The following is a 57,671-nucleotide window of genomic DNA, read 5'->3' as shown; positions in this document are numbered from 1 at the left end:
GCGGCCGCCTTTGACGCCTGACCAACGCCGTCATCAAACAGGGTAACCTTTACTTTCTCACTACCTGGTAATTTACTCAAATAATAAGCCGCAGTGGCACCAACGATCCCGCCACCAATAATGGCAATTCTCTTTTGCATGCAACTTGACCTCCTAATCAAGACAGTATTAACTAGCTTTCATTTTAGCATAACTCGCTGGCGATAACGCTTAGTTAATCTGGGGATTGCGTCATTTTTAGACCTATCCACCCGAACCGGCATCGGCGAGCTGACTGGTAAGCAAATTAGGCAACTCGGTGCTCCGGTCGGCTTGCACGGTGTTCTTAGCTAACTGAAAGACTTGACTGTCGTAAATGCTTGTCAATACTGGAACGAGGCAGGTGTTTCATCTTTCAACCTTTTTACTTTTAATAATGAACAAGACTTAAACACACTATTGGAGGCACATTCATGCTTACATTTTTCCATATTTTCTACGGCTCAGCACTAGTTCTCTTAGTCGTGGCCTTCGTGTATCTTGGCGTGACCTACCGTATTTCAAGAGGCAAGTTCATGTCTGTTCAGGACCAGGCCCAGCACGTCATTCGCATTGACCAATTCCATCAGACGCATCCGGCTGCCATGCGGCTCCATGACCGCGTGCAACGCTGGCAACTCATTTCGCTGATTGCCACCGCGGCGGCCCTGGCACTGCCATTCATCTGGATTATCTTTTTCCCAAATTTTGGCAGTCCCACTGGTATGCTCAGCCTCGTTGGCGTCCTAGCCCTTGCGTTAACTATCGCTGAATGGTACAGCCTCACCAGCATGCACCGTTTGCGACAGATCTACCGGCAACACCAGCTGATAATCAAGCTGCTGCCCCACCTACACTTGCTCTCTTTAATCTACAAGTGGACTGTCATCATTATCACGTATGAGGCCCTGGGACTGGCGACCTGCTACGCGCTGTTTTACTTCTAGACGGCCTCCCCAGGGTCCGGAACATCACTCAAAAAAATGGCGTTTACCACGACCGCGACTGGCCCTTCACTAGGACCGCGCATCAGGTAAACGTCATTTTTAATTTTCACAATCTACTTAAACACACGGAAACGGTCGCTATCCGCCATGTAGTCCTTATCATCGGCCGGTGCCTCGATGGACCCAAAGTCCATTTCAGCCCGCAGACGCCAGCTTGCCGGAACATCAAACGCTTCACGAACGGCGTCATCGATCAGCGGGTTGTAGTGTTGGAGGTTCGCACCCAGGCCATTTTCGGCCAGGGACGTCCAGACGGCGTACTGGGCATTTCCTTGGGATTGTTCGGACCAGTCTTGGAAGTTGTCCGCATACAGTGGGAAGTTTTCTTCGAACGCCTTAACCGTCTTGGTTTCGGTGAAGTACAGGATGGTCCCATAGGCCGCTTTAAAGCCGTTGACCTTAGCCTGGGTCTTGGCAAAAGCGGCATCGTCCTTGACCACCTTGCGCAGGGAATCCACCACGATATCCCATAATTTTTCGTGAGAATCACCGAATAAGATAATGGCACGGGTCGTCTGGTTGTTAAATGAAGAGGGCCCCTGCTTGATGTTGGTCTCGATCAGATCGACCAGTTCGTCTTGGGATAAATTGACGTTCCGCCCCAGTGCATAGATGCTCCGACGCTTTTTAGCTAAATCAATAAATTTGGTTTCCATAGGTTAAAGTTCCTCATTTCGTTAGGGTTATCGTTGACAGAATTAGATATTCATAAATGATGATTACCAGTTTACCACTTACTTTTAGGAAGTAAAGTGATTACTCCGTGACTTGATAAGCTTTTTCAAAGGTCGTCGTCATCCAATCCAGCCAGTACCGGGGGTTCAGCGGCTCTCCAGTGACCTGTTTAATCAGGGTCTGAGGCGTCAGGCTCGCCCCCAACCAGTGAATGTGTGACCGCCGCCACTGCGTTATCGGTGCGTAGTCTCCACTGGCCAGCAGGTCCGTCACGGGGAGTTCCTGGCTCATGGCATGGTAGAACTGTGCCGCGTAAAGCTGCCCCAGCAGATACGTCGGGAAGTAACCCAGATCGCCACCCGCCCAGTGAATATCTTGCAGAATCCCCTCGGTATCGTTAGCCGGTGTAATCCCCAGATATTCCTGATACTTCTGCCGCCACAAGGCTGGTAATTCCGCCACCGTGGTCTCACCGTTGAAGAGCGCCTTTTCCAACTCATAACGCACCACAATATGTAAGGGGTACGTCAGCGGATCGGCTTCCGTCCGGATCAGTGTCGGTTTAGTTGCCATGAACCCCCGATAAAAGGTTGGCTCGTCAATATCGGTAAAAAGACGCCCGGTTGCCGCCTGGAAACGACCGTATTCGCCCTGCCAAAACGCGGCATTCCGCCCAATAAAGATTTCATTAAAGAGCGACTGGGATTCATGCATCCCCATCGACGGCGCATCGGCTAACGGCGTGTAATCGTAAGTGGGATTAATATTTTGCAGATACAAGCCGTGCCCCGCTTCGTGAATACCGCCCAGTAACGACATTTGAAAGTCATGAATCCCGTAGCGATTGGTAATGCGTGCATCCCCACGATCTAAGGCAACGGTAAATGGGTGCGTACTCCGTGACAGGTTTCCCTTCTTAAAGTCATAGCCCAATCGGGTCACCGTGTCCCGAACGACTTGTTCCTGAACATCTTCGGGAACCGCACGACTCATGAAGTCCGTGCGCGGCTGTGTTCCCCGCGTCGCCAGGGTGTGGCGGATCTGGTGAATACCGGCCTTTAAGGTCGCCATGATAGGATCCAGCTGGGCCACCGTCATTCCCGGCTCAAATTGATCCAGTAGGACGTCATAGTCCGTGGCCTGGCCGCGTTTCCAGTACGGAATAAATTGTTTCTTAAAAGCGACAATCTTTTCCAAATAAGGCTGCAGCAGGCTAAAATCTTGGGCGACACGCGCCTGTTCCCACACCTGCTGGGCATCGGAGATCACCTGTTGGTAGGCCGCATAGTCGGCCGCCGGAATATCATGGTTTAAATCAAAATCCTTTTTAACCAGTCGGAGAACCTGAGTGCCCTTTTCATCGAGTGCCTCTGGATGTGCCGTAAAGTAGTCGATGAAGGTCTTCATTTCCGAGCCCGTTCGTAAAGCTAGCTCTTGGCCACTGACGTATCCCGACAGTTCGCCACGGAAGCTAGCCCCGTCCTGCGGCAAATTTGTGTGAGAATCCCAGTCGATCAGTGCGAGATTCATCCCCAATAAGCTAATCTGTTTGACCAATGCCAAAAAATCGTGTTCCGTAGGTGCCATAGAAAACGCCTCCAATATCAATGATTGGCTTAAGTCTAGCATGCTGGCTTGCAAAAAGCCCGGAAACTTTCTCATTAATTTATCATTAATTCATCACATCATGATCGTTAGGTAAAACTTTTAGCTAAATGTTTTACTCAGTTTTTTTACTTTACTAAAAGTTTTCATTAAGTTTTCATTTAACAGGCCGCCCTATCCTAGCCACTGCTTGTATCACTATTTTTCTAAGAGTTTTAGCAATTGCTCCGTTACCCATTCGCCGTCAACGGTTGCATCACGCGTGCGTAGTAAGACGCCCAGTAAGAACGTCCATATGGCAAGGGTCGTCTGCTCTACCGAAACATCCAGCTGCTGCTGCGCGGTTAGCAGGGTCACAATCGTCTTTAGGCTCTGTGGCACAGGCAACGGTTCCCGCAAAGCAAAGGCCACTGCCCGGGGATGAGCCGCCGCATAGTCCAATAGATTAGTCACGAGTCGTTGCAGCATGGCCTGAGCGTCGGCGGAATCCAAGACCCCCTCATGCAGTGCTGCCGTGATCTCCGTGGTAATGTCCGTCCGTAGTTGTGCCAATAGTGTCGCCTTATCCGGATAGTGTCGATAAACGGCGGCCGGGGTCACGGCCAAGAAGCGCGCGATTTGGCGCAGAGAGAGCTGATCTACCCCCTGCGCTTCCAGTTCTTGACGTGCCTGTTGAGCGATGGTTGCCGCTAAATTTTGCCGATGGTACGGTTGTTTTGTCATGACAGGTATTCCTCCTTAAAAGCCAATGTTGTCAACGTTCACTCCCGATGTTATCACTGTTCACATTGAATGTAAACAGTGATAACATTGCTTGAATTCTAGCCAATCCTTACAGAAGCTTTACACGCATGCCGGCCTAAAAGATTTATAATGGATAATAAAACCTTATTTAGAAAAGAGTGCCGTCTATGTCACGAACCATCTCTACCCGTCGTTTTACCTTTCAAGTCATCGGTTTCTGGGTGATCTGGTTAATTGTCCAGCTCGCCTTGAATTCGCCCATCGAACACCATCTTACGGGCTGGCCAGAAGAGTTAGCCCTCGATGCCACCAAGCTCATTGTCTGGGTAGGTGCCGCTGTTTGGCTGTTGCACCGTGCGCATCCCGAAGAACTAGCCATTAGTTCACGCGAACAGTGGCGGCCCAATTGGCGGTTCACTGCCGGCTACGTGATCTGGGGCGCCATCGTCGTTTACCTTTTGGTCGAGTTTTGGATCGTCCATCATGGCTTGCGTCTCAGTCCGACCTTTATTCCGCAATACTGGGGTCGCTACTTCCTGGTGGTGGGTGTCGCCGAGGAATTCCTCTTTCGGGGCTACTTCCTTAACGTCTTACTGAAGAAATTCAGCCTCACACAGGCCAATATCATTCAGGCCTTAGCCTTCGCTAGCCTACACATCCCCCGCTATCTCACGACGGTTCCCGCAATGAGTCCGATGGCTTGGATCGGTAACCTCATCACCGTCACCGCACTGGGGGCCCTGTTCGGTTGGCTGTACGCCAAAAGCCGTTCCCTATGGCCAGGCATCATTGTCCACATGACCTGGGATATTCTGGTCACCTTATTCGCTTAACCGCTCAATAAAAAAACCGTGCCGTCAGCAATGACGACACGGTTTTTATTAACGGGTGATGAAACGCCTCAGGTAGCCCAGGAGAATTCCCAGAAATACCAGTGGCAGCAAGAAACTCAGTAACGGTTTTAGTAAATAAGTGGTGGTCACCAGCGTCGTTCCAATGTCCAGTACCAAAACAACACCGCTAACAGCTAACAGAATCCGCCACCATTTACGGGTGATCTTCGCTTCGTACGTCAGACCATAGACCAGTAACGTTAACGCCGTCGTCAGGAGCAAGGCGCGTTGAAACCAAGCAGCTGTCACGACGACTGTTAAGAATAAGGCCAGTACACTGAGACCCATGAAAACATAGCCATACCAGCGTTGGCTTTCTTTGATTGTCTTCACGATTATCGCTTCCTTTTCAAGCCTACCTTCAGTGTAGCGACTCCCGCCTCTTTTTTCAAATGGTTGACGTAGATTGACTGGGGTCAACCTGTAACGGACCATTCCACGCATCGCTGGTCACAGCGGGCGTTTCTCCTCGAAAGACCTTAAGCAACGTTAGCAGACTCTCCGCACTATTTTCGGTGGTTAATGCCATCGGCTCAAGCCAATAGATGGGGCCCTCATCACTGGCCTTAATCTTGCCCGTGAATTGGTCACCCCGATAGAGCAGGCCCAGTTTTCGTTGTTGCCGATCCGCCGAGAACCACTCACAAGTGCCACAAAAGTCGACAGTCGCCAACGTGAGTCCCGTCTCTTCAAAGACTTCACGCATCGCCGCCGCAGCACAGCTCTCGCCAACTTCAACGTGGCCTCCCGGAAAGCTATGGCCTGCCTTCCAAGGCACATTTACTTTATCTTCGACTAATACTTTACCCGTTGTGGGGTCCGTGACCATGATCATGGTCACCAGTTCTACCGGTTGTGTTCTCGTCATACCCGTTTCCTCCAGTTTAAAATGCCCGTAATTACTGCGGTAAAGCCAAACGACCAGCCCCAGGTCAGCAGATAACAGCTCATTATCCCGATGACCGGATGGCCCCGCGTCAGTGCTGCACCCCCTAGTCGCCAGATGACCTGAAGCCAAAACACATTAGCTAAATAGGAAGGATAAGCGTATCCCGCCAATCGATGAATCACCGGCAACCAGCGCGACGACCGCGTCTGTTGCCGGCCGGCCAAGGCCAGAATCAAACCAATCACGGCGAGAACGTACAGCACGGTTGCTGGTAAATAGTAGCTGGTGTGTGCCAAACTAATGGGCCAGGGCCACGCCAATAATGCGCGATTTTGCCCAACTAGTGCTAGTCCACCTAGGATCAGGACTAGCGGCCACCAGCGACGTAATTGTCGTTGCACCCCTGACCAACCAGACCAGGCCAGGATGCCTAAGATCGCATATAGGAAAAATCCCAGAAACACCCGATCCCATAAATACCAGCGATTAAAGTGGGCCGTGGGATACACGGCCAAATCATACCACCCCAGCCAGATGAGATAGCCCAATACCGCGATACCCAGTAGCCACCAAGCCGCGTGACGCAGGCACAGCCACCGTCGGATTCCCCAAAACAGGGGCATCACTAAGATCATCTGCAGCATCATCGTGTTGTACCACAAATGTGGCGCTGCGTTGCCATTGACGAACTGCCAGCTAAAGCTTAGCCAGTCATGATAGCGCTGATGTTGCTGCAAGCCTGGAAAAATAATCAGGTAGGCCAGCGTCCAACAAACGGTTGGGCAAAACAGGGCTGACCATTGCCGTTTCAGATAGTGCCCATAGTCAGGCTGGTGATCCGCCGTGGTTCGCATCGTGGTCAACAGGATGCCGCAAATAAAGGCCGGTGCCGTAAATTTCACCGATAAGTAGACCCACGCCAGGCCCTGCTGAAGTGGCGCCACCTTGGGCAAATTCCAGGCCAAGCCCAGCACGGATTGAAGCATCACCGCCGTGCAGGCAAATATTTTAAGATAGTCGCCGCCATCCGCGACACGATTCAATTCTTCTGCTTTCACACCCTCATCGCCTTTACATGCTCCATTTTAGCAAGAGCGAACCGGTGATGTAAAGGCACGAAAAAAGAGGCTCACCGGCCTCTTTTCTTCTGCTTGATTAAGCTTCGCGTTCGCGATTTTTAAATTTTACGACCAAATCGTCAATGCCATAGCAGATAGCGCCTAAACCGGCAAAAACTACCGGGAAGACGATCCACATTGGTGACTTCATTAAGACCAACACCAGGCTCAAAAAGCCTACTGCCAGGACAACTAAGACTGTTAAGGCAATTGCGTCTTTTGTCATGTTATTCTCCCCCAAACTAAATTAAATTCCGTGGCCCCTAACCACAATTCATAGTTTAGCAGGTCTTTACGCAAACGACAACGACTTTGTTCAAGCTTAATAAAGTCACTAACTTTTAAAATTTCAAGGCACACCATCATCAATGTGGGTCGGTTAATTCCCCGATCATCACCGACTATTCGTATGTGGTAAGGGATGTTCCAGGTGTTGTAGCTGACCACGAAATTCACTCTCATACCGCTCCTGATCCGGTTGAAAATCCGCCAGCCGTTCACTCAGGCCAACCGCATAGTCCGCTTGTTCGCCGTGTTCACCTTGATCCAGTCCCAACTCTTCCTCGCCGGCGGTAACCCGCATGGGCATGAATCGCCGAAGAACCACTACCAGTACACAACCCACAGCCGCAACAAATGCGATCGTAAAGGCCGTAGCCAAGATTTGAACGGCCAGTAGATGCCAGCCGCCACCGTAGGCCAAGCCATTTTCGGCAATCGTCGGGTTCACGGCCTTGGTGGCAAAGACGCCGGTTAAGATGCTCCCGACAATCCCACTCACCCCGTGGCAGCCAAAGGCATCTAGCGCGTCATCCACGCCTAAACGCGGCTTCAGTAAGCGAATGAAAGCGTAGCTGGTAACCGTTGCGATCAAGCCAATGGCCACCGAGCCCATGATCGTCACATAACCGGCGGCCGGGGTAATCGCCACCAAGCCGCACAGCGTCCCGGTGCAAACCCCAACCAGGGTCGGCTTCCCGGTGGTCCAAATATCTAATGCCATCCAGGTAACCATTGCCATTGCCGTCGCCACCGTACTCGTAATCGCGGCTTGAAGGGCCACACCGTTAACCGCCAAGGCGCTCCCGGCGTTGAACCCATACCAGCCAATCCAGAGAATTGCCGTCCCCAGCAACACCCACGGTAAATTATAGTGAGGATTATCGCGATTCCCAGACAGCCGTGGTCCCAGCCAGGCCGACAAGACAAGTGCTGTAACCCCCGCATTGATGTGCACGACGGTACCACCCGCAAAGTCCAGCACACCCAGCTTTGCCAACCACCCCAGTGGACTCCATACCAGGTGAACCATGGGGTAATAGATGAAGATCGACCAAGCAATCAGAAATGCCAGTAGAAACTTAAAGCGAATCCGCCCTACCACTGCGCCCACGAACAGCGCCGGGGTAATGATGGCAAACATCATTTGAAACAGGGAGTAAGCGCCAACGGGAATCCGGCTGGCCGTTAAGCTCGCCAGATTGACCCCGGCCATAAAGACGTGATGCAGGTTACCCACGACGCCCGCAATATTTCCGGAAAACGCCAAGCTGTAGCCCAAGAAAATCCACAGTAGGATTGCAACCCCCGTCATGATAAAAACCGACAACATGGTATTGACCACATTCTTCTCGGAAACCAATCCTCCGTAGAAAAAGGCCAAGCCCGGTGTCATGAATAAGACCAGAATACTGGCAATTAAAACAAATGCGGTGTTAGCAAGATTCATCTGCGACGCCCTCTTTATCTCTTAATGTCACAAATTCTAACATCTAAAATGGTATACGTCTACCTCACGAGTTGTTTCACCTGGTTGTTTGCCGTTTCGACTTACTAACGCCCGTTTTATTAGGCTTTGGTCTAAAGTGGCCCCCACTAAGCCCGTTGAACGTGTTATGTTTTCTAACATATTTTTTAAAATAAAAAGAATTCTGCGCTTTCTGGCATTTCTGTGTATCAAAAAAGCACCTCTCTTAGGAGATGCTTTTAAAATCTAAATTCAGTCATCAATACGTTTTGGCAAAACACCAATTATCGCCACCCAGAAGACAACTTAAAATGTCGCCCAACAATTAATGCTTTTTGATTCGTTCTTTTTCCGAATTATATCCGCGAATAAATTCACTGATCTCAGAAGCCTTGTCATCAAATAACTGATTCAACACAGTAATTGCCAACTCCGGATATGTCGCAAATTTCCCATCTTTTTTATAATCGCTTTGGGCTTTTTGGACACCCATTTCAAAATCGGTCAGATTAGATTGTTGCTTATTTTCGTTTTCCCAAGAGGTATAGGCTGCTTTGGCATCATCATAGTTTCCCGCTTCGTAATTTCTCTTCACGTAATTATGAATATCTTTCAACATACTCATAGTACTCGCCCACTTTCTAAGCTTCCAAACACATCTGGCGCGCCTATATTAGTTTCTCCCAACTAATTTGTCAAACCAATTGCAGTGGCTTTTCAATCACTGTGGTCAACCTGGGTTTATTCCCTATCGAGATATCACGATAATCAAGAAACCAGCCAGCAAGTAGAAAGCGTATTTTAAAATAGATGACCCTTAGCTAGTTGCAATTCCAAGCGACCGTTTAACTCAAAAAAAGGCCCTTCACACCATTACCGTGCAAAAGGGTCTATCTTAGTTCACTTAAATTAATGCCGCCAACTCTTGACCGCACGGGGAATCATTTTCCGAATGCCACCCCGAGGATCCTTAACGTCCCCCTGGTAGCGCGGAATCAGATGGATATGCGCATGCATCACCGTCTGTCCGGCCGCGGGATTCACGTTGATCCCAATATTGTAGCCGGCCGGATGATAGCGTTCATCCAGTAACGCTTTGCCCATTAGCAGCAACGCATCCAATGCCTGCTTGGTCTCCGCCGGCACATCAAAGTACGTCACGTAATGCTGTTTGGGCACAATCAACAGGTGGCCTTGACGCACGGGATGAATATCCCAGAACGCCTTGGCCAATTTGTTTTCGAGAACAATGTCCGATTTTTGACAAAAAATACAATCCGGATCGATCACGTTAACCTACCCCTTATGTTGCCGTGGCTGACGTTGGGCCCAGAACTGGAAGTAGTCCGTCCGCAGCGCCCCGTTATAGAGTTTCCGCGTCTTCGTGGCCTTTTGCCCGTAGAAGTGTTCGAACTCAAGATCGGCCGTTAAAATGTACTTTGACCAATCCGTATAGGGCTTGAAGACCTGACCCATTTGTTTGTAAAGTTCCCGGACACTCGCCTGGTCACTCAACCGTTCCCCATAAGGTGGGTTGGCCACAATGACCCCGTGCTTAAGATCCGTTTGGAAGTCCTGAACGGCTAACTGACGGAACGTAATGTCTTGCGACAAGCCGGCTTCTTCGGCGTTCTTCTTGGAAATTGCCACCATCTTCTCGTCGATATCGCTCCCAAAGATCTGTAGCGGGGTATCGTAATCAGCTTTGGCATCCGCTTCATCCCGAACCTTATCGCTCAACTCTTGGGGAACCCATTCCCAGCTTTCACAGGTGAAGTCCCGGTTAAAACCAGGGGCCAGGTTCCGGCCAATCAAAGCCGCTTCAATCGGAATAGTCCCGGAACCACAAACGGGATCCCAGAAAGGCATGTCCTTATGCCAACTGGTCAATGCGATCAGTGCAGCCGCCATGTTTTCCTTAATTGGCGCGCCACCCTTATCAACCCGGTAGCCCCGCTTAAAGAGACTAGGGCCCGTCGTGTCCAGCGTCAACATCACGTGGTCCTTGTCAATCATGACTTCCAGCGGATACGTGGCCCCGGTTTCGGGCATCCGTGTCCGCCGGTGATAGACGGCGGCTAATTTGGTAGCCACAGCCTTCTTCACGATGGCCTGTGCGTCCGGCACACTATGGAGCTGTGACTTCTTCGAACGGCCTTCGACTGGGAATGCCGCGTCCATTGGAAGTAATTCATCCCAAGCAACGGCCTTCGTGGCTTCAAACAGTTCATCGAAGGTCACCGCATCAAATTCGGCCACGATGATCCGCACCCGATCGGCCGTCCGCAGCCACAGGTTGGTCCGTAAAATGTCTTCGACCGTTCCGTCAAACCGTACCCGGCCATTCTCAACTTGCGTCTCGTAGCCGAGGTCACGCAGTTCGCGACCCGCTAAGGCCTCGATACCACTAGCCGTTGCGGCGTATAAATGAAATTTCTTCATGTTTTAATCCCCTTTCCTCTAACTTAACTCCACTAAAATAAATTGTCCCAGAACGTTCCCAATGCGCTAAGGGCACTATCTAAAATTCCAGTTTTATCAATCAGCTTCAATCCAGACATCATTGTTTTAATAACACTTTTATTAGGTTTACTTTTTTGTACTTGCCCACGCATGGCATCTATATAGTACTCCAACGCCTCCACGTCGCCCTTAAAGTCTACACTTTTTGCCCTCTCCATGATAGTGCTAGCTAACCTATTAAAATCTTTCAGCTTTTCACTATCAACTTCCTGGCTCATTGTAGAATTAGTTGTATCTTGCTGAACTTGAATATTCCCTGAGTTTTTGCCAATATACACTTCATTCTTATTATCTCGTTTCACGTACGTTCTTAATCTCCTCGCTAGCGATCCCATTTCCATCATACCAATAAAAAAGTCCCGTCCCATTTGATATATGCCAAAGGCTACTGAGAACGTATCGTCATTGTCCATTCTCCAACGGTATTCATCTTTAAACGATCTTCCAAATTCCAGCTCCATTTTAGAAGAATTAGCACCAATTTCACTTAATAATAATACTTCCCTGTCAGAGATACGATCTGAAGCAACTACTTTCGCAATAATTTCAAGATCATAAACAAAAGAACCCGCTAAATTTATAGACGATGAAATCGTCAAGCAATAAGTAGACGGAACCTCATTAAAACGCGACGTATGACGCAACTTCGCTTTCCCTTTTATTAGTTCCTGCTTAACTTCTTTTGATCTTTCTATCACATCCTGCAAGGTGCTAAATATACCGTCTAAACTTTTTTCATCGTAAGGCGTCAAATAGTTATTATAATCCTGACTGTCCATTATCTAACCTGCCTTAAATAATTGTCTAAAAAAAGGGTGGGAGCAAGCTCCCACCCACCTGACATGGTGTAAATCCCTGTAAGCCATGTTTTGTACCACCCAACCGTTTCAGGCAAACGGCTGACTGGCAGTAATCATCTATCTCGAGAGTTTCCTCTCCCCCCACATTTCGTTCATTTCCATATGTGAAGCGCCCCTACCAAAAGTTTGGGTTGCCCGCTCGAGGGGTTTACCGCGTTCCACCGTCTAAGTTTCCTTAGACGTATCGTCACTGTGGCACTTTTCAGGGATACTAGGGCATAGCCGAAGCCGTAGCCGTGTTTTCCCGCCGTAACGCTATTGCTAACGTCCCCCGGCTTATTTTTTCACCGAGCACGAACACTACAGACATCTCAGTCTGTGCGAGCATGGACTTTCCTCAGCCGACAAAAGCCGACCGCGATTACTCAGGATTTACACCAGTCTTTATAATTCTACAAACGATGTGACTCGTTTGGATCATTATCTAATTGTGAGCCGAAAACGTGCCGTTCCAAATTGGAAAGCCGCTTCAAGATGTCCATATTCGTGGCACTTGAAGCCGGTTGGCTAGTCGTCGACGTTTGGCGTTGTCCGCCACCCACTTGAACTTGTTTCGTGAGTTCATCGACCTTCGCTAATAACCGTTCGTTTTCTTCTTGAAGCCGTTGATTTTCCTTAACAAAGGTGTCGTAGTCCTTAATCACGTTGTCTAAGAAACTGTCAACGTCATCTGGATCGTAACCACGCATCTTTTGTCGAAATTGCTTTTGCAAAATTTCCTTGGGAGTGAAATTAACGTTTTCCATTGATCTTTACACCTCGTTGTCTTATCAAACCGGCAATTAATATAATACCAGTTTTTATTCGATTTGGGAACCATTATTTAAATTTTCTTGATATTCATTGGCACTTTCTTGTAACCAATCCATATCAATGAGTGTTAAGGGGTAAGTATGCTGCGCCTGAAACTGCGTCACGGCGCGGTAATCATACTTAGGTTTTCCTTCGACTTCTAAATCATATACCATTACTGCCTCGTCCGTATGGGTCAACATAAATTCTTGATAGTTTCTTAACTGTTGGGGCCCATGATAGGGTTGCTCGCTAACCGACTGGTGAAAATCCACCTGACTGGCTAGTGTCGCGTACTGTGCTTGATTGGCTTCGTTCCAGTTTCCCCCGAATTCCGCAAACGGCGTCATCATGGCCACTTTCAGCTCTGGATACTCGGCTTTCAGCTTCAATCCCACCTCGGCTGCCCACTGCTCGACCCCCAGTTGGCCCCCGGTAATCAACCAATCCGTCCCGGACTCAACCTTATTGATCAGCAATTTACGCAGCGTATCCTTGATCACCAACAGCTTAGGGTCCTGATTGCCAAATACCTCTAACTCATAGCTGCGATACCCCGTTAGCCACAGTCGACTCACCAAACTACCCCCTTTTGACATTATCCTCTTTAGTGTAGCGAAAATTAACGGCGGCAGCAAATAAAAAACACAAAATAGGAAAACATTTCTTTAGAATTTGTTTGGGAGTTTTTATTTCTGGGTCAGCTTGGTATAATGTCAATAACTGGGCCACAAATGAAAGCCAGCTTTCAATAAGGAGTGAGGAGTCAATGACTATTCGGTATCCCAATGGGAATGCCTACCAAGCGCCAGCAACATCAGCGGGGCCCAAGTTTGCCAGCCATTACACCAATTACGGTAAACGGGGTATGACGCTGGAGGAAGAATTGAACCAAAGTAACACCTATTATCAGACGCATGGGTTGGCGGTCGTCCACAAGAAACCGACGCCCATTCGCATCGTTAAGGTCGATTACCCTAAGCGAAGTGCGGCCGTGATCAAAGAAGCCTACTTCAGCACCGCATCGACCACGGATTACAATGGTGTCTATCAGGGGCACTACCTGGATTTCGATGCCAAGGAAACCAAGAACCAGGCATCATTTCCATTAAAGAACTTCCATCAACACCAGATTGATCACATGCGGGCCTGCACGGCTCAGGGCGGTATCTGTTTTGCTATTATCAAATTCGTTAGCCGCCAAGAAACCTATCTGTATCCCGCAACTGACCTATTTACCTTCTGGGATGATCAGACTAACGGTGGACGCAAATCCATCCCCTACACGGAGATCGCCGCTAGTGGCATCAAGCTCATCGCGCAGCTCCAACTGCCGGTGCCCTATCTTAACGCCGTGGACCAGCTGCTAAAGCGGTAGCTGACACGTTTAAACGTAAAGGAGAATTACCATGTCTAGTAACAATTCAAGCAGAGAGACCCGGATGAGCCGCAATGCTGAACACAATGTCAGACCGACCGCCAAATCCGGCGGACCCAAGCGACCACATAACGGCTGGCGGACCTTCCGTCGCGTGCTCTTCATTATCGTCGCCATCGGGGTCCTCGGGATTCTGTTCGGTGCCGGTCTCTTCTTTTTCTATGCGCAAAGTGCCCCGAAGATCTCGCAGTCAGCGCTCTCTAGCGATGCTTCGACACGGGTTTACGATGCCAACGGAACCGTTATTTCCCGTTTGGGTGCGCAGAACCGGAGCTACGTTAAGACCAAGAACATTCCCGACGCCTTAAAGCAGGCCGTCGTCTCAACCGAAGATCGGCGCTTCTACAAGAACAACGGGGTTGATCCCATCCGGATTTTTGGTGCCGCACTGGCCAACGTCACCGGATCCTCTCTGGGGATGCAAGGTGGGAGTACCTTGACGCAGCAACTGGTCAAGCTTTCCGTCTTCTCCACGGCCGCTTCGGACCGAACTCTGAAACGCAAGGCCCAGGAAGCTTGGTTGGCCCTCAAGGTCGATCACAACTACTCCAAGGACCAGATCCTGGAATACTACATTAACAAGGTTTACATGGGAAATGGTGTTTACGGGATGCAGACCGCTGCCCAGTACTATTATGGTAAGAGCCTGAAAAACTTAGACCTGTCTCAACTGGCCATGCTGGCTGGGATGCCCCAGTCACCAACCAACTATGACCCTACGACGTATCCAGCGTTAGCTAAGAAGCGGCGTGATCTGGTCTTGGATGCCATGGCTAAGAACAACGCCATCACCACTGCCCAGGCTGCCCAAGCCAAGGCAACTAGCGTTAAGGCTGGTCTTGCAACAACGCATAAGTCTACAGCTATTGCCAGTGCCAAGACGACGAAGGTGATTGATGCCTATCTGAAGCAGGTCTACGCTGAGTTAAAGGCCAAGGGCTACAACACCACTACCGGCGGTCTAAAAGTTTATACCAACCTCGATATGGGTGCCCAACAGAAACTCTATGACATCGTTAACGGCAGTAGTTACGTCAACTTCCCTTCAAGTAAGTTCCAAGTTGGGTCCACGATTGTTGATCCGAATAACGGGAAGGTTGTGGCCATGATCGGTGGCCGGAAGACCGGTAATGTGACGTTTGGTCTGAACCGCGCCGTGCAAACCGACCGTTCCAGTGCTTCGACCGCCAAGCCATTGATGGATTACGGTCCCGCCATTGAGTACTTGAAGTACCCCACGTACGAGCCAGTTAAGGATACGGCATTCACCTACCCTGGCACGACCAAGAACCTGTACGACTGGGATAGACAGTACCAAGGAACCATCACCATGCGTAAGGCACTCTACGAATCACGAAACATTCCTGCCATTCGCACCCTGCAGAACGTGGGGATCAAGAAGGCAACCGACTTTCTGGATGGCTTAGGCATGTCTTTTGAAAAGACGTTGACCCTGCAAAATGGGATTGGACTTTACATCTCAACTGAACAGGAAGCAGCGGCCTACGCGGCATTTGCTAACGGGGGAACCTACTACAAGCCTTACCTGGTCTCCAAGGTGGTCACCCAAGATGGCAAGGCCCACAACTACGCTTCCACTGGGAAACAAGCCATGAGCGCGGCCACGGCCTTCATGCTCACCGACATGATGAAAGATGTCATGACTAACGAGAACGGGTCTGGTCGTTCCGCGGCCATTTCCGGGCTGTACCAAGCCGGTAAGACTGGGACGGACTCCTATCCTGACGATTACGCCGACAAGGTGCCAGATGGCGCAACGATGGACTCCTGGTTCACGGGTTACACCAAGAACTACGCCGTCTCCGTTTGGACTGGGTATGACAAGCAGTTCCAGACCGGCCACTACGTCAGCGAGACGCAGACCACCATTGCTCAGGAAATTTACAAATACGAAATGAGTTACCTGGCAACGAAGAGTACCAATACCAATTGGACCAAGCCAAGTACCGTCACCGAGACCTCTCAAAACGGCAAGACCGAATACTACGTGACCGGTCACCCTGGTACCGTGTCAGATACCACGTCAACCAGTCAATACGGATCCACGAATACGACGAGTTCTTCCGCCTACAGCAGTAACGGTCAGGTCACGACGAACTCCAGCAGTAGTTACCGAACCGAGTCGTCAACGACCAGTCAATCCAGTGCTAGCAAGGAATCTTCCAGCACGGAACAGACGACCGGTGGTAACAATGGCAACGACGGTAATAACGACACAAATTCCGGCTCCAGCTCCACGAACACCTCCTCTGCGACAACCACAAAGGATAAGGCTAATAATGATAAATAATTAGTAAAACCAGCGGTGCATAGACCCTCAACAGGTCATGCACCGCTGGTTTTTTGTTGCCTTTTTTAGGAAGCTCTCGTCCGTCTGGCAACCCGCGGACGCTAAAAGCCTTGGTCATTTAGCAGGTAATCACTATGTCTAAGTAAATTGTGACCATAACCTTTTAAGTTGTTGTAACCACAAGCCACTGAATTGAGTCGAGGGGGACTGCCTTGTGTTTCCCCCTGCACGACCAGCTGATTTCAACATGATTGTTTGGCGACTACCTGTTAAACGCGAACGGCATTGGACTACCTCAAAACGAGATGGCCTTTTTTACTGAAAAACTAATGAAAGCAGGTCATTATTAGTCTTTCAATACTCAAATATTAGCGTATTCATCGTTGTGTATCGATTTGGTATGGTTCATGTATAGGTTTAATGAAGCTGCCCACATCACGATTCAAGTTAGGTATGATGAGACTTGAACCACAGAATCAAAACATATCTTTCAACGTGAAAGGCAGGAATTTCAATGAAAAACAGACAACGTACCTGGACTAAACGCGTCACCGCCATTCTCTCATTGGCAGCCGTAACGCTTCCCCTGGCAACCAACGTGGCGCAAGCCAGCACAACCGCGCAATTGGCGCCGCAACGGGCCGTATATGGCTACTTTATGGATACATATAAGCAAAACGTGTCGACCTATAAGACGGCGGCCAACAATCCAATGATTGGGATGCTTGCCGAATTTTCAAATTACTACGCGGATGGCAAAAATTTGAATAAAGCGTTAATGCAGGAAAACATTGACAAGTCAGCAAAGATTACCCAGAATCGAACAGCCGCAGAGGAAGAACGTTCCTACCTAACCGACCGGCGAGATCTCCGCTACAGCGTCATCAACGCGCTGGGCCCCTATGCACCCGCATTTATCAAAAATGCAAATGCGCAAACGCCTTTCCACAAAATGCCAAGCACGCCCGATCCGGTCAACCAAAAGCACGCCCACGTTGATTGGGCCGATGAAAATGCCAAATTAGGGCCGATCGTGGCCTTCATGAATCACAATTCCTACACAGCCTATTCCAACACTGGGATTGTAAAAAGCGTTGTTCGCTACAAACGCCCTTACCGTTGGAGTACCGACGTTAAACCCTTACCCGCGCTTTCAAAAATTATGGCTGCGGCTCCCGCAACCGATTTTGACTTTGCTAGCGGCCACACCACTACAGGCTTTGAAGATGGTCTGTCACTAGCTTACGCGTTCCCGGAAAGATTCCAAGAACTCCTCACGCGTTCCTCAGAGATTGGACTTGACCGTGTCATCGCCGGACGCCATTCGCCGCTTGCAGTTATGGGCGGCCGGATGGCGGGGAGTGCCGTTGTCGCTTCAGCTTTGAATAACTTCAGTAACCAGGACATGATGAAGAAGGCCTATAATGCTGCTCATTCCGCTGACTTACTCGGAAGCAAAGATACCTCGGCCCAGGATGATTTCGCTGACTACCAAAAGAACCGGGAAGACTACCGGTACCGAATGACTTACGGCTTCAAGCAAATCGGGAATCCCAATGTTGACATGCACGTTCCCAAGGGGGCCGAAGCTTTGCTTGCAACTCGCCTCCCTTATCTGACGGACACGCAACGTCGTGATGTTCTGTTCACGACTGGTATGCCTTCCGGTTATCCTTTAATGGATGATGCCGAAGGTTGGGGCCGCTTAGACCTCTTCTCTGCTGCCAGTGGTTATGGCAAGTTTAACGACGCCGTTACAGTTAAGATGAACGCTGCTAAGGGCGGTTTCAATGCCCAAGATAATTGGCGTAACGACATCTCCGGTAAGGGATCATTAATCAAGGCTGGTAGTGGCTTACTCCAATTGAGTGGCAACAACACTTATGCCGGTGGCGTGAGCGTAAAGGGTGGCACGGTACGATTAGCCTCCACCACAGCTACTGGTAAGGGTAGCGTGCAAGTCAAGCACGGTTCCCTTCAACTGAGCACGCAAAAGGCCATTATCAAAGGACACTACCAACAAGCCCAGAATGGTCAATTATCCTTAGCCAAGACGGCTCGCTTAGCCATTAAAAAGAATGCCAAGTTAGCTGGTACGTTGAAGTTAACGGATGGTCATTTGAAAAATGGTGCCACAATTATGACCTTCCGTAGTCATAAGGGTAAATTTGCCCACGTGACGGGTCTTTCAAAGAGCTGGCACGTCGTTTACACGAAGCACGCCGTTAAATTAGTCAAATAGTTCAATTCAAAAGATCCAGTGGCCGATAAAAATTGCGCCACTGGATCTTTTATATGCTTATTTTCTTTTAAATTGCCTAAACGCGGCTACGGTTAAAGTAACCCATGCGTTCCGCAACAGATCCTAGTTATCCGTCAATTTAAAAATCGGGACATCGGGAATATCGTTGCCCGGCGTCGCACTTGGACCACTCGGCCGTGGATTCTGCCGAGCCTTATCGCGTTGGACTTGAGCGGCCGTCTTTAAATTGCGTTTCTCCCAATTCAATAAGATCCGATCCATATACTTCAAGCTATAGGCCTGGCTCAAAACTGCTTCCTTCAACGCCAACTGAATCAATTCTGGTCGATAATGGTCGTCATCCAGCCACTGATTAATGCTCTCCATCTCCAGGGGCGACAGTGGCCGACCAAACTCGGTCTCAATCTGATTGAACACGGTGGCTCGGTCATTGGTCGCCGCCGTCTTAACGGCCTTTTTAGTGGTCTGTACGGCCAACTGGCTCAGCTTTTCCATGAGCAGGTGAAAGTCATAGGCATCCTGCTTTTGTCCCTGATCATCCGGCACACTGGTAATCACCATGAGCTTATTCGCAATCAATTCGTGGAGAATCTGGTAAACGCGCTGTTTATCCCAGCCCAGGTGTGCGGCCAAGACATCCGCCTCAGGCATCTTTTGCCCGCGATCCATGTAGCGTCGCAGCTGCAAGAACACCAGCAGCTGGTCGGTGGTCATCCCCACCTCACGGAAATGATCCAGCAAATAATTGGCAATGCTGGTCTGTCCGTCTTGAATGTACCGTTGTGTAAAGTCTTCCATGCAAAGGTTCCCCCTGTTTCTACTAACGTTTCGTGCTACCCGACATGATAGGTTAACGCGACATCCGAAAATACCATGCCGTGCTAAGAAACGACCGAACCCACCCGGTGGCAGCTCGATCGTTTCATCAAAAATAACTCACATTTTAACTCTTTATTCAGCCATGAAGGCCTGCAGGCGATCAACGGCCCGCTGTAGCGTCTCCAAATCCGTCGCGTAGCTCAAGCGAATGTGCCCGGGTAACCCAAAGGCCTCACCCGTGACCGTTGCAACGTGGGCTTCATTTAAGATGAGATCCACAAATTCACCGGTCGTTTGCACGTGCTTCAGGGCCATTGCTGCCGTCACATCGGGGAAGAAGTAAAACGCCCCCGCTGGCTTGGTTAACTGGAACCCTGGCAACGCGGCTAACTGCGGATAGATCACGTCGCGACGCTTCTTAAAGCCCGCCTTCATCTCCGCCACCGACGCCTGGCTCCCCGTCAAGGCAGCCGTTGCCGCCGCCTGACTAACCGCGGCGGGATTTCCCGTCATGTGTGACAGGACCGTCTTCAACGCCTGGGTAATCGTGGGATTAGCCACCGCATAACCAATGCGCCATCCCGTCATGGCATAGGTCTTAGAAACCCCATTGATTAACACCGTGTGCGCGTCAATGGCTGGCGAAATTCCCAGCATTGAAGGAGCCGCCTGAGGGTCATCGTAGAGGAGTTCCCCATAAATCTCATCGGCAACCACGATCAGGTCGTGTACCACAGCAAATTCACCAATGGCCTGCAGTTCAGTCCGCGTATAGGTTGTCCCACTGGGGTTTTGCGGTGAATTCAACACAATTGCCTTGGTCGCCGGTGTCAAAGCGCTGGCTAACTGTGTCGGCGTCACCTTCAGTGACGCCGTGGGGGCTACCTCGATGGGTTGTCCGCCTGCCAGCTTGACCTGTTCACTATAACTGACCCAGTATGGTGCCGGTAGCAAGACCGCATCGCCGGGATCGAGTAGAACTTGGAACAACGCATATAACGCCATCTTTGCACCGGTTGTCACCACCACTTGGCTCGGATCAACCTGTACGGCATGCAAGGTGGCAAGATTTGCCGCGATGGCTTGTCGTAGTGTCAAAACACCCTCGGTCGGTGTATACCCGTTGACCTGATCAGCCTGAATGGCCGTCACTGCCGCATCCTTAATGGACTGTGGTGTGGCGTAATCCGGTTGACCCACGCTCAAATTAATCACGTCGATGCCCTGGGCTTGTAACGCCTGCGCCCGTTGGCCGGTAGCTAACGTGGCTGAGGGACTGACCGCTGTGGCCCGTTTTGACAATTGCATGTGACCCGCCTCCTAGATTAGATGTTGGAGATTTGTTGTAAAACTTTACCGTTACTATACTGATACGTCAGATAGCACAATTTGCCGCTCTTATTTAAGTAGCTAATCTGCCAAGCTGGCTTACCATTAAACATGCTCAGTGCTGCGGAGAGCACCTTCTTAGGATTCCGATTCCAGACCTTTTGAAGGGCGGCATTTCGGGACAGACCGTCGCTTTGCTTCAGAACGGTCACGTTATCCCCGGACTTGGGCACGATGGCGTAGACGGCCTGCTTGGCCTTATTCTTCCCCGCCACCGTGTAGTAGGTTGTATCCAGATTCGTCCAGTAAAACCCACTGGTGCTGGTCAGATGGCCAGACTTCTTAGCGACCGTTTCGGCCCGCGTTTGGTCTTGGCTGAGGGGCTTGGTGGCCTTACGAATCACATAGCCCGCGCTCAGCAACAGTACCAGGATCACGATCAATACACTGAGTAATACCCAATGCCGTGGTCGCTGGCGCCGTTGATATTGTTGTCTCATCAATTTTCCATCGTACTCCCTTGTCAGAATTCAATCTTTTCTCATTATATCAAACTTCGGGTGGCGTCACGGACTGGTCCGGCTTTTTTTCGAAAAAATTAACTAAACCTTGGGAAATCGCCGTCACATCGCCCGTCGTTCGGGGCAGATCGGCTGGCAAGGCTCTCAGGATACTCTGACCGTAGTGCCGTTCAATCAGCCGTTGATCCAGGATCACAATGGCCCCATGATCTGTCGGCGTCCGAATCAGCCGGCCAACCCCCTGTCGTAGCTTCAACGTCGCTGCGGGGAGTGCCGCATTGTAGAATGGATTCTTGCCGGCAGCCTCTAGACGTGCATAGTCGGCCTTCACAAAGACGCGGTCGGGCGAATCGAATGGCAATCGGGTCACAATCAGTAATTCTAGCTGTTCCGCTGGCAGATCGATGCCCTCCCAGAAACTAGCTGCGCCTAACAAGATGGCGCCATGACTGGTTGCAAAGCGTTTAGCGATGCGTTCACGACTGCCGCTAATGCCCTGTGCAAAGATCTCCCGCTGCGCGAATTCCGGTTGCGTCACCAATTGCTGATAGACCTGTTCAATCACGCTCAGCGAATTAAAGAGAATCAGGGTCTGCTTGTCCACGGCGCCCGCAATCTGCGTAATGGCCGCCGTCAGGTACACCACATAATCGGCTGGTGTCACCCGGTTGAGTTCCGGACCAGAGTCCGCGATCAACAGTTCCGCTTGCTGGGCGTAGTCAAAACTCGAGCGCATCCGGTGTGTCACCGTCTCGTCGCGATCTAAGTCAAACTGATCGAGAACGTACTGTGAGCGTCCGGAAGAAAAGAGCGTGGCCCCAGTCAATAGTACGGGCTGAAAATGCGTATAGATCTGCCGGCGTAAGAACCCTTCGGTGGCCAACAAGCCACTGGCAAATTGCAGACTGTTACGGTCGCCGACATGGTTGATCGTCACCCAGAACAAGCTGGCCGTATGAGTCTTCGTGACCTGAGCAAAGATATCTTGCAACTGTGAAACCTCATCGTCAAACTGATGGATTCGCGTATCGACTTGCGCGAATAAATGTTGCTCCGAAGCCGAGAACCGGGCCTGCTGCTGATCGAAGCTTTGCCGCAAGGCCCCCAGTTCTGCCAGTAATGACGTGGTATCGCTAACGATGGTCGCAACCAAGGGGTCCGTCTGCGGCCGTAGCGCATCGAGTTCCTCAGTCGGAATTAATTTTTCAATGGTTTGATTCTGATTATTCCCCCGTTGACGCGCCAAGAAGGCCAAGAAAAGTTGATTGACCACTTGATCCAACGTGGTCTCCAATTCCTCGCTTAAGCGCACCATCCGATGTAACGTGTTGGTGGCTTGGGTATCACCCACAAACAGGCCCAGTAAGCTCGGCCCCATCTCGCGATTGATATCCCGCTGAATGTGATGGAGCGCATTCGTCAGGTGGGCGAACTTAATCTGCGTCCGTCGCTGACGTAAGGTACTCTCTGCTAAATGCTGAGCCTCATCAATTACCAGGTATGGCCGATCCAAACGTTCGCCAAGATCCTGCGCGTGTTCGCTCAGGTAAGCATGGTTCACGATAATGACTTGGGCTTGGGTCATGCGTTGGTCACGCCGCCGTAAGAAGTCATCGTCGTAGAACGGGTTATCCGCTTGCGTCGAGCCCTCATGCACGACCTCTTGGAAGTACGGCGCCCGGTAAGTGGCCAAATGCAGCTCATCGAGATCACCGGTTGTGGTCATCGTTAACCACACCAATAGCCGCAGCTTGAGTAACTGCGTTTGCTTAGAACTTTCAGCTACCTTTAAGGTCGCCGCAAACTTCTGCAAGTCGAGGTAATGCCGACTGCCCTTCACTAAGACGGCGTTGATCTGGAACGGGACGATCTGATTCAACAGCGGTAACGTCTGATCCAACAACTGCTCCTGTAACAGCGTGGTGGCCGTACTAATCACGACAGCGTGGCCCTGCTGGTTAAGGTAGGCCATGGGCAACAGGTAGCCGAGACTCTTCCCGATCCCGGTTGGGGCTTCGACAATCATCTGTTTGACGGGATGCTGATCGCTCGCCGCATAGTTGTTATAAATATAATTCATCATCTTAGCTTGTTCCGGTCGCCATTCCAGGTTATCCGGCATCAGCTTTTGTTTCTGTTTCTTCGTCTTGGGATACTTGGACGGCTCAGCCAGCGTGGTGGCCGGCAATGCCGTGGCACGGCGCAAGGCGAGACCATTCTTAACGTACAGGTAGTCCGGTAGCTTGCGTGGCTGTTCGGTGTTCAACCGTAAGGCCACGTCAAAAAGTGCCGCCGTTTGCAGCGGTAGCTCGGGATGCAAGTCAATCATTTGCTGAAGCGTCACCAATGGCAGTGCCCGTAACCGGCGGAACAAGAAGATAAACAACTCCGCCGTGGCACTTGCATCACTATCCGCAGAGTGTGGACTGTCGTGTTCAATGTTAAACAGGCTACTGAGGTCGCGTAGTCGAAAACTAGCGGCCGTGGGTAACAGAATCTGGCTCAGGGACACCGTATCCAAACCTTCAATGGTCAATTCCGGATAACCGACTCGCGCAAATTCTGCGTTAATAAAGGGTAAATCAAAGTTCACGTTGTGAGCCACGAAGACCGTATTGGTCAACTGACTGTATAACGTCGCGGCCACGTCATCAAAGAGTGGTGCGTGACGAACCCGTTTGTTCGTGATCCCCGTCAGCCGTGAAATCCCCGCAGGAATCTCCCGCAGTGGATTCACGTCGGTCTCAAAGTGATTAATAATCTTGTTGTGCTGGACGAAGACGCACCCGATCTGGATAATGCGGTCGCCATCTGTCACACTGGTTCCGGTAGTCTCAATATCAACCACCGCATAAACCGTGTCTTTATCCATAATATGCTCACCAATTTCTGCACGATTGCGTTAATAACTGGCACTATGATACACCACTTGAGCGGCCTGCGCTACCACAAAGCGTGTGGAAAACGGCGGTTGACTGGCACACACGTTTCACCGCGATAGTCTGAACCCAGGCAGGCTCCCGGTTGCCCCTAAATTCAGGCCACGTCCAGCCACACCATGGGTCTCAGTCCACCGACGCCATCCGGTTCTTTCAGTGCGAGACTTCCCGCGCTTGGTGACCAGCAACACCTCTCACCACTGCCATGGGGAACGTTTACACCTAGCTTTACACCTGTTTTGGCGGAAAACTTTCTATAGAAAGGGTTAATTTTTCGTAGAATTGCGGATTTTCGTTGGCAAAACTAGCGCAATGGGAGTCAGTAGAGTATGATATTCTGGTAGGAAATTTAATGTAGAAAGTGAGCGAGCAAACTTGGGTAGCACGGTAAGCGGACAAAGCAACGCCAAAATCATTCTCATCGGCGATCACAGCGTGGTGTATGGTCAACCGGCTATCGCCTTACCTTTGCCTTCGGTCACAACCAACGTGACCATGCGCACGGCAAGCCACGGCCAGCACCTTAGCAGTCGCTACTTTGACGGGCCCATCGCGCAGTTGGGACAAAACCTCGCGGGTGTTGCCGCGTTGATCGATACGCTCCTCACCCGCTTCGATGGTCACGAGACCCCCTTCGACATGACGATTACCAGTGACTTACCCGCCGAACGGGGAATGGGGTCCTCAGCCGCCGTTGCGGTGGCCATCACACGGGCAATGTATGCTTTTTTTGACCGGCCATTGAACCGGGATCTTTTACTGACTAACGCGGCAATCGCGGAAAAGATTACGCACGGTAACCCCAGTGGCATCGACGCCGCAACCGTAAGCTCCGATGTGCCCATCTGGTTCGTTCCCCACCAGGAAACGACGCAGATTCCCTTCGCCTTACAAGGTTACCTGGTTATCGCCGACAGTGGCATTAAGGGCCAGACCGGCAAGGCGGTCGCGGCCGTGGCACGGCGTAAAACGGCCTTGCCGGTTGAAACTGAACAACAGATTCAGACACTCGGCCAGCTAAGTGCCGACGCCCGAGTGGCACTGGCCAAGCCCGATTTGGCTCACTTAGGCACCATCATGAGCGCGGCGCAAGACCAATTGCACGGTCTGGGCGTCAGCTCCCCCGAGTTGGATCACCTGACACAGGTTGCCACGACTAATGGTGCCCTGGGCGCCAAATTAACCGGTGGCGGTATGGGCGGTTGCCTGATTGCCCTGTGTCCCGATTTAGCAACCACACAACGGGTTAAGGAAAGCTTAGTGACGGCTGGCGCCACGGCAACGTGGATCGAAGCCTTTAACTTAGAGGAGGAACACCAATGACCGCAACGGCAACTGCAAGAGCACATACCAACATTGCGCTCGTCAAATACTGGGGCAAGGCCGATACTGACCTGATTATCCCCCAAACGGGTAGTTTATCCCTCACATTGGATCAATTTTATACGGATACGACCGTCACGTTCGATGAGGGTCTCACCGCCGATGACGTTATCGTCAATGGCGAGCGCCTCTCAGCACAACGGGCGACTAAAGTACATAACTTCTTAAACCTGGTGCGCCAGCAGTCTTCGCGGGCCTCTTTTGCGCGAGTAACTTCCGTCAATCACGTGCCAACCGCAGCTGGCCTGGCCTCTTCAGCCTCCGCTTTTGCGGCGCTGGCTGGTGCGGCGAGCCAGGCGGCCGGACTAACACTTGACCGCACGGCGCTTTCACGACTGGCCCGGCGCGGATCGGGTTCAGCCACGCGATCTATCTTTGGTGGCTTTGTCGAATGGCACGCGGGCCACGATGATCTCAGCTCGTACGGCGTACCCCTGGTTGAAAAGGTGGAGTGGCCCATTGCTGTAGTGGCACTGGTTCTTGACCCCCACCATAAAAAAATCAGTTCACGCCAAGGGATGCAGAGTAGCGTCAACACGTCCCCATTTTATCCGGCGTGGCAACAGATTGTGGCCGATGATTTGGCCGCCATCAAGCCCGCCATTCTCGCACAAGACTTTACGACAGTAGGCGAAACGCTGGAATCCAACGCCATGCGGATGCACGCTCTGACACTGAGCGCCTGGCCACCCTATAGTTATTTCAACGGTGACACCCTGGCGGCCATGCAGACGGTCAAGGAACTCCGCGCGGCTGGCGTAGAATGTTACTACACGCTGGACGCCGGTCCTAACCTGAAGATTTTCTGCCAAAACAGCGACATTGCCGCGATCACGAAACGTTTCAGCCAACAGTTTGGCGGCGACAACGTCATCGTGGCGCACCCCGGACCGGGGATTCAATTCCTGGACGAGGCCTGAATTGGCGAGCAACCGCCTCTTTCAAAACACTAACACGCTAACATCACTAAAAAACATTTATCGTTACAGAAGGGACCTGATTTTTTGATTTCCGCGCAAGCACCCGGAAAACTCTATATTGCTGGCGAATACGCCGTGGTTGAACCGGGATATCCGGCAATTATCGTTGCCTTAAACCAGTTCGTCACCGTGACCATCGCACCGAGCCACGACTATGGCCGGATCGCCTCCAAACAATACCAAGAGAACTCCCTTTACTGGCAACGCCAGGGAACCGAGCTCGTTTTTGACAATCGGGATAATCCCTTTCACTATATCTTATCCGCCATTCGCCTGACCGAGCAGTACGCGCAGTCACTGGGCAAGCCCCTGGCCATCTATCACCTCAACGTGAACAGTGACCTGGATAGCGCCGATGGCAAGAAGTATGGCCTCGGTTCTTCCGCCGCCGTCACCGTAGCAACCGTCAAGGCCCTTTGCCAATTCTATGACATTGATATGCCCAAGGATCGCCTTTTCAAATTGGCCGCTATTGCCCACCTCGATGTACAGGGTAACGGGTCACTCGGCGACATTGCCGCCTCCGTTTACGGTGGTTGGATCGCTTACCAGGCGTTTGATCGCGACTGGCTGGCGTCCGCACGCCGAGAGATCAGCCTGACTGACCTCTTAACAATGGACTGGCCTGGCTTACAGATTGAACTTTTGACGCCACCCGAATCTCTCCGTCTGATGATCGGCTGGACCGGAACACCGGCCTCCACCTCTCACCTGGTCGACAAGGTGGCCCTATTTAAGGCAACCCGACGCGACGACTACCACACCTTCCTGCGGGAAAGCAAGGCGTGCCTGCAGCGGATGATCGCCGGGTTCCACGCCCAAGATTTAGAGGCCATTCAGACCGAGATCGGCATTAATCGCCAGCTGCTCAATCAATTGGCCGGCTTAAGCCACGTCACCATTGAGACCAAGCTACTTAAGACCATGTGTGACATTGCCGTTCATATCGGTGGTGCCGCGAAATCCTCCGGTGCTGGTGGTGGTGACTGTGGTATCGTCATCATCAACGCCGCCAAGGATCTCGCTAGCCTGTTGAAAGAATGGGAACACCGCGGCATTGAGCCTTTAAAGTTGAACGTCCATCACGTGATTGAATAAGGAGACCGCTATGGCACAACTCTCACGCCACGCCCATCGGAAGGATGAACACCTCTCGTTGGCTGAAAAATTCTATCAACCCACGACAACCAGTCAGTTTGACCAATTGCGCTTTATCCACCAAAGTTTACCCGAAATGACTTACACCGATGTCGATCTCAGCTCACAGTTGGGACCGCTCGCGTTACCCGTTCCCCTGATGATCGAGGCCATGACTGGGGGCAGTCCCCGCACAGGCAAGGTAAACGCCATGCTGGGCCGCATTGCGGCGGCCACGGGGATGCCGGTCGCCAGTGGTTCACAAAGTATTGCGCTCAAGGATGCCAGTGCAGCGGCGACCTTTACCGTTCTTCGGGAAAACAATCCCGACGGCCTGGTCTTCGCTAACATTGGCGCCGGCCACTCGGTGGCACAAGCGCGAGCAGCCGTCGAGATGCTGGCCGCCGATGCCCTGGAGATTCACGTCAATGCAGCGCAGGAATTGGTCATGCCCGAAGGCGATCGCGATTTTCACTGGCGAGATGACATTGGCGAGATTGTGGCGGCGCTCGACGTTCCCGTTATCGTCAAGGAGGTTGGTTTTGGCATGGCCCACGAGACACTGACGCAACTAGCAAATGTTGGCGTTCAGTATGTGGATTTGGGCGGCCGTGGTGGCACGAATTTCGCACAGATTGAAAATTTCCGGCGACCTGAAAAAGAGCTGACGTACCTGGCTGGCTGGGGCCAATCGACCGTTGAGTCCCTGTTCGAGTCCCAACAAGTCCCGGCTCTGACCGTCATTGCCACCGGTGGTGTTCGTCAGCCACTGGATGCGGCAAAGGCCCTAGCTCTGGGCGCATCCGTGGTTGGCAGCGCTGGTCAAATTCTCCACAGTTTGATCAAAACCGACGAAGCCACAACCACGCAACGCCTATTGGACTGGCAGACCGGACTCAAAACCATTATGACCTTACTTGGTGCCCCCAATTTGGCGGCACTACGGGAAAAACAACTGCTTTTGTCCCCCGAATTAGAAAGTTATTGTCGCCAACGGGGGTTCACGAAGTAACGCTTTTTGCCCCTTACAAAAACTAGAAAAATCCCCATAGAATGACCAGGTTGGTTACAAAACCACTGCTGCCATTCTATGGGGATTTTTTTCATCTCATGCTAAAAGCCTACACCGCCATTCACCGATCCTAAAACTCGATCTGGCAAGCTGGCCAGTACTTCACCTGCGGCTGCCAGAGATTCCGGCTGCTGTGGGGATCGCCTGCGGCCTGAGAAGCGGTCCTCCGGCTCGGTTTGAAGCCCGGCAAAATTCGCCGGTCTCCAAACACGTCCCACGCTGTAAGCCGAAGAATCGGCTAACACCGTTGTCACGGCTGCCTCCATCTCTGGCCTCCTCCGGTTACGTTGATCTATCCCAACGTATTGGGAAACGGACTGTGTAGCCGTGAGTGAGTCAAATTTGAGCTCAGCCGTGGGATTTTCCAAGTGATCTCTCTTGGAAAATGGCGTCTTTGAGACGTGAATTTTTCGGCTCAAAGCGAGGGAGAAGACCGCTCTTCAGGCTTCTCCTGTCCTGCCCACCGCGTTCCAGTTCAAATTTGGCGAACGGTAAGGCGGCAATCCTCCATGAGGTTGCCCCAGTTAAATCACTTGATCCGTATCGTAGACCGTGAAACGCAGGCCCTTAGGGAAGAAGTTCTTCACCGTGTTGCCCACGACCTTCCCAAATCCAACGGGCTGATCCGCACACGTCAGAAGGTACCACCCCTTTTGTGGCGCCGTCTCCAGTGTAAAGGTCTCGCCGTGAACCCAGGCTCGCCACTGATCCGTGGTAATAGCTAATGTCTGTTTGACTGCTTGCGTATCACTGGCTAAGGCTAGTGCATAGGCAGGTTCAAACCGATTCTTCTTGAAGGTTCCCAGGTGTAATCCTGGCCGAAAGACGTGGCATTTTTTCAGGTTCGGTAGGCCCGCTGGCACGGCAAAGAGTTGATCCTTAACCGTCACCAAGTCAGACCAATCCTGACTACCCAGAACTTGGTCGGCAAATTCCTGCCACAACTTACGCTGGTCACCCGTCAATGGAGTTCCCAGTTTAGCTTGGCCGTGAAACGCCTGGGCATCGCCTTCATCCCGTTCTAGCTTGGCTACAAAGTGACCTTCACCCGCCATCAGGTGTGGGAACAACCGGGCGGCCTTCTTTAATTCTGGATTGCCATTTGCCCACTCTGGTTTTGCATCCACGACGCCCCCAACCTTGGTAATGGGTACCAGATGGAACTCGGGGAAGTTGTCGAGAACCCAGGCCATCATCTGTTCATCTTCCTCCGGCGCAAACGTACACGTCGAGTAGATCAGCTGACCACCCGGTTTCACCATTTTCAAGGCTTCCGTCATAATCTCGCGTTGCCGTGTGGCACAATCCTGCACGTAATCCAGGGACCAGTAGGACATTGCATCGGGATCCTTGCGGAACATGCCCTCGCCGGAGCAAGGGGCATCCACGAGCACCTTATCAAAGTAGTCCGGAAAAACGGGGCTCAGTCGATCGGGAGATTCATTCAAAATCACGGCCGACTTAACGCCAAACCGTTCCACGTTTTCGGCTAAAACCTTAACGCGTTTGCGATTAATCTCATTTGTGACCAATAACCCCGTCCCCTGCAAGTAGCTGGCCAGATGCGTGGTCTTGCCCCCAGGTGCGGCACACAAGTCCAAGACCTTTTCACCCGGCTGGGGGGCAGCGGTAGCCCCAACAAACATCGCACTGGGTTCCTGACTGTAAACTGCCCCGCTCTGGTGGGTGAGTGTCCGACCACCCACCGTGCCAAAATGGCCCAAAGGCTCATACGGCACACTGGGGGCTGCGGTTAACGCGGCCGGGAGATGATGATGCGCTGGATTTGTCCGGTAGCCACTCAGACTTGGGGTGTCAAAACTGGCCAGAAAGTCATCCGCTTCTGCGCCTAAAAGCCGTTGGTATTTCGTTACAAAGTCTTCAGGTAAATTCACCGTTATTCCTCCATCTTGCTAGTCACAATTTGTTTAGTTGCTATATACATAATGCTTAATTCATCACTTTTACTTTGCCTATTATACCCGTTTCTATAAGCCAGCACTACCCCGTTAGCGATTGAAATGAGTGCAACCCGCTTGAAACTATGTTAAATTGAAAGGGTTACTTTATTTCAAAATTGCGAGGTGTTCTCTGTTGGAACGAAAATTAATCGCCATTGATTTAGATGGCACCACTTTAAATGCGGACGCCAAGGTCTCGGCTAAGACGAAGGCCGTTTTGACTCAGGCCCGCGAAGCTGGTCACATCGTCAGCATTGTGACGGGACGGCCGAACCGCATCTCGTCAAATTTTTACGATGAACTGAACTTGGATGGCCCCATGATTAACTTTAATGGGAGTCTGGGCCACATTCCCCACCAACACTGGCAGGGTGAGTATCAGTACACCTTTAACAAGGAAATTGCCTTTGACTTGCTCGCGCATCGCGAGGAACTGGGTATCAATATGATTGCGGCTGAGGGCAAGGACCTCTTTCTGGCGGTTCGTAACCACCCCGTCGAAGTCGGCTTCTTTCCCACGGTTCTCCAATCCAATGAAATTCTTAATCAAAAAACGCTCCGCGAAAACCCCACCAGTCTCACGGTGGCCGTCGATCGCAGCCACCAGGATCATCTCTTAAGCTACCTTCGGCACAACTTTAGCGACGTCATCGACGCTGCCCCTTGGGGTGGTCCGAACGCCGTCGTGGAATTGGGCGCTAAGGGCGTCCAAAAAGCGACTGGAGTTGAAGTGTTGGCCCACCATTACCACGTTGAGCGGCAAAACATTATTGCCTTTGGAGACGAACACAACGACGCCGCAATGATCGATTACGCGGGTTGGGGTGTCGCCATGCAAAACGCCACCACGCCCATTAAACAACTGGCCAATGACGTGACCACCTTAGACAACGATCATGATGGACTGGCTTCCTACCTGCAAAGGTATCTCAAACTGGCTGAATAAGCTGTAAAACGAAACGCACGACCCCCTTTTTATCAGGGGTTCGCGCGTTTTTTTGATAGCTTATTTGAACCAGTTCATCCCGATAGCGACCAGAACATGACCGAAATGTCCACGTTTCAGGCCAACTTTAAGGCCTGTTCCCGTGCGATCGCTAGCGCTCCTCCAGATACCCCGTCATGAGCTTCTGGTAGAGTTCAGTGAAGTCTAAATACATCTGCTGATCGACGTACTCATCGACCTGGTGAGCCGTCTCGTTGCCCGGCCCGAAGACGATGAAGGGGTAATTGTGGCCCTTATCCTTCAGCAGGTTTGAGGCGTCCGTCACGGCCGGTAATGCCAATTTGGGAATGGGTGCTCCCGCGTAACTGGCACCAATCGCAGCGGCCAAGTTACTCAAGGCGTTATCCTTAGGTTCCTCAACGGGTGACTGCGACATGTAGATGTCCATGGTCACGTGACCACCCTGTTCGTTCACCTGCGTCACCAGTTGCTGAAGAACCTGGGTGACGGTGGCATTGTCAAATTCGGGAATGGTCCGTACATTCAGTTCAGCCGAGGCCTCAGCCGGAATGGAGTTCACCTGATTGCCGCCATGAAAGACCGTGGTGTTGAAGGTCAAAGCCCCCAACGCAGCATTCACACGATCCGTCTTCCGAAAGGCCTCATTTGCCTGTCCCAACAAGGAAAGTAAGGGATCAATGGCATTTTGCCCGAGCTCTGGCATCGAACTGTGGGCGGCCTTCCCCTGCGACGTTAAGCGGACATCCATGGACCCCTTGTGAGCGGAGAAGATGTGATAGCCCGTGGGTTCACCGATCAGCAAGGCGTCAACATCACTCATGTTGCCCGCCTCGTAAAAGGCCTCAGAACCCGTCTCACCCACTTCTTCACCTACGGTAGCCATGAGCCGAATCGTCCCGTTCGTGGGCTTACCGGCCGCGTGCAGTTCAATCATGGCAATCACCAGTGCGGCAAGGCCCGCCTTCATATCGGTGATACCTCGACCGTACAGTTTGCCAGCGTGGGCCGTCACCGTGAAGGGATCGCTCTTCCAAGCGGTCACGTCTCCGGGTGAAACCACGTCCATGTGGCCAGAAACACCCAGTACGGGGTGACCCGTCCCAATTTCGGCAATCAAATTAGCACGCGTCTCACTCAACGCGACCAATTTCGCCTGAATGTTGTGTGCCGCAAAGACCCGTTGCAGGTAATGGGCAACCTCGTTTTCATGATCATTGACCGACTGAATCGCGACCAGATCCGTCAAAATCTTTAGCTTCTGTTCATCCGTAAACACTGCCATCGCTGATTCCTCCTTAATTAGTTAAATTGTAACGCAATCAACGGGCAAACACATTCAATTTGCCCCTGCCAAGATTTTCAAGACTGGCATTAAAACGCCCCTATTCTTACTAACGATTAAATTCGCTAATAAGTCTCATCTTTCTTGATCAAAATTAGATTGAAAAAGTTGTTGTATACGACAAGAATCTGCTAAAATAGCATCCATGATTTTTGAGTTGGCAAAATTTGACCAATTTGGGACCCGCCTTCTGCCAAAATGAGATTTCAGGACAAAAAGAGCGCGGAATCTCCTCTTGTAAGCTAATATTGTAATAGACAAAAAGCACATTCATAGGATTTGTCATCCCCTGAATGCGCCCTATTTTTTCGCGTTTATCCCTGATTCTCCGTCATAAACCAACTAAAGTCGGCGTATGATTCACGACGATAGGCGTCCCAGGCGCCGATCCCGACCATCAGGCCCGTGAACCCGTCAACGTCCTCATCCGACAGGTAACTGATGTCAACGGCATCCCCAACTGGGGCCCATTTGGCATTGACGTTTTCCCGCCAGGAGAACTGGGCACGATCGTCGTTGGTCGTCACCTTAAGCTCGGCCGCCGAACTCACTACCGGAATCTTCACGGGTTCCAATTCCGTGCGCTCCCCATCTTTGGCCTGCACCACATCCAGCACCGTCTGATCATTAATTTCATCATAGCTGAGTCGTTCAAATAACCAGTTGTGATTGTCGTAGTACAAAACGAGCCCCGCGGATTGGGAGAAGTGAATCGGCTTAAACTTCACACTCGTCGTTGCCGTCTCGTGGAAACTGGTTACTGCCGTTGCCATAAGCGACACGTCCATCCGGGAGAAGAATGACTGCCGGCCCCGTAACCGCAGCCCCTGATTATTCAGGTTAATCCAATCCTTAGTCGGCCGGCTGTACGGCGTCAACCAGTGAAGATCGAGCTCAGGCTTACCAAAGTCATCGACTAGGTTAAATGGCAGTTGCGCGTGATCCAGCTCAATGCCCGTCATTCCTGGCGTTGTGGCCTTAGCCAAGTTACTGCCATCGGCCATACGCAACCAACCGTCCGCTGTCCAGGTCATCTTCTGAAGCGACGTTTCCCGTCCCAGGATGGAATGCAGGCCTGGCAAGGGCCGTGCCGACAAGTGTGCCACGTACCATTCGCCCGTTTGCGTCGAGACGAGTGAGCCGTGCCCCGCCTTTTGTAGCGGCGCATCCGGATTGTATAGATCTGGCCGGCCGGCATCGGGATCGTTCCGCCGGTAGTAATAGTACGGCGTTGACGTGATGATGGGATTCTGCGGATCGGATTCGTAGGGTCCCGTAATCTGCTTAGACCGCTGTAAGACCACGGCATGGCCGTAACCCGTGCCCCCCTCGGCCGTCATGAGGTAATAATAACCGTCATGTTTGTACAGGTGGGGGGCTTCTTGGGCGCCACGGTCGGTGCCGCCGCGCGTGATGCGGACGGGATCGCCAACGAGCTTACCCTTTTCAGGATCAAACTCTTCCAAAACAATGGCACCTGGATGTTGGTAACCGAGACGGGTCTCCCATTCTAGGGTAACAACCCACTTGCGGCCGTCATCATCGTGGAATAATGAAGGATCAAACCCAATTGAATTCAGGTAGATCGGCTTACTCCAGGGTCCCAGGATGCTAGAGGCAGACATCGTATAGTTATCGGCATCAAACATCCGGCCATCCTGGTTGTTCATCTTGCTAAAGGTCATCCAATACAGCTCTGTCTGCGCGTCATAGGACAGGTCGGGTGCCCAGATACCGCCGGGCGTCATGGTTCCCCGCAAATCAACCTCGGGCACATCGGCTAGTGGATGCGCAATCAGTTCCCAATTAGCGAGATCCTTAGAATGGAAGACCTGAATACCGGGATTCCAGTGGAACGTCGACGTTGCAATGTAGTAATCCTCACCAACCCGTAAGATTGAAGGGTCCGGGGTGAAACCGGGGAGAATTGGATTTTTAATTTCAGTCATAAACGACAATCTCCTTTTTATAAATCTTGCGGATCAATCCAATGTTGATCCAAAGCACGGCTAGCACTCCAAGAATCCCAACCATACCAAGCTGGTTCATTAATGGTGTCAATATTCAATTTATAGGTCCAGAAAAAGTAACCACTGCCATTGTTCCAAGCATTAACCTGGGCCCGCCAAAGTTCTTGGTAAGCCTTAACTAACTGTGCATCATCGCGGCGATTAACCGTTCCGACCATTTTCTCTTGTGTTGGGTTAACGCCGCCCTTCGTATCAATCCCAGCTGTATAGGAATTGAACAAGGAAAATTCGCCAGTGACAACGGGAACCTCTTGGGCAACTGCTGCAATCTTCTTCCCGAAATCCTGCATGACTCTAACATAATTTGCCACAGTTTGCGGTGTTCCGGAAAGCTCTGCCATCATCAAGTATTGATGCGTATCGAGAACCACATTTTCAAAAGAATTCGTTGCAAAGAAGTCCTGCCAAGCATCAAACTCAAAGCCATCATGAAAGTAAATGGCCTTATCAACGGGTAAATCTTCACGCAACCTATTATATGCCCTCAAATAGAAGTCATACAAGAAATCTAATGTAATCGGTTTACTTTTTTCTGCAAGTTCTGGCTCACGTGCCTTATATCGGGTAGACATTGACTGAAACATTGTCGCCGTCGCGGGTTCATTTAACACTTCAATTCCCAACAAGCCTGAACGGTTGCCATATCGCTTGGCAAGTCGTTGCAAGACGCTTAGGGCAAAATCGACTTCCTGTGGTTGTTGTGCCCAAGTGCAGACACCAGAAATGCCGCCATTGTCAAAACCATTCTGACTTCCTGGAACTGTATGCAAATCAATTAAAATCTTCAGTCCATATGCCTCCGCCCAAGCAAATGCATTGTCCAGCTCTTGAATGCACCCCACAAATGGTGGGCGATCACCAAAGATAAAATAGGGCACTGGAATTCTGACCGTGTTAAATCCACGATTGGCAATGGTGATAAAGTCGGCTTCCGTGATAAATTCCGCACGATGCATTTTAATTCTGGTTTCATATACTGCCGTGGGTAAGTCCTGAGCCAAATAATATTCATCATCGCTTGGCACACCATCAAATAAATGCGGTGACATCCACTTTTCCAAGACTAACCAACCACCTAAGTTAACACCTTTAATTTTGATCATATGATTTCACTCCTCTACTTAACTTTTTTAATGCACATAATCATGACACAACCAATGATGCAGATAACGGCCATGACGGGGAATATGAGCCGGTAGCCAGCTAATGAAATGACTGCACCTGCTGTGACTGGTCCCATAATCTGACCCAAAGTTGCCGACAAATTCATAACGCCTAAATCCTTGGCCGCAGTTTTAGGATTGGGTAACACAGCAATATTTAAGGCCTGATCAACCGCTAGATAGGCCCCATTTCCAATACCAGATAGAACGGCGTATACCAGCATGGTCCACGGTGCTGCATCGAAAAATGGAAAGAGGCCGGCAATCGCAATCATTAGAGTAGCCAATGCAACGGGCATCTTCAACCGCCCAATTTTATCTGCCAGCGGTCCTGAGACTGCACCAAAGACAATCGCTGTGACCATCAAAATCATTGAAATAATCGCAACCATCCGCGAGGTCGTAGACTGACTCAAGCGCATGTAGTCTGTCAAGATGTAGAGCTGGTAACCAGTAATCATGTACGATCCCACCATCATCAAGAACTTGCCCAACAGTGCTAAATAAAAATCGCCTGCATTCTTTACTGGAAACGCAAATGATGCTAACAGCTCGCTTCCTTTGAGCGGGACTTTTGGTTCATCGGCACTTGAGGGCTCTTTGATCAAGAACATGGCAATAACTGTCAAAACGACTTGTACGAGCGCAAACACCCAAATTCCGATGTTTACTTTGCTTAGGAACTGGGAAGCAACCACACCTGAACCATAAGCACCAATCGACATGCCAATCCCGTAAAATGAGGAAACGGTTCCGCGATACTTGGGGTCAATTGCATCGGCAATAATCGCAACCATTGGCGCAACAATCGCATTAAGAGTCAATTGATAGATTGTCCAAGTAATTAACAGAATCGGAATTGTCGGCGACCAAGATAAAACGAAAAACATCAGCACACTACCAATTGTGCCTCCGATAATCCAAGGCTTACGTTTACCGAATTTTGAACGCGTTCTATCGGATAAAGCGCCTTCAATTAAGTTGGCAAACATCGCCACAATCATGGCAATCGCCGCAAAGGTTGCCACCAACTTAACCTTGTTTATTGGATCAAGCATCCCAATCTTGGCAGGCAATAACGTTCCGTTCATCCCTGAATAGGGCCCCATCCAGCTAACACACCCAATTAACAGTCCCCATGCCAACCGTTTGGGCATCTTCTTTGTTTGCGTCGGATTCATGATAGCATCAGCCATTCCAAAACACTCCTTATTTATTTTGAAAGAATACGATCAATTTTTGTGAATAAGCCTTAATAATTTAACTCTAATCGTCAAATCCTTCGTCAAGGGTTCGTGAAGCGCTTACAAAAACTATTCTATCCGAAATTTACGCACAAAAAAGAGGATAATTCGTATAGAACTATCCCTAATTCGTACGATTCTCTTTTAAGTCGCGCAGGTAAGCGCTGGGCGTCTGCCCGAAATGCTTCTTAAATTCTCGGGTAAAGTGGCTGGGTGCAGTATAGGCTAGTTTGGCCGAAACTGCATTGATCCGCGCACGCGGTTGGCGCAGCAGTTCCTTAGCGGTCGCCAATTTCAAATTAATCAGGTACTGCTGGGGTGATTCGTGATAATACTTCTGAAAGAGCTTTAATGCGTAGCTCTGGGAGATGTTGCGTTTGGCAATAATTCGGGCCACGGATGGCTGCTGGGGCACCGCAGCGTGGTACACCTGGTAGTCCAGCTGCGCCTTGAGATCGCTGGCCAATTGGTGACACAGCATGAACTGGTCGACATCCGCGGCTTGCGGGGTGAATTTGCCCGCCGCCTTCAAGTCCTTGACCAGCGTCATGATGAGATCAATCACACTCACCTGCAGATCCAGCTGATCGGCCAGGTTGTAATCCGGACCGATCATGGCCATAAGCTGTTCCGCCTGTCGCTTCAACCGCGGATACAACGCATCTTGCGGCGTGATGATCCGTCCCGCATACTCGCGAATCAGCAGATAACGCAGCGCGGGATCGTCGAGATTAAAATGCATGCAGAAATAGGTCATTGGGCGGTGGTCCAGCGCGTAGTTCGCGTGCCGCGTCTCAATGGGGATGATCGTGAGCTCCCCGGCCTGCAAGACTAATTCCCCCGTCTCCGTGATCGTACGTTGCCGGCCCTTCAGAATATACATCAACTCAAAGGCCGGATGTTCCTCGGCCGGCCATTGCCAGCCAGCCGGCACCGTCTCCAAGTGCCCGCCAAACAGCGTAAAGTGCGTGTTGATCACCGGTAAATAGTCGATTGCCATCTCGCCAACCTCCTAACAAAAACCGACCACCGACCAACGCGGCCAGTGATCGGTTTCCAACATTTATTTAGTCTTCAAAAGCTTGGGTCGCCTTGATAGCGGCTTGCCAACCCTTGTAGCATTTCTCACGTTTGTCGGCCGCCATCTGTGGGGTGAATTCATCCCGCAAGGCGTGCATCTTCCGAATGGCATCCATGTCGGGCCAGAAACCAACGGCTAACCCGGCGAGGTATGCCGCACCCAGCGCCGTGGTTTCATTGATGGCTGCCCGCTTGATGGGTGTATCCAGGATATCGGCCTGGAACTGCATTAAGAAGTTGTTATTGGCCGCACCACCATCGACACTCAAGGATTGAATATCTAGGCCCGTTTCGTTGGTCATCGTGTCCACAACATCCCGCGTTTGATAAGCGATGGCTTCGACCGTGGCCCGCACGAACTGTTCACGCGTGGTCCCGCGCGTCAGGCCAAAGACGGCGCCCCGCGTTTCTTGGTTCCAGTATGGCGCACCCAAACCCGTGAAGGCAGGTACCACGTAGACGTTCCCGGTCGTCTTGGCATCGACGGCCATCTTCTCGGATTCGCCGGCGTGCTCGAAGAACCGCATCCCGTCACGTAACCACTGTACGGCGGAGCCGGCCACGAAGATCGACCCTTCCAACGCGTAGGTGACCTTGCCGTTGAGGCCATAGGCAATCGTCGTCAGCAGGCCGTTGTGAGACAACGTCGGTTCTTCACCGGTGTTCATCACGATAAAGGCCCCGGTCCCGTAGGTGTTCTTGACCATCCCTTTATCAAAGGCCGTCTGACCAAACAGAGCCGCCTGTTGGTCCCCAGCGATTCCGGCGATTGGTACCTGGACCCCGGAGAACGTGTAACCAGCGGTGTAGCCGTAGATTTCAGAAGATGACCGTACCTCAGGCAACATGGCAGCTGGAATGTTCATCCAGTTCAGGATGTCATCGTCCCATTTCAGATCATGAATGTTGTAGAGCATGGTCCGACTGGCATTGGTGTAATCGGTGGCGTGTACCCGGCCGCCGGTGAGCTTCCAGAGAATCCAGGTATCGATGGTCCCAAAAAGCAGTTCGCCACGTTCAGCGCGCTCCTGGGCCCCTTCAACGTGGTCTAAGATCCAGCGAATCTTGGTGGCGGAGAAGTAGGAATCAATCACCAATCCGGTCTTATCGTGAATGGCATCGGTGTAGCCGTCCTTTTTAAGTTGGTCGGCCAAGTCACTGGTCTGCTTGGACTGCCAGACCACCGCGTGATAGATCGGTTCCCCGGTCTTTTTGTCCCAGACAATCGTGGTTTCCCGTTGATTGGTGATCCCAATTCCCCGAACCTTGTAGGGTTGGACGTCGGAATCGATCAGGGCATCGGAAATGACGGACTGTACCGCATTCCAGATTTCGTTGGCATCGTGTTCGACCCAGCCAGGCTGTGGGAAGTATTGGTGAAATTCCCGTTGTGCCTGTCCAGCAATTTGGCCGTGCCGGTCGAATAAAATAGCGCGGGTGCTTGTCGTCCCTTCGTCAATTGCCATCATGTATTGTTGATCATTCATTGTCATAGACTCTCCATTCATTCGTTGTTAGCAACGGCCTAGATCCACCGTGATGTCGCACTTGCTACTAGTATACCGAAAAGTGTACGCCGCGCCAAACGTTTTTGCAAATGAAACCGCCACCAAGACGACTATGTCGGAGTTGGTGGCGGTTTATAAGATTTCGGAAATCTTGCTTACTTTTCGTCGCTCTTCAAAACGCCGGCCACGCCGTAACGGTTAGGTTGCATTTCACGGAGAATCACGTGGACGTGTTCGGCTGGAGCACCAGTGTTCTTAGTCACTGCAGTCGTTACGTCTTGTACCAAGGCCTTGAGTTGGTCTTGTGAACGGCCCGCAATCAAATCAATGTTAACAATTGGCATTTTTTTCGTTCCCTTCTTAATTGAATGCACCTATTATACCGATAACCACCATGGATGGCAATTACTGGACTACTTTTTCGCCGTTTCTTCCCGCAGCTTCAACTGTTCCGTCTCATTATAGAAGTTTCCTTCGATGTCCACCGTATTCACCAGGTTCACAAAAGCTCGCGGATCAACGTCCTTGACTGCATGCTCCAATGTATAAAGTTCATACCGCAAAATAACGGTCATCAGCACCGTGCTCGCCTGCCGCGTGTAGGCCCCAAATGACGGAATCACCGTGATCCCGCGGATTAGAGTTTTATTAAGTTCTGAGATAACGGCATCCTGTTGCGACGTCACGATGAAGGCCGTCAGCTTTTGGTGGCGCGTATGAATGCTATCAACGACCCGGGACATTGCATAAATGGAAATAATCGTGTATAACGCACTCTCCCAGCCAAACAGGAACCCGGCCACGATCACGATGCCAAAGTTAATCATCAGCATGAGCGTCCCGATCGTCCGCCCCGTGGTCTTCTCCAGCACCACGGCAATGATATCCATTCCCCCGGTAGAGAAGCCATTCTTCAAGGGATAGGCGACCCCCACGCCGGTCAGAATGCCACCGAACAGGGCCGCTAATAATGAATTATTAGAGATATTGTTGACCGGTACCACGATGGCCAGAATCGACGTGAGCACCGCGACCATGATCGAATAGATGGTAAACCCGCGCCCCACCTTGAACCAACCCAGCAATCCAATGGGGATGTTAAAGAGTAAGATAAACCACCCGGTACTCAGGTGAATGCCCCCAGCTGCCAACAATGTGGCAATAATCTGAGAAATCCCGTTAATCCCCGCACTGAAAATCTTACCGGGAACTAAGAATTCATTTAGGGCAATGGCCGTAATTATGGCCGATCCAATCAAAATTAAGAGGTGTTTGCCGACTTCACGCCGATCTTTTTCTAATACATTTCTCATTTTCACATCTTCCCATCGTCAGTCGTTTTCACTATTTAACCACAACTCCTACGACTTAGCTAGTGTTACGATGACTAATCGGACGGCCTTTCACGCCCTAAATCATTGAAAGCCCCCGATTTTCCGTAATCATAAAATTGTATAAATATTTATTCTCATGAGAAATTTGTGTAAAATAATTAAAAAATCATCGAAACGGGTCCCGCTCATCCTTAAAAATGATAGAATAGTAACGAGAATTTATTCAATATGTAGAAAGGAGTGCACCCATGAATTATTCCGCTTGTACAAGTATTTTAATCGGGCCAAAAGCCACGACGGATGGTTCGGTCATCATCGGACGTAACGAGGATGCCAAGGCCGCTTGGCCCAAGCACTTTGTCGTTCACCCCGCTAAAACCGCAACCACCCCGCAGACCTTCGTTAGCACGGACAACGGCTTCACTATGCCCCTACCACTAACGGCCGCCAAATACACGGCGACCCCCGAATGGACCGATAAATACGGGCTGTTCGAGGAAGACGGTATCAATGAATTTGGCGTTGCGATGAGTGCGACCGAAAGTACCTATTCAAATGAACGGGTACTCGGGGCCGATCCGCTGGTCAAGGACGGTATCGGTGAAGAAGCCATGGTTACCGTGGTTCTACCGTACATCAAGTCTGCTAGAGAGGGTGTTGCCCTGCTCGGTCAGATTGTCGAGCACTACGGCACGAGTGAGTCCAACGGTATCCTCTTCGCCGATCAACAAGAGGCCTGGTACTTGGAAACGGGCGCCGGTCACTACTGGGTTGCCCAGCGTATCCCCGCCAATGGCTATGCGGTTGTAGCGAACCAGATGGCGATTCAGGACATTGACTTTGAAGATCGTGAAAACTTTAAGTTTGCACGCCACCTTCGCGAGTTTGTCGCCCAGAATCATTTGAACCCCTCCCGTGACCGCTTCAGTTGGCGCGACATCTTCGGGACGCAGGATCAATCTGATCTGTACTATAATACGCCCCGGGTTTGGTACGGCCAACGCTGCTTCAATCCAGAGATCGCGCAGGAACCGCAATCATTCGATTTACCTTTTATTCAATACGCCGATCACCTCTTAAGTGTCGACGATGCTCAGGGGTATCTCAGCAGTCACTTTGAAGAAACGCCTTACGATCCCGTGGGTTCCGGTACCGCCGAACAGCGCAAACGGTTCCGCCCAGTCAGCTTGGCCAAGACGCAAGAGTCACACGTCCTGCAGCTTCGGCCAGCGATGGACCCCGCTTTAGCCGGTATTCAGTGGCTCGCCATGGGCGTCGGCGCCCAAAGCGTCTACGTCCCATTCTATGCGGGAATCGAGAGTACCCCCGCCGCATACCATTTAGGGAAAGAAACCTACGATGCCGAATCGGCTTACTGGGTCTACAAGCTGGTTAGTGTGCTGCTCGATGCCCACTACCATACCGCATGGCCAACCGTCAGTGCCGTCCAAAAGGACCTGCGGATTGCCTTTAAGCAATCGGTCCAACACACGGATGCCGTCGGGCAACACCTTTCCGGCAGCGAATTGACACACTATTTAACGCAACAGGCTGACGCGAACGCCGCATTGGGAATCCGGCGTTACCGCGAGCTGGCGGCGACCTTGATCACACAGGCCACCGACCTCGGTCCGCTGAATTATCACCAGGACCTGAACTTATAACAGACGGTCCGGGCTAGTGCACACTAGTCCTCACCACATAATGGGAGATATTAATCTAATGGATAAGCAAAAGAAGATTGGACTCTTCAGTCTGATCTTAATGATTTTCTCGGCCATCTACGGCTTCGCAAACGGAACCGTGGCCTATGACCAAATGGGATATGCCAGCATTATCTGGTACGTTTTAGCCGCCCTGTTCTTCTTCCTGCCCAGCGCCTTGATGCTGGCAGAATACGGGTCAACCTTTAAGGAAGCCAAGGGGGGTATCTACTCCTGGCTGGCCGAATCCATCGGCGAAAAGATGGCCTTCATTGGGACCTTCATCTGGTTATCCTCTTGGATCATTTGGATGTTGTCGACCTCAACCAAGGTGTGGATTCCACTCTCAACCTTGATCTCTGGGAGTGACCAAACGCAGACTTGGGGCATTCTGGGTCTGAGTTCCACGCAAACGATTGGGATTCTGGGGATCATCTGGATCCTCTCCGTCACCTTCTTCGCTACGCGTGGGGTCAGTTCAATTGCGAAGATTTCTTCATTGGGGGGAATCTTTGTGATGGGCCTGACCATCCTGTTCTTCATCGCCAGCATTCTCATCTGGATCCTGAACAAGGGTCAGCTGGCAGAACCCGTCAACGGTCTGCACAGTTTCATTGCCTCACCTAACCCACAATTCCAGTCACCGATGGCGCTCCTGTCATTCGTGATCTACGCCGTCTTTGCCTACGCCGGGATGGAATCCATGGGGGGGATCACGGATAGCATGGATAAGCCGGAAAAGACCTTCCCTAAGGGGTTGATCATTTCCACGATTACCATCACGATTGCCTACTCCGTCTCGATCTTCCTCTGGGGGGTCAGTGCCAACTGGCATGACGTCTTGGGTAGCGGTTCCGTTAACCTGGGGAACATCACCTATGTTTTGATGAATAACTTGGGGCTCGTCATGGGTCATGCCATGAACCTCTCCCACGGTACTTCCGTCATGATTGGGGACGTGCTGGCGCGTTTGACTGGGTTGAGCATGTTCATGGCTTACCTGGGCTCATTCTTCGTTCTGGTCTACTCACCACTGAAGTCCTTTATCATGGGGTCTTCACCAAAATTGTGGCCTAAGAAGATGACGCACCTCAACAAGGCCGGTGTGCCCGCCTACTCCATGTGGATTCAAGCCACAGTGGTTGCGGTCTTCATCTTCTTCGTCTCCTTCGGGGGTTCAGCCGCCAAGGAGTTCTACCAAATCCTAACGAACATGGCCAACGTTTCCACTTCAGCACCTTACCTCTTCTTGATTGGGGCCTTCCCATTCTTTAAGAAGCGGACCGACCTGGAACGACCATTCGTGGTTTACAAGAACAAGACCTTCACCAACATTGTTGTGGCGATCGTGCTCATCGTCTTAATCGGTGGGATCGTCTTCACCTGCCTCCAACCAATCATGGACGCCGATTACAAGACCGCCTTCTGGACGATCATCGGCCCTATCTTCTTCGGGGCAGTCGCTTGGATCTTCTACCGCAATGCTGAAAAGCGTTCGGCTAAGGAAAATCAAACGGCGGACGACGAAAACTAAATGAATTAAAAAAGTTCCGAGACGGCAATGTCTCAGAACTTTTTATTTGCGCTTGTTCATGAATGGTGACACGACCACGACTGCTCTAACCCCAGCCTTGCCACCCGATCATCCTCAGTCAACCCCGTATTCTAAAACCACCATCTCAGCCATGGTAATCTCACGATATAGCCTATTGAAGAAGTCCTCACTAATCTCATGTTTCGCCTCATGCCGCCGCAATAAATACGTCCGCTCGGTCTGAAAGACCTGTCGGTAAATCGCCATCAGCTCGCGCATTTGCGCCGGCGTGTACTCCGCGTGTTGGACCATCCGTCGCCACTCACTGACAAACTGACGAACGGTGGTGTGGCCGTTCTGTGAACGCAGGTCAAATGTGACCGCGTCCTTAAATTCCTGTGAGATAGGCATTTCCAACACCGACTGAACGCCCGCTTCGATCATCTGCTCACGAATCCGCGCCATTCGTGTCGCCATAGCGGCGTCCGTTTGCACCCGTGGCAACACCCACCGGAAGACGATCGTCGGCACCAGCAAGCTTAAGATAATGAGCAGACTCTCCGACATCAGGACCAGGTTAAAGTCGGCCGTCTTCACCTGCGTCTCCGCTACCGTAAACGCCAGGGCAAACGTGACGGCCCCGTGAATGCCCCCCAGTGCAAAGATCCAGGCCTCACGATTGGAAAGACGATGGAGCAGGCGAACGTAGGCGTAACGCACCAGCAAGTTGGCTAAATACAGGACGATGCCGATGGCGATCCACAGCCACGGACTGCGGTAAGTCACCGACTGATCCAGCGTCGTGCGGACCAAAACGATGCCCAACACCAGGAAGACGATGCTATTTAGAATATCACTCAGTAGGCCCACCAACTGGTGAATATCACTAGCCAATTGCGGATTGGCCAAGGAACTCCGCTCTCCCTCGGCATTATGTACCAGCCCGGCAAAGACCACGGCGATAATGCCCGAGACACCGACCGCTTCAGCCCCAAAGTACAGGGCAAACGGCGTCATCAAGTAAATCACCTTGAGAGGCGTCCCGTTGTTATACGTATTGTTAATAAAGTTCACTTTGGACCGCAGCATCAATTGACGGACGTACACAATCAGGCCACTGATGACCCCACCAAAGACAATCCCGCCAACGGCCGAGTACACAAAATCCCACAGGGTTTGCGGGTAATTCACGTAACCATTGACGTACCACAGGATCGCCATATTTAGAAGAATGATCCCCGAGGCGTCATTGAACAGCGACTCCAGTTTTAAGCTCACCTGTTCACGACGTGGCAAGACACGCCCCATCGTCACCGACTCAGTCGCCGTGGCATCGGTTGGCGTGCTGATGGCCGCCAGAATAAAGGCTAACGGTAACCCGATGCCCGTCAAGAGACTGCTGCCGATGCCCGCCGCAACCGCACACAGGATCACCATCCCCACGGTCAGGCTGATAATCTCCCCCACGTGCCGGCCCACGAGATTCAGCCGCGTGTTCTGGCCCTCAAAGTACAGTAGCGGCGCGACAATCAAACCAATAAAAATATCCGAATTAAACTTTTCCACGAACCCATTCAAGAACGGGACCAGCGCAATCACGGCACCGATCAGCATGCTCACGTAGTTCACAGAGAGCCGTGGCAACCACCGCCGATTAATCACAATGCTAACCATTGCGGCAACGACCAATACCGCGGTTGAAATAAGTAACCCCATCTAGACACCCCATTTTAGTTAAACTAATTAACCTTGATTATTAGACAATTGAACCAACTTGTAAAACAAAAACACTGCGACAACACTAAAATACTTATTATTAAAATTCAGTTGCTCAAATCAGCAAATGAGGTCAAAACACCCTAAAAATACCTCCAGTAGTTTCAATGCCTGCACGAATCGCAAAGATTTGTTGTATACTTAATATTATAAATGGATGTGCAAATAAATGAAACACTTAAAAATCCTTCAAGGGAGCCAATAACCTATGTCTCAACATCATCTCATTTTACTAATTGGACTGAGCGCCTGTTTCGGGATCGCTTCTAGCACTTCCGCTCAAGCAGCTAAACGCGCAGTTACCCTTCCCACTTACCCAATCAACCGTATCGTCACTTTCAAGGCCAAGCATACGCCCGTTTACAGCTATCCCCGAGCCAAACACCCCCACAGTAAGTACCTCGGGGAGGCACGTCACACCACAAGCCAATGGTCCATTTTGAAAGTGATCCATGTCCGTGGGAAACGCTATGTCAAAATCACCCCTGACTACCAAATCCCCTTGCAACATGGGAGTGTAGCTCCTGTCTCCCATCCGGCATCGCCATTGGACGGTGGCTACGTCCTATTCAGTCGACTCAAGGTGCACCGCAAGATTTCGAAGATGCCAGCCATCACAAAAACGGCTTACTGGTTGCCTACACCTGATGATGACTTCTGGAAAATGCCTGAAGGTACTCTCGGATCAAATCGGGCCATTCACTATGGTCGGACCTATGCCTTACCGCACAATTTACGCTGTCCAAACGCTGACAACCATGAAGCGACAGCGCTACCTCTACTTTGAAACGACCAGTGGCAAAAAGATCGGTTGGTTACCCGTTCACGCGGTCGTCAAAGGCACTTTCCCGAACGTGCTTCGCCGCGAATTGACCCGCAATTTTGACACAACCGATACGACCACCACGATAGATCAACACGTCAAAGTCGGTGTCACCGTTCGCGCCGGCCGCACCCAACGCGTTGTTCTGGCCGACCAAAATAGCGAAACCACTATTTTTGACTGGCAGGATGGCCGCGTAAAAACTCGTACCCAACGTCAAGCCAATGGCCGCCTCATTAAAGTTAACCATTTCAAATCGGCTTCTAAGAGATTGACCTTTCAAGTCGATGCCAATTATGAACTATACCATCCTTCTTATAAGGTAACGGTCACTCCACAAGGTGCCGTTTCTGTCAAAGCACTGGGCATCGGGACGGTCTAAATGCCGATAGTTAGTCAGTCTAGAAAGGTAAAGTGCCTAAGTCGGTGCCTCTCAGAATCGTGGTTACTTGTCAATACATTATCCTTAAATGAACAACTCATCCTACACAAAATGGCATAATTCCGCGGAAATCTCGGAATTATGCCATTTTTTCTTTTACGCGGTCAGAATAGGCTATCTACCCCCGTTGATACCGCCAGCTTTAAGTGACTAAAGCGTCCGCCGCAACGTCCGGTCCGGTGCATGTCCAATAAACAACGGCACCCGCTCCTCCACGACGTCACTGAATTCCAAGCCGTACCAGCGTTGTGGCGACAGGCTGATCCGTTGCAGAAGCAGGCGGCCCCCAATCAGCAGGCGGTCCAGCGCCGGCAAGTCATCTTGAGCACCCAGGTCCTGTAGCTGCTGGTTCAACATCACAAACTTGAAATTACCCACCTGACGTCCGGGGACACTGGAATACCGTGGCGTCTGATCGGGTAAAATCCCCGCCGCCAACAGGTCATTCACGATTTGCCGCAGGTACACGTTCAACCGTTGCGGCTTCTTGAATCCCAAGTATAGCTGGACGTCCATCACGTTTTGCGTACCCAGGGTTTCCACGGTATAACTGCATTCATACGGCGTGTCGGCCTCATTCACCGTCACGAACCAGTACACGGCAGCGCGCTTGGGTTGCTGATCCAGAATCGAGTAGACCACCGCGCGTTTAATGGCGTAGTCCGGCGCCACGTGACCCACGTAGACCAGATTCGTCGCAAACGGCGGCACGTCCCGATCCTGACTCAACGCCTGTAACTGCGGTAGAAAGTCCAGCAGTGACACGTGTTCCGCATCCTCCACGTGCGCGCTACGGCGTTGATTGCCGTAGTACCAGAAGACCATGATCGTTAGAATAACCAGCGTCATCCCCAGGGTCACATAGCCGCCGTGGGTGAATTTAGCCAGGCTAGCGACTAGGAAGAGCCCCTCCAATAGGCCAAAGATCACCACATAAATCACGGCGAGTGCCCCGTGCCCTCGCTGGTGCAAGAATGCCTGCAGTAACAGGGTCGTCATCAGCATGGTAATCGTAATGGCTAAGCCATATGCCGCCTCCATGTTGCTCGACGTCCGGAAGAACCACACGACACCCAGCGTGACGGCACAGAGCAACCAGTTCACGGTCGAAATGTACAGCTGACTCTTTTCGCTTCCGGGAAATTTGATTCGCAGACGTGGCAGCAGTTTCAGCCCAATCGCTTCGTGAACCAACGTGTAAGACCCCGTAATCAACGCCTGCGAGGCAATAATGGCCGCAATAGTGGCAATCCCAATCGCAAACATCCGCCAGTTGCCGGGCACCATCTCGTAAAAGGGATTGACGGCGTGACCGGTCGCCAGCTGTGTGGCGTGGGCGCTAACCCAGGCCCCCTGGCCCAGATAGCTCAACATCAGCATCAGATAGACAAACGGCCAGGTCCCGTAGATATTGCGTTTGCCAACCTGACCCATATCGGAATACAACGCCTCCGCACCCGTCGTGGCCAGGAAAATACTGCCTAAAATAAAGATCCCCTGCCGATTATTCGGGCTAACCAGGAAACTCACGGCATACACCGGCGAGAGGGCCCGCAAGATCGCCGGGTCATGCACCAGGTTGTGGAGTCCCACCAGTCCGATAAAACTGAACCAGATTAGCATCAACGGGCCAAATGACCACCCAATCAGCTGCGTCCCCAACCGTTGCACCAGGAAGAGGCCGACCAAAATCCCCGTGACCACCAGAAGCACCCAGCCCTGCGACCCACTAAAGTGTACGGGTCCCATCGTCTGATTTTTAAGGCCCTCAATCGCCGAGGTCACCGTCACAGCCGGCGTCAGCGTACCATCCGCCAAGAGTGCCGCACCGCCAATTAATGCCGGGAAGATTAACCATTTCGCCCGATTACGAACCAGAGCGTAGAGAGCAAAGATGCCTCCTTCATGCCGGTTGTCAGCGCGCATCGCCAGTAAGATATATTTCACCGTGGTAATCAGCATCAAGGTCCAAAAGATCAGGGAGATGCTGCCCAGCATGACCGGTGTCACGGCCGTCATCTCGTGACGCCCGGCCTGGTCGATAATGGCGTTCATGACATAAAGGGGCGAGGTCCCGATATCGCCGTAAACAATTCCCAGCGTAATCAGCATCCCCACCCCAGTGAGCTTCTGTGTCGTCATCCGCATGTGATCGCCCCCTACAGCCACCGGTGGGACACGACTCGGTGGCGTAATTCGCCTAAAACCAGAATCATCATGGTTCCCGCCAGCCAGATATCACGCATCCCTTGAACGTTGGTCTGGCCGCTCAGATGCCCAGCAACGTGTCGAATTTGGAAAAAGGACACACCCAGTAGGTTCAAGTTGTAATGGGCAATGCCCGCCGCGTGAACGTAACTGTAAGTCTCCGACACAATCAGCGACAGCAGAACTGCTGAGACCAGCATTCCCCCGATAATTTCCAGACTCAGTCGTAGCACCGTCTTACGCATGGGCATCCCTCCTAATAGTTGGCACCATCATAACGGCTTCTCTGGTCGAAACCAACTCGAGATACTGGCTTACGGAGGTAACTGACCGAATTAATCTGTGGCTGAATCAATTAGTAGCTAAAACGATTTTCCGCTGATTATCGTAAAAAAGTGAGACGCAATCCCGTTAAAATTCGTTAGTATTAAATGAGGGCACAAAAAAGTCGCCCGCCATTCCTGCGAATGGGCGAGCGACTTTCAAATCTAAGAAACTCCGGCTTGCTAAACAATCTCTCTGAATCTCTTTATTAGCATCTCTTAAACTCTAATAAATAACTATACACGACAAATCGGCATTCGTCAAGACTTATTTTTTCCGCTGACGCAATGCGCGGTTAATCTTGGTCACGCGCAGGTGCTGATCCAACATCACGGCCGCCCACACACCGGCATAGACGGCGAGAAAGATGATCCAGAAGGAACTGTGCGTGATTAAAACAACTTGCCACCCATTAAAGAACAGCATCGCCACCACCGCCAACAGCGTCCCACAGAAATGCCCACCTAGCGCCACCAAAAAGGATACACGGTCACTGTCAAAAATCAGACTCAACACGCCAATAACGGCACTCATCAGGAGAATGCTCAGGATGTTTCGCGAGGTGGTCTGCAGCGGTTCCAGATGACTGGCCATGAGCACCAGGTAGGCCACCCCACCATACCCCATTCCCCGTAATGCATAATCTATGACTTTATTCACCTCATGACCTCCTAAACGCCTAGTCGCCGCATCAATAATTTGACGTACTTGCGACTGACATCCGTCTTCACCTTATTCGTCAGCAACGCCGTCATATTGCCCGAAAAACTGTCTTCTAGCGATAGCAAGTGATCCAGGTTGAGCACACTGTGCCGCGAGACCTGGACAAAATCGGGATTGGCCACGCGTTGCACGAGATGACGTAGTGGCTCACGCGTCTCAACAACGCCGGTGGTGGTATACAGCAGGAGCGTCGTTGCCTGAATGTCCACGAGAATAATGGTCGCCACTTTGACCATGACCAGGCGCTCCGGCGTCTTCACGGGAATCATTCCCGGCTGGGTGGCCTGGTACCGATCCAGATAGGCCATGAGCTCCGGGACCGCCCCCGTCTGACTCGCGGCTTGCACCACCACCAGCGGATCGGACGGATCAATCTCCGCCTGTTGTTCAAATCTATGTTGCACCTCTGACGCCCCCTCGATTAAGCTTACGATTCGTGTCGTCGGCGCCATTGCTGCCGTTGCCGCAACCCGATTGGTCCGACAGCGAGCAATAAAGCCCCGACAAAGATTAATCCTATTATGTGGTAAGTTGCGTGCTGGGTCAACAGACCGAACCAATCGAGGCGAATTCCCATTAACTTTTCAAAACGAGGACGTGTCGCTGGACTGTGCCGAAACGCCACGTCCAGCCAGTCATACATCAAGAACTGCCGGAAAAGAGCCGCCACATAGCTACCGGGCGTGAGTTTTACCAAAGTCTGCGCAAAGGTCGGTAATATACCAATCGGGACGTAGGTGCCCACTAAGAACCCTGCGGCCGTCCCGACAATGGCGCCCAGTTTACTTAGGCTATCCAATGTCCGAACGCCCTTAATAATCACGGCATTTACGGCCGTTGCCAACAGCGAGCTGCTCACCATCAGCCCCAGAACATTCACCAGTTGGACCACCGTCACCGTCAAATGATCGGCTAAGAAGAAATACCCCAGCATAATACCGAACATGGCAAGCTGCATTAACGTGCCAATCAGTGCCGCACTCAGGAGATAGCTCAGCTGAAGCCGCAAGGGACCCGCATCGGTCAGTATTAAGTCAGCTGTAATGTGTTTTTCCCGATCAATCACCATCTGCGACAGGCTCGTCAGCGTCGTGGTAATACCGGTGATTGCCAGCGTCCCGCCAATCAGCCACGTATCCAGCAGCAGCGTGGCATGGGGAACGTGGGCCCAGCTGCTTTGCATATTTTGCTTCAAAAAGACCAGGTACAGCACAAAGGAGATCAGAGCACCCATCAGGGAAAAGAAGACCCCGCTCCAATTACGAAAGTACAGCAACAGGTTGCGCTTCATCATTGCTAACATCTTACCGCATCTCCTTTCCGGTCAACGCCAGGAAGGCATCGTCCATGGTTCCCGGTCGAAATTCAAAGGTGGTGATTAGGTCACGGGTAGCCGTTAAAATATCGAGAGCCACTTGTGAATTGGGCACAGTAAAGGTTAATTGATTGCCGCGGCATTGCGTCGGTCGCACGGTCACCCGTTCCCGCAACTGCTCAACATCTCGCGTTGTCAGTTGCAGAACCGCCTTGGCGTAGCGTGCCTTGATGGCGGTGGCAGTCCCCGTTGCCACCAACTTGCCCTGATCAATCACGTACACGTTGTCGGCCGCATCCGCTTCATCCAAGTAGTGAGTTGTCAAGACAATCGTCAGCTGACACGCCTGCTGAAGTCGCTGGAGGAGCTTCCAGATAGCCGATCGCGTCTGAATGTCCAGTCCCGTTGTCGGCTCGTCTAAAAACAAAATGTTGGGATCATTCAATAAGGCCCGGGCAATGTCAACGCGACGTTTCTGACCACCGGATAACGTCCCGTAACGCTGATGAATAAATTCATTGAGGCCCAATTCTGTGCTCACCTCGGCCACCTTATTTGGGGCAACGTGCCGGTACTGCCGAGCACGAATTTGCAGGTTCTCTCCGACCGTCAGCCGCTCATCAAGGACACTACTCTGAAAGACCACACCAATCCTAGCCTCGTCGCCGTAGATCACCTGACCGGCTGTGGGCTGAGTCAGGCCAATCAATAGGTTCATGGTCGTGGACTTGCCCGCACCATTGGGTCCCAACAATGCGGTAAAGCTCCCCCGAGCAATCTGCAAGTTTAACCCGTTGACCGCCACATGGGAACCAAACGTCTGAGTTAACTGTTTCGCTTCTAATAACATTTCTCTCATCTCCTATGACCGTAGATTACCGCGATCGTCATCCACCGTCTCACAAAAGTGGCCAAGTGGTGACAGACGGCCGCCGAGTGGTCATTATCGATGGCCGAAACGATGGCAGTCACCGCTTCAGCTTGAGAAAGGAGGTCATCCCGTCATGCAAATCACCCTGCGCGATATCGCATTAGCTTACGACAAACAGCCGGCGACACTGAACCACTTTAACGCCCAGTTACCAGACGGTCAGCTCACGGCGTTGCTGGGACCCAGCGGCAGTGGGAAATCGACCATTTTAAACCTATTGGCCGGTCTCTTAACACCCAACGCCGGTCAGATTTACTTCGATCAAGTGGACGTCACCCATCAGGACAGTCGTCAGCGTAACATCGGTATGGTCTTTCAAGACTACGCCCTGTATCCGCACTTAACGGTTCGCGACAACATCGCCTTTCCGCTAAAGATGGCTCACGTGCACAAAACCGCCCGTTACCAACGTGTCGCGGAGCTAGCTGACCTCGTACAGATGACCGACCAGCTCACCAAATTCCCTGGACAGCTTTCCGGTGGCCAACAGCAGCGGGTCGCTATCGCCCGGGCCCTAGCTAAAAAGCCGGCCTTACTCTTGCTGGACGAACCCCTGTCGAGTCTCGACACGACGCTGCGAGAAGAGTTACGCGGCGGCATCCGCCGAATTCAACGGACCACCGGGGTGACCACCCTGTTGGTCACCCACGATCAGGACGATGCCCTGCAGATTGCCGATCAGATCATGATTATCGCCGACGGTCGTCTCCAACAGGTGGGGACGGGAAATGAGCTGTACCGGCAGCCCCACAATCTCACGGTGGCCCAGTCCATCGGCCGGCCGCAGCTCAACACCTGTGCCGTGACGGCCTTACCCGCTGCTTGGCGGCAGGTGTTGCCTCCTGAATCCTTGCGGCAAGCCACGACGATTGGCATTCGCAGCGAGGCACTCCAGCTCGCCACCCCAACCGCGCCCCACACCGTGATCAGCACCATTAGCCGACAAGTTCAGTTGGGGCGTGACCACCAAACGATTCTACATACGGCCTCTCTGACCCTCGTTAGCACGGCAATTACGGCCGTGTCGCCAACACCAATTTCGGTTGCGCTCGATCCCACGGGATGTCTCCTCTTCGCGGCTGATGGGCGCTGTATTTGGGCGGGTGATGCCCATGCTTAATGCCAAGCCTACCTGGAAGAGCACTATAAAGGCCCTTCTCTACTTAGCCCCACTCCTGATCATCACCGTTATTTTCACCGTTTGGCCACTGATAAATGCTTTTCTCATGAGTGCCTATACCCAGTACAATTACTTTACCAACCACGTGAACGCCATCGGTTGGGGCAACTTCATCACGCTTTGGCAGGATCCGACTTTTCATTTGGCTTGCCGAAATACCCTGTTACTCACCCTGGTGGTCATGCCGCTGACGGTGGTCTTATCGCTATTTATTGCCTATGGATTGAACCGCAACGAACATCTCGCCGGCTTCTTTCGCACTATCTACTTTTTACCCTTTGTGACGTCAACCGTTGCGATTGGGCTCGTCTGGAACTGGATCTTCCGTCTGGATGGCGGCCTGTTGAATCACGTCCTCGGCTGGTTCGGTTATACAGCCATCGATTGGCTAAACGACCCCCACTACGCCTTAGCCGCGCTGATGGTGGTCTGCGTGTGGCAGGGGCTCGGCTTCAACATCATCCTCTTTTTAGCCGGTCTCAATCATATCGACCAACGTTACGCGGCCGCTGCACGTCTCGATGGGGCTAACGCCTGGCAACGGTTCACCAACGTGACGTGGCCATTACTCCTGCCGATGACGATCCTAATCGTCGTCAAAACGACGCTCACGAACTTCAAAGTCTTCGATCAGGTCTATGCCCTGTTCCACGGCTCGGCCGGACCGGGCAACGCCGATCTTACCTTAATGTATTATCTTTATCAGAAATTCTATGTCGAAAATCAATACGCCGTGGCGGCGGCCAGTGGCGTGGTGTTCTTCGTTCTTGTCGGTGGGATCACCCTGCTGACCTATGGCTACTTTCGCCACCGGAGACGCCGGATGGGAGGTCGCCTATGAACCGTCATATCTGGCAAACCGTGCTCTAGGGGAGCGTGCTAACGATCGGTGCCGCGCTGACGCTGATTCCTTTCGTCTGGATGATCCTAACCAGCCTACAACCTGCCGCCACCACGTTGAGCATCCCCACCTCATGGTTGCCCCATTCTCTCAACTGGGTGAACTACCTGCACATCTGGCAGGCCGCCCCCTTTGCGCGGTACTGCTTAAACTCACTGCTGGTCACACTGACCACTACACTGGGACAGCTCTTAACCAGCATCCTGGCGGCGTTTGCCTTTACGCACCTGCAATTCTACGGTCGTCACTCACTATTTGACCTGCTGCTGGTGCTGATGTTGGTGCCGGGCGAACTGCTGCTCATCCCCAACTTCATCACCTTAGCGCAGTTTCACTGGATCAATACCTACGCCGCCCTGATTGTGCCGTGGCTCGTCAGCATTCTCATGGTGGTGACCCTGCATCAGGCCTTCCTGGCGCAGCCCAAGACCCTCTACTACGCCGCGCGCCTCGATGGGGCCAGCGACTGGCAATTTCTCTGGCATATCCTGGTACCGACCAACTGGCCCGTCATTACGGCGGTCACGCTACTCCAAGTGATCGGTTCGTGGAATGCCTTCATGTGGCCCCTGATCGTCACCAATGACGAAACCCTGCGGACACTGCCCGTGGGTCTGATGGCCTTCACCACCGAACAGGGCACCAACTACCCGCTCCTGATGGCCGCCACGGTATGCGTGATTTTCCCCCTGATCTTGCTCTATCTCGTACTTCAAAAATATCTTGTTTTGGGCATCTTGCCCGCGCATTTGAAAGGTTGATTCTGTCATGAAAAAAATCCGTCGTCTTCTCCTCACCCTGAGTGCCCTGGGACTGCTGGTCACCTTGAGCGCCTGTGGTCAACGCCAGACCACCGCCACGGCCCAAAAGCGCGTCACGATTACCTTCTGGCACGGTATGACCGGTAACAGTCAGCAGGCGCTCAACACCCTGATTCGCAACTTTAACCACTCGCAAACGACCTACAAAGTCGTCTCTCAGGCGCAGGGCAACTTCGGCAACGTTCAGCAGAAAATCACCGCGGCGGCGAAGTCGCAGACGCTGCCCACCTTGGCTCAAACCACCTACACCAACGTCCCCGACTACGTTCACGGCGGCTTTGCCGTTCCCCTAGACAGCTACCTCAAGTCGCAGACACTCAGCCAGATTTACCCAACTCTACGCACATCTAGCCGCTATCAGGGCAAGACCTATGCCCTGCCTTTCTCAAAGTCCACCCGCGTCCTGTATTACAATCGCGATCTGCTTAAGCAGTACCACTTGCAGGTTCCCCAAACCTGGGCTGCCTTGCAGAGGGAAAGTACCCAGGTCAAGGCACAAGGCATCACTGGCCTGGCTTTGGACCAAAGCTTCACGGCTGAACTGGACGCGCTGTCCTTTGCCGCCAAGACCCCCTTACTCCAAAAACAGCCCCAGTTGACCAGTGCCCGCACGTTGGCGGCGACCCACGTCATCTGGGACATGCTCAAGGCGAAGACGGCCAGAACGGCTGGCACTGACGGCTTCGGCAATGTTCAATTCTTAAAGGGCAAGACGCTGTTCTTCGCCGGTTCATCCGCGGCCCTGGGCATCATGCAGGCCAGCACCCCCAAGGGCATGCACTGGAGTGCGGCCCCGTTCCCAAGTTATCAGGGGAATCGTGCCACGACCATCCAGGGAAACGACCTGGTTCTCTTCAAATCGGCCTCACCCAAGCAACGGCGTGGGGCGGCGGCTTTCATGACCTACCTCTTGCAGAAAAAACAAACCCTCAAGTGGGCCAAGACCACCGGCTACCTGCCACTAACCACCGCGGCGCTGAAGAGCGCTGACTATCAAGATTACTTAAAGCATACACCGGCGGCCCAAGCCGCTTACCAGTCCTTAGCCTTCGGGCACCAGGACCAGGCGTTCTACGGCTACAGCCAATACCTCAACGCCTTGAATCAGACGGTCAACCAGTTAAGCACGCTTCAAACCACACCTGAAAAAGCGATGCACCAACTCCAACCACAGGTGGAAAAGATCGTGCAGTAAGCGTTACTGCTAAGCGTATAAAATCAAAATCAGCCGATCCCTTCATATGCTATAGTCCCCTTAAGATTGACAGATGAAAAACAATAATTCATCTATTAATCTT

General features: G+C 51.7%; 54 protein-coding genes and 1 other RNA gene (1 of these 55 running past the window's edge). 17 read left to right on the top strand and 38 right to left on the bottom strand.

Annotation, left to right across the window (positions count from 1 at the left end):
* A protein-coding gene (locus tag FD28_RS02910) for an NAD(P)/FAD-dependent oxidoreductase (RefSeq protein ID WP_057732411.1) crosses the window boundary here: on the bottom strand, positions 1-140 show its 5' end (the start). The gene continues 985 nt to the left of window position 1, outside the view; only the first 140 of its 1,125 coding nucleotides appear in the window; its start codon is at positions 138-140; its stop codon lies off the left edge, out of view.
* 103 nt (positions 141-243) lie between these two features.
* Complete coding sequence (locus FD28_RS13505; protein ID WP_268888931.1) at positions 244-366, bottom strand: hypothetical protein; 123 nt, start codon at positions 364-366, stop codon at positions 244-246.
* Positions 367-452: 86 nt separating this feature from the next.
* On the opposite strand from FD28_RS13505, the gene FD28_RS02905 reads away from it, so the two are divergent.
* Positions 453-965 carry a hypothetical protein gene (locus tag FD28_RS02905; protein ID WP_157059822.1) on the top strand — a complete coding sequence of 171 codons (513 nt, stop codon included), beginning with the start codon at positions 453-455 and terminating at the stop codon, positions 963-965.
* Between the two features lie 113 nt (positions 966-1,078).
* On the opposite strand, the gene FD28_RS02900 is transcribed toward FD28_RS02905, so the two are convergent.
* The 3 genes from FD28_RS02900 to FD28_RS02890 form a co-directional block, all read right to left on the bottom strand.
* Positions 1,079-1,681, bottom strand: coding sequence for a nitroreductase family protein (locus FD28_RS02900; RefSeq protein WP_057732407.1), 603 nt, complete (start codon positions 1,679-1,681; stop codon positions 1,079-1,081).
* 100 nt (positions 1,682-1,781) lie between these two features.
* Positions 1,782-3,287: a carboxypeptidase M32 gene (locus FD28_RS02895; protein WP_057732405.1), complete on the bottom strand. Its 1,506-nt coding sequence runs from the start codon at positions 3,285-3,287 to the stop codon at positions 1,782-1,784.
* A gap of 216 nt (positions 3,288-3,503) precedes the next feature.
* Complete coding sequence (locus tag FD28_RS02890; protein WP_057732404.1) at positions 3,504-4,028, bottom strand: TetR/AcrR family transcriptional regulator; 525 nt, start codon at positions 4,026-4,028, stop codon at positions 3,504-3,506.
* Between the two features lie 188 nt (positions 4,029-4,216).
* Here FD28_RS02890 and FD28_RS02885 point away from each other — a divergent pair, with 188 nt between their 5' ends.
* Positions 4,217-4,882 (top strand): CPBP family intramembrane glutamic endopeptidase, encoded by a 666-nt coding sequence (locus FD28_RS02885; protein WP_057732402.1) that lies wholly within the window; start codon positions 4,217-4,219, stop codon positions 4,880-4,882.
* 48 nt (positions 4,883-4,930) lie between these two features.
* Here the strand turns inward: FD28_RS02885 and FD28_RS02880 are convergent, their stop codons facing one another.
* The 12 genes from FD28_RS02880 to FD28_RS02830 form a co-directional block, all read right to left on the bottom strand.
* A complete protein-coding gene (locus FD28_RS02880) occupies positions 4,931-5,275 on the bottom strand; it encodes a hypothetical protein (RefSeq protein WP_057732400.1) in 345 nt (114 codons plus the stop codon).
* Between the two features lie 55 nt (positions 5,276-5,330).
* Entirely contained in the window at positions 5,331-5,810 is a 480-nt protein-coding gene (locus FD28_RS02875; protein WP_057732398.1) for an 8-oxo-dGTP diphosphatase, read from the bottom strand.
* A complete protein-coding gene (locus tag FD28_RS02870; protein ID WP_057732396.1) occupies positions 5,807-6,889 on the bottom strand; it encodes an acyltransferase in 1,083 nt (360 codons plus the stop codon). Before FD28_RS02870 ends, FD28_RS02875 begins: the two co-directional genes overlap by 4 nt.
* A 97-nt stretch (positions 6,890-6,986) precedes the next feature.
* Complete coding sequence (locus FD28_RS02865; RefSeq protein WP_057732394.1) at positions 6,987-7,175, bottom strand: hypothetical protein; 189 nt, start codon at positions 7,173-7,175, stop codon at positions 6,987-6,989.
* Positions 7,176-7,343: 168 nt separating this feature from the next.
* Positions 7,344-8,678, bottom strand: a complete 1,335-nt coding sequence (locus FD28_RS02860; protein WP_057732392.1) for an ammonium transporter — start codon at positions 8,676-8,678, stop codon at positions 7,344-7,346.
* Between the two features lie 343 nt (positions 8,679-9,021).
* A complete protein-coding gene (locus tag FD28_RS02855; protein ID WP_057732390.1) occupies positions 9,022-9,321 on the bottom strand; it encodes a hypothetical protein in 300 nt (99 codons plus the stop codon).
* A gap of 284 nt (positions 9,322-9,605) precedes the next feature.
* Entirely contained in the window at positions 9,606-9,986 is a 381-nt protein-coding gene (locus FD28_RS02850) for an HIT family protein (protein WP_057732388.1), read from the bottom strand.
* 6 nt (positions 9,987-9,992) lie between these two features.
* Positions 9,993-11,138: a THUMP domain-containing class I SAM-dependent RNA methyltransferase gene (locus FD28_RS02845; protein ID WP_057732385.1), complete on the bottom strand. Its 1,146-nt coding sequence runs from the start codon at positions 11,136-11,138 to the stop codon at positions 9,993-9,995.
* Positions 11,139-11,170: 32 nt separating this feature from the next.
* On the bottom strand, positions 11,171-11,998 hold the full coding sequence (locus tag FD28_RS02840) for a hypothetical protein (RefSeq protein ID WP_057732383.1): 828 nt from the start codon (positions 11,996-11,998) through the stop codon (positions 11,171-11,173).
* A 74-nt stretch (positions 11,999-12,072) separates the two neighbouring features.
* Positions 12,073-12,452, bottom strand: an RNA gene (rnpB, locus tag FD28_RS13040) — RNase P RNA component class B.
* A 19-nt stretch (positions 12,453-12,471) separates the two neighbouring features.
* A complete protein-coding gene (gene gpsB, locus FD28_RS02835; protein WP_057732381.1) occupies positions 12,472-12,825 on the bottom strand; it encodes a cell division regulator GpsB in 354 nt (117 codons plus the stop codon).
* A 54-nt stretch (positions 12,826-12,879) separates the two neighbouring features.
* A complete protein-coding gene (locus tag FD28_RS02830) occupies positions 12,880-13,449 on the bottom strand; it encodes an SLOG family protein (RefSeq protein WP_057732379.1) in 570 nt (189 codons plus the stop codon).
* Positions 13,450-13,640: 191 nt separating this feature from the next.
* Here FD28_RS02830 and recU point away from each other — a divergent pair, with 191 nt between their 5' ends.
* From recU to FD28_RS02815, 3 genes are all read left to right on the top strand, one after another.
* Positions 13,641-14,249: a Holliday junction resolvase RecU gene (gene recU / locus FD28_RS02825; protein WP_057732376.1), complete on the top strand. Its 609-nt coding sequence runs from the start codon at positions 13,641-13,643 to the stop codon at positions 14,247-14,249.
* 31 nt (positions 14,250-14,280) lie between these two features.
* A complete protein-coding gene (locus FD28_RS02820) occupies positions 14,281-16,620 on the top strand; it encodes a transglycosylase domain-containing protein (protein ID WP_057732374.1) in 2,340 nt (779 codons plus the stop codon).
* A gap of 514 nt (positions 16,621-17,134) precedes the next feature.
* Positions 17,135-18,862 (top strand): phosphatase PAP2 family protein, encoded by a 1,728-nt coding sequence (locus FD28_RS02815; protein ID WP_057732372.1) that lies wholly within the window; start codon positions 17,135-17,137, stop codon positions 18,860-18,862.
* A 123-nt stretch (positions 18,863-18,985) separates the two neighbouring features.
* Here FD28_RS02815 and FD28_RS02810 read toward each other — a convergent pair whose 3' ends face one another.
* The 4 genes from FD28_RS02810 to FD28_RS02795 all read right to left on the bottom strand — a co-directional run bounded on the left by FD28_RS02810 (position 18,986) and on the right by FD28_RS02795 (position 24,424).
* Positions 18,986-19,681 carry a DnaD domain-containing protein gene (locus tag FD28_RS02810; protein ID WP_057732370.1) on the bottom strand — a complete coding sequence of 232 codons (696 nt, stop codon included), beginning with the start codon at positions 19,679-19,681 and terminating at the stop codon, positions 18,986-18,988.
* A 153-nt stretch (positions 19,682-19,834) separates the two neighbouring features.
* Positions 19,835-21,010 (bottom strand): pyridoxal phosphate-dependent aminotransferase, encoded by a 1,176-nt coding sequence (locus FD28_RS02805; protein WP_057732368.1) that lies wholly within the window; start codon positions 21,008-21,010, stop codon positions 19,835-19,837.
* Between the two features lie 17 nt (positions 21,011-21,027).
* Entirely contained in the window at positions 21,028-21,531 is a 504-nt protein-coding gene (locus tag FD28_RS02800; RefSeq protein WP_057732365.1) for a cell wall elongation regulator TseB-like domain-containing protein, read from the bottom strand.
* A gap of 49 nt (positions 21,532-21,580) precedes the next feature.
* Entirely contained in the window at positions 21,581-24,424 is a 2,844-nt protein-coding gene (locus tag FD28_RS02795; RefSeq protein ID WP_057732364.1) for a helicase C-terminal domain-containing protein, read from the bottom strand.
* Between the two features lie 442 nt (positions 24,425-24,866).
* Here FD28_RS02795 and mvk point away from each other — a divergent pair, with 442 nt between their 5' ends.
* The 4 genes from mvk (at position 24,867) to fni (ending at position 29,003) form a co-directional block, all read left to right on the top strand.
* Positions 24,867-25,814 carry a mevalonate kinase gene (gene mvk / locus FD28_RS02790; protein WP_057732362.1) on the top strand — a complete coding sequence of 316 codons (948 nt, stop codon included), beginning with the start codon at positions 24,867-24,869 and terminating at the stop codon, positions 25,812-25,814.
* The gene (gene mvaD, locus FD28_RS02785) at positions 25,811-26,794 is read left to right on the top strand and encodes a diphosphomevalonate decarboxylase (RefSeq protein ID WP_057732359.1); all 984 of its coding nucleotides are present in this window, start codon (positions 25,811-25,813) and stop codon (positions 26,792-26,794) included. The genes mvk and mvaD overlap by 4 nt, the downstream gene beginning before the upstream one ends.
* A gap of 84 nt (positions 26,795-26,878) precedes the next feature.
* Positions 26,879-27,952: a phosphomevalonate kinase gene (locus FD28_RS02780; protein ID WP_057732357.1), complete on the top strand. Its 1,074-nt coding sequence runs from the start codon at positions 26,879-26,881 to the stop codon at positions 27,950-27,952.
* A gap of 10 nt (positions 27,953-27,962) precedes the next feature.
* On the top strand, positions 27,963-29,003 hold the full coding sequence (gene fni / locus FD28_RS02775) for a type 2 isopentenyl-diphosphate Delta-isomerase (RefSeq protein WP_057732355.1): 1,041 nt from the start codon (positions 27,963-27,965) through the stop codon (positions 29,001-29,003).
* A gap of 584 nt (positions 29,004-29,587) precedes the next feature.
* Here the strand turns inward: fni and FD28_RS02765 are convergent.
* Positions 29,588-30,958, bottom strand: a complete 1,371-nt coding sequence (locus FD28_RS02765) for an RsmF rRNA methyltransferase first C-terminal domain-containing protein (RefSeq protein ID WP_057732351.1) — start codon at positions 30,956-30,958, stop codon at positions 29,588-29,590.
* Positions 30,959-31,157: 199 nt separating this feature from the next.
* On the opposite strand from FD28_RS02765, the gene FD28_RS02760 reads away from it, so the two are divergent.
* Complete coding sequence (locus tag FD28_RS02760) at positions 31,158-31,970, top strand: Cof-type HAD-IIB family hydrolase (RefSeq protein WP_057732349.1); 813 nt, start codon at positions 31,158-31,160, stop codon at positions 31,968-31,970.
* 151 nt (positions 31,971-32,121) lie between these two features.
* Here FD28_RS02760 and FD28_RS02755 read toward each other — a convergent pair whose 3' ends face one another.
* The 8 genes from FD28_RS02755 to FD28_RS02720 form a co-directional block, all read right to left on the bottom strand.
* On the bottom strand, positions 32,122-33,273 hold the full coding sequence (locus FD28_RS02755) for an ArgE/DapE family deacylase (RefSeq protein WP_057732347.1): 1,152 nt from the start codon (positions 33,271-33,273) through the stop codon (positions 32,122-32,124).
* Positions 33,274-33,647: 374 nt separating this feature from the next.
* The gene (locus FD28_RS02750; RefSeq protein ID WP_057732344.1) at positions 33,648-35,282 is read right to left on the bottom strand and encodes a glycoside hydrolase family 43 protein; all 1,635 of its coding nucleotides are present in this window, start codon (positions 35,280-35,282) and stop codon (positions 33,648-33,650) included.
* A 17-nt stretch (positions 35,283-35,299) separates the two neighbouring features.
* Complete coding sequence (locus tag FD28_RS02745) at positions 35,300-36,466, bottom strand: glycoside hydrolase family 5 protein (protein WP_057732342.1); 1,167 nt, start codon at positions 36,464-36,466, stop codon at positions 35,300-35,302.
* 14 nt (positions 36,467-36,480) lie between these two features.
* Positions 36,481-37,722, bottom strand: a complete 1,242-nt coding sequence (locus FD28_RS02740) for an MFS transporter (RefSeq protein ID WP_057732340.1) — start codon at positions 37,720-37,722, stop codon at positions 36,481-36,483.
* Between the two features lie 172 nt (positions 37,723-37,894).
* The gene (locus FD28_RS02735) at positions 37,895-38,770 is read right to left on the bottom strand and encodes a helix-turn-helix transcriptional regulator (RefSeq protein WP_057732338.1); all 876 of its coding nucleotides are present in this window, start codon (positions 38,768-38,770) and stop codon (positions 37,895-37,897) included.
* A 67-nt stretch (positions 38,771-38,837) separates the two neighbouring features.
* On the bottom strand, positions 38,838-40,337 hold the full coding sequence (gene glpK / locus FD28_RS02730; RefSeq protein WP_057732336.1) for a glycerol kinase GlpK: 1,500 nt from the start codon (positions 40,335-40,337) through the stop codon (positions 38,838-38,840).
* A gap of 176 nt (positions 40,338-40,513) precedes the next feature.
* On the bottom strand, positions 40,514-40,702 hold the full coding sequence (locus FD28_RS02725) for a 2-hydroxymuconate tautomerase (RefSeq protein ID WP_011667624.1): 189 nt from the start codon (positions 40,700-40,702) through the stop codon (positions 40,514-40,516).
* 69 nt (positions 40,703-40,771) lie between these two features.
* Entirely contained in the window at positions 40,772-41,671 is a 900-nt protein-coding gene (locus FD28_RS02720; protein ID WP_057732334.1) for a YitT family protein, read from the bottom strand.
* Positions 41,672-41,940: 269 nt separating this feature from the next.
* Here FD28_RS02720 and FD28_RS02715 point away from each other — a divergent pair, with 269 nt between their 5' ends.
* Both FD28_RS02715 and yjeM read left to right on the top strand, forming a co-directional pair.
* A complete protein-coding gene (locus FD28_RS02715) occupies positions 41,941-43,356 on the top strand; it encodes a C69 family dipeptidase (RefSeq protein ID WP_057732332.1) in 1,416 nt (471 codons plus the stop codon).
* A gap of 58 nt (positions 43,357-43,414) precedes the next feature.
* Entirely contained in the window at positions 43,415-44,929 is a 1,515-nt protein-coding gene (gene yjeM / locus FD28_RS02710) for a glutamate/gamma-aminobutyrate family transporter YjeM (RefSeq protein WP_057732330.1), read from the top strand.
* Positions 44,930-45,043: 114 nt separating this feature from the next.
* Here yjeM and FD28_RS02705 read toward each other — a convergent pair whose 3' ends face one another.
* Positions 45,044-46,645, bottom strand: coding sequence for a cation:proton antiporter (locus FD28_RS02705; protein ID WP_057732328.1), 1,602 nt, complete (start codon positions 46,643-46,645; stop codon positions 45,044-45,046).
* A 268-nt stretch (positions 46,646-46,913) separates the two neighbouring features.
* On the opposite strand from FD28_RS02705, the gene FD28_RS13175 reads away from it, so the two are divergent.
* Positions 46,914-47,492 carry a hypothetical protein gene (locus tag FD28_RS13175; protein ID WP_157059821.1) on the top strand — a complete coding sequence of 193 codons (579 nt, stop codon included), beginning with the start codon at positions 46,914-46,916 and terminating at the stop codon, positions 47,490-47,492.
* A gap of 28 nt (positions 47,493-47,520) precedes the next feature.
* Here FD28_RS13175 and FD28_RS02695 read toward each other — a convergent pair whose 3' ends face one another.
* From FD28_RS02695 to FD28_RS02665, 7 genes are all read right to left on the bottom strand, one after another.
* Positions 47,521-47,778 (bottom strand): hypothetical protein, encoded by a 258-nt coding sequence (locus tag FD28_RS02695; RefSeq protein ID WP_057732324.1) that lies wholly within the window; start codon positions 47,776-47,778, stop codon positions 47,521-47,523.
* Positions 47,779-48,120: 342 nt separating this feature from the next.
* Entirely contained in the window at positions 48,121-50,118 is a 1,998-nt protein-coding gene (locus tag FD28_RS02690; RefSeq protein WP_057732322.1) for a KUP/HAK/KT family potassium transporter, read from the bottom strand.
* A gap of 11 nt (positions 50,119-50,129) precedes the next feature.
* Positions 50,130-50,423, bottom strand: a complete 294-nt coding sequence (locus FD28_RS02685; RefSeq protein WP_057732319.1) for an LlsX family protein — start codon at positions 50,421-50,423, stop codon at positions 50,130-50,132.
* A gap of 346 nt (positions 50,424-50,769) precedes the next feature.
* The gene (locus FD28_RS02680) at positions 50,770-51,162 is read right to left on the bottom strand and encodes a DUF3021 domain-containing protein (protein WP_057732317.1); all 393 of its coding nucleotides are present in this window, start codon (positions 51,160-51,162) and stop codon (positions 50,770-50,772) included.
* 11 nt (positions 51,163-51,173) lie between these two features.
* The gene (locus tag FD28_RS02675) at positions 51,174-51,629 is read right to left on the bottom strand and encodes a LytTR family DNA-binding domain-containing protein (RefSeq protein ID WP_057732315.1); all 456 of its coding nucleotides are present in this window, start codon (positions 51,627-51,629) and stop codon (positions 51,174-51,176) included.
* A gap of 23 nt (positions 51,630-51,652) precedes the next feature.
* Positions 51,653-52,528 carry an ABC transporter permease gene (locus FD28_RS02670; RefSeq protein ID WP_057732313.1) on the bottom strand — a complete coding sequence of 292 codons (876 nt, stop codon included), beginning with the start codon at positions 52,526-52,528 and terminating at the stop codon, positions 51,653-51,655.
* 1 nt (position 52,529) lies between these two features.
* Positions 52,530-53,390 carry an ABC transporter ATP-binding protein gene (locus tag FD28_RS02665; protein WP_057732311.1) on the bottom strand — a complete coding sequence of 287 codons (861 nt, stop codon included), beginning with the start codon at positions 53,388-53,390 and terminating at the stop codon, positions 52,530-52,532.
* 154 nt (positions 53,391-53,544) lie between these two features.
* Here FD28_RS02665 and FD28_RS02660 point away from each other — a divergent pair, with 154 nt between their 5' ends.
* The 4 genes from FD28_RS02660 to FD28_RS02645 all read left to right on the top strand — a co-directional run bounded on the left by FD28_RS02660 (position 53,545) and on the right by FD28_RS02645 (position 57,568).
* Positions 53,545-54,591, top strand: a complete 1,047-nt coding sequence (locus FD28_RS02660) for an ABC transporter ATP-binding protein (protein WP_057732310.1) — start codon at positions 53,545-53,547, stop codon at positions 54,589-54,591.
* Positions 54,584-55,492, top strand: coding sequence for a carbohydrate ABC transporter permease (locus tag FD28_RS02655; protein WP_057732307.1), 909 nt, complete (start codon positions 54,584-54,586; stop codon positions 55,490-55,492). Before FD28_RS02660 ends, FD28_RS02655 begins: the two co-directional genes overlap by 8 nt.
* Before the next feature lie 80 nt (positions 55,493-55,572).
* The gene (locus FD28_RS02650) at positions 55,573-56,313 is read left to right on the top strand and encodes a carbohydrate ABC transporter permease (RefSeq protein ID WP_083478103.1); all 741 of its coding nucleotides are present in this window, start codon (positions 55,573-55,575) and stop codon (positions 56,311-56,313) included.
* 7 nt (positions 56,314-56,320) lie between these two features.
* The gene (locus tag FD28_RS02645; RefSeq protein ID WP_057732306.1) at positions 56,321-57,568 is read left to right on the top strand and encodes an extracellular solute-binding protein; all 1,248 of its coding nucleotides are present in this window, start codon (positions 56,321-56,323) and stop codon (positions 57,566-57,568) included.
* The last annotated feature ends 103 nt before the right edge of the window (positions 57,569-57,671 follow it).

The organism is Levilactobacillus hammesii DSM 16381, assembly GCF_001434395.1.
Lineage (GTDB): Bacteria > Bacillota > Bacilli > Lactobacillales > Lactobacillaceae > Levilactobacillus > Levilactobacillus hammesii.
This window is presented reverse-complemented; position numbering and strand designations above follow the sequence as displayed.

Coding starts and splice junctions, on each gene's coding strand:
- FD28_RS02905 (WP_157059822.1), top strand. CDS start 453: ATGCTTACATTTTTCCATATTTTCTACGGCTCAGCACTAGTTCTCTTA.
- FD28_RS02900 (WP_057732407.1), bottom strand. CDS start 1,681: ATGGAAACCAAATTTATTGATTTAGCTAAAAAGCGTCGGAGCATCTAT.
- FD28_RS02895 (WP_057732405.1), bottom strand. CDS start 3,287: ATGGCACCTACGGAACACGATTTTTTGGCATTGGTCAAACAGATTAGC.
- FD28_RS02890 (WP_057732404.1), bottom strand. CDS start 4,028: ATGACAAAACAACCGTACCATCGGCAAAATTTAGCGGCAACCATCGCT.
- FD28_RS02885 (WP_057732402.1), top strand. CDS start 4,217: ATGTCACGAACCATCTCTACCCGTCGTTTTACCTTTCAAGTCATCGGT.
- FD28_RS02875 (WP_057732398.1), bottom strand. CDS start 5,810: ATGACGAGAACACAACCGGTAGAACTGGTGACCATGATCATGGTCACG.
- FD28_RS02865 (WP_057732394.1), bottom strand. CDS start 7,175: ATGACAAAAGACGCAATTGCCTTAACAGTCTTAGTTGTCCTGGCAGTA.
- FD28_RS02860 (WP_057732392.1), bottom strand. CDS start 8,678: ATGAATCTTGCTAACACCGCATTTGTTTTAATTGCCAGTATTCTGGTC.
- FD28_RS02855 (WP_057732390.1), bottom strand. CDS start 9,321: ATGAGTATGTTGAAAGATATTCATAATTACGTGAAGAGAAATTACGAA.
- FD28_RS02845 (WP_057732385.1), bottom strand. CDS start 11,138: ATGAAGAAATTTCATTTATACGCCGCAACGGCTAGTGGTATCGAGGCC.
- FD28_RS02840 (WP_057732383.1), bottom strand. CDS start 11,998: ATGGACAGTCAGGATTATAATAACTATTTGACGCCTTACGATGAAAAA.
- gpsB (WP_057732381.1), bottom strand. CDS start 12,825: ATGGAAAACGTTAATTTCACTCCCAAGGAAATTTTGCAAAAGCAATTT.
- recU (WP_057732376.1), top strand. CDS start 13,641: ATGACTATTCGGTATCCCAATGGGAATGCCTACCAAGCGCCAGCAACA.
- FD28_RS02820 (WP_057732374.1), top strand. CDS start 14,281: ATGTCTAGTAACAATTCAAGCAGAGAGACCCGGATGAGCCGCAATGCT.
- FD28_RS02815 (WP_057732372.1), top strand. CDS start 17,135: ATGAAAAACAGACAACGTACCTGGACTAAACGCGTCACCGCCATTCTC.
- FD28_RS02810 (WP_057732370.1), bottom strand. CDS start 19,681: ATGGAAGACTTTACACAACGGTACATTCAAGACGGACAGACCAGCATT.
- FD28_RS02805 (WP_057732368.1), bottom strand. CDS start 21,010: ATGCAATTGTCAAAACGGGCCACAGCGGTCAGTCCCTCAGCCACGTTA.
- FD28_RS02800 (WP_057732365.1), bottom strand. CDS start 21,531: ATGAGACAACAATATCAACGGCGCCAGCGACCACGGCATTGGGTATTA.
- FD28_RS02795 (WP_057732364.1), bottom strand. CDS start 24,424: ATGGATAAAGACACGGTTTATGCGGTGGTTGATATTGAGACTACCGGA.
- mvaD (WP_057732359.1), top strand. CDS start 25,811: ATGACCGCAACGGCAACTGCAAGAGCACATACCAACATTGCGCTCGTC.
- fni (WP_057732355.1), top strand. CDS start 27,963: ATGGCACAACTCTCACGCCACGCCCATCGGAAGGATGAACACCTCTCG.
- FD28_RS02755 (WP_057732347.1), bottom strand. CDS start 33,273: ATGGCAGTGTTTACGGATGAACAGAAGCTAAAGATTTTGACGGATCTG.
- FD28_RS02750 (WP_057732344.1), bottom strand. CDS start 35,282: ATGACTGAAATTAAAAATCCAATTCTCCCCGGTTTCACCCCGGACCCT.
- FD28_RS02745 (WP_057732342.1), bottom strand. CDS start 36,466: ATGATCAAAATTAAAGGTGTTAACTTAGGTGGTTGGTTAGTCTTGGAA.
- FD28_RS02740 (WP_057732340.1), bottom strand. CDS start 37,722: ATGGCTGATGCTATCATGAATCCGACGCAAACAAAGAAGATGCCCAAA.
- FD28_RS02735 (WP_057732338.1), bottom strand. CDS start 38,770: ATGGCAATCGACTATTTACCGGTGATCAACACGCACTTTACGCTGTTT.
- glpK (WP_057732336.1), bottom strand. CDS start 40,337: ATGAATGATCAACAATACATGATGGCAATTGACGAAGGGACGACAAGC.
- FD28_RS02725 (WP_011667624.1), bottom strand. CDS start 40,702: ATGCCAATTGTTAACATTGATTTGATTGCGGGCCGTTCACAAGACCAA.
- FD28_RS02720 (WP_057732334.1), bottom strand. CDS start 41,671: ATGAGAAATGTATTAGAAAAAGATCGGCGTGAAGTCGGCAAACACCTC.
- FD28_RS02715 (WP_057732332.1), top strand. CDS start 41,941: ATGAATTATTCCGCTTGTACAAGTATTTTAATCGGGCCAAAAGCCACG.
- yjeM (WP_057732330.1), top strand. CDS start 43,415: ATGGATAAGCAAAAGAAGATTGGACTCTTCAGTCTGATCTTAATGATT.
- FD28_RS02705 (WP_057732328.1), bottom strand. CDS start 46,645: ATGGGGTTACTTATTTCAACCGCGGTATTGGTCGTTGCCGCAATGGTT.
- FD28_RS13175 (WP_157059821.1), top strand. CDS start 46,914: ATGTCTCAACATCATCTCATTTTACTAATTGGACTGAGCGCCTGTTTC.
- FD28_RS02695 (WP_057732324.1), bottom strand. CDS start 47,778: ATGGTTAACTTTAATGAGGCGGCCATTGGCTTGACGTTGGGTACGAGT.
- FD28_RS02690 (WP_057732322.1), bottom strand. CDS start 50,118: ATGCGGATGACGACACAGAAGCTCACTGGGGTGGGGATGCTGATTACG.
- FD28_RS02685 (WP_057732319.1), bottom strand. CDS start 50,423: ATGCGTAAGACGGTGCTACGACTGAGTCTGGAAATTATCGGGGGAATG.
- FD28_RS02670 (WP_057732313.1), bottom strand. CDS start 52,528: ATGTTAGCAATGATGAAGCGCAACCTGTTGCTGTACTTTCGTAATTGG.
- FD28_RS02665 (WP_057732311.1), bottom strand. CDS start 53,390: ATGTTATTAGAAGCGAAACAGTTAACTCAGACGTTTGGTTCCCATGTG.
- FD28_RS02660 (WP_057732310.1), top strand. CDS start 53,545: ATGCAAATCACCCTGCGCGATATCGCATTAGCTTACGACAAACAGCCG.
- FD28_RS02655 (WP_057732307.1), top strand. CDS start 54,584: ATGCTTAATGCCAAGCCTACCTGGAAGAGCACTATAAAGGCCCTTCTC.
- FD28_RS02650 (WP_083478103.1), top strand. CDS start 55,573: ATGATCCTAACCAGCCTACAACCTGCCGCCACCACGTTGAGCATCCCC.
- FD28_RS02645 (WP_057732306.1), top strand. CDS start 56,321: ATGAAAAAAATCCGTCGTCTTCTCCTCACCCTGAGTGCCCTGGGACTG.